Annotated in this window: 42 protein-coding genes and 1 riboswitch; of the genes, 10 read left to right on the forward strand and 32 right to left on the reverse strand. The window is 70.9% G+C overall.

The features are described 5' to 3' along the window. Window positions 1-103 precede the first annotated feature (103 nt). Window positions 104-1207: a hypothetical protein gene (locus AC0680_RS35225; RefSeq protein ID WP_478637059.1), complete on the reverse strand. Its 1104-nt coding sequence runs from the start codon at window positions 1205-1207 to the stop codon at window positions 104-106. Window positions 1208-1704: 497 nt separating this feature from the next. Here AC0680_RS35225 and sepH point away from each other — a divergent pair, with 497 nt between their 5' ends. Further along, window positions 1705-2757, forward strand: coding sequence for a septation protein SepH (gene sepH, locus AC0680_RS35230; RefSeq protein ID WP_478637061.1), 1053 nt, complete (start codon window positions 1705-1707; stop codon window positions 2755-2757). Window positions 2758-2845: 88 nt separating this feature from the next. Here the strand turns inward: sepH and AC0680_RS35235 are convergent, their stop codons facing one another. Next, window positions 2846-3685 (reverse strand): sulfurtransferase, encoded by an 840-nt coding sequence (locus tag AC0680_RS35235; RefSeq protein WP_478637063.1) that lies wholly within the window; start codon window positions 3683-3685, stop codon window positions 2846-2848. 250 nt (window positions 3686-3935) lie between these two features. Between AC0680_RS35235 and AC0680_RS35240 the strand changes: the two genes are divergently transcribed. Next, window positions 3936-4721 (forward strand): VOC family protein, encoded by a 786-nt coding sequence (locus AC0680_RS35240; RefSeq protein WP_478637065.1) that lies wholly within the window; start codon window positions 3936-3938, stop codon window positions 4719-4721. A 355-nt stretch (window positions 4722-5076) separates the two neighbouring features. Here AC0680_RS35240 and AC0680_RS35245 read toward each other — a convergent pair whose 3' ends face one another. Then, window positions 5077-5721 carry a ScbR family autoregulator-binding transcription factor gene (locus AC0680_RS35245; RefSeq protein ID WP_478637067.1) on the reverse strand — a complete coding sequence of 215 codons (645 nt, stop codon included), beginning with the start codon at window positions 5719-5721 and terminating at the stop codon, window positions 5077-5079. A gap of 109 nt (window positions 5722-5830) precedes the next feature. Here AC0680_RS35245 and AC0680_RS35250 point away from each other — a divergent pair, with 109 nt between their 5' ends. Further along, window positions 5831-6814: a ScbA/BarX family gamma-butyrolactone biosynthesis protein gene (locus AC0680_RS35250; RefSeq protein ID WP_478637127.1), complete on the forward strand. Its 984-nt coding sequence runs from the start codon at window positions 5831-5833 to the stop codon at window positions 6812-6814. 84 nt (window positions 6815-6898) lie between these two features. Here AC0680_RS35250 and AC0680_RS35255 read toward each other — a convergent pair whose 3' ends face one another. The 4 genes from AC0680_RS35255 to AC0680_RS35270 form a co-directional block, all read right to left on the reverse strand. Further along, window positions 6899-7558, reverse strand: a complete 660-nt coding sequence (locus AC0680_RS35255; protein ID WP_478637069.1) for a thymidine kinase — start codon at window positions 7556-7558, stop codon at window positions 6899-6901. 121 nt (window positions 7559-7679) lie between these two features. After that, window positions 7680-8870: an alkaline phosphatase family protein gene (locus tag AC0680_RS35260; RefSeq protein WP_478637071.1), complete on the reverse strand. Its 1191-nt coding sequence runs from the start codon at window positions 8868-8870 to the stop codon at window positions 7680-7682. Next, window positions 8870-9463 (reverse strand): DUF5998 family protein, encoded by a 594-nt coding sequence (locus AC0680_RS35265; RefSeq protein ID WP_393496570.1) that lies wholly within the window; start codon window positions 9461-9463, stop codon window positions 8870-8872. The genes AC0680_RS35260 and AC0680_RS35265 overlap by 1 nt, the downstream gene beginning before the upstream one ends. 59 nt (window positions 9464-9522) lie before the next feature. After that, on the reverse strand, window positions 9523-12618 hold the full coding sequence (locus AC0680_RS35270) for a bifunctional acetate--CoA ligase family protein/GNAT family N-acetyltransferase (protein WP_478637074.1): 3096 nt from the start codon (window positions 12616-12618) through the stop codon (window positions 9523-9525). 135 nt (window positions 12619-12753) lie between these two features. On the opposite strand from AC0680_RS35270, the gene AC0680_RS35275 reads away from it, so the two are divergent. Continuing rightward, entirely contained in the window at window positions 12754-13035 is a 282-nt protein-coding gene (locus AC0680_RS35275) for an HPr family phosphocarrier protein (protein ID WP_026170334.1), read from the forward strand. A 345-nt stretch (window positions 13036-13380) separates the two neighbouring features. Here the strand turns inward: AC0680_RS35275 and AC0680_RS35280 are convergent, their stop codons facing one another. The 4 genes from AC0680_RS35280 to AC0680_RS35295 all read right to left on the reverse strand — a co-directional run bounded on the left by AC0680_RS35280 (window position 13381) and on the right by AC0680_RS35295 (window position 18231). Continuing rightward, window positions 13381-14070, reverse strand: a complete 690-nt coding sequence (locus tag AC0680_RS35280) for a GntR family transcriptional regulator (protein ID WP_478637076.1) — start codon at window positions 14068-14070, stop codon at window positions 13381-13383. Between the two features lie 182 nt (window positions 14071-14252). After that, on the reverse strand, window positions 14253-15053 hold the full coding sequence (locus tag AC0680_RS35285; protein ID WP_478637078.1) for a M23 family metallopeptidase: 801 nt from the start codon (window positions 15051-15053) through the stop codon (window positions 14253-14255). Window positions 15054-15065: 12 nt separating this feature from the next. Further along, a riboswitch (cyclic di-AMP (ydaO/yuaA leader) is annotated at window positions 15066-15221 on the reverse strand. 248 nt (window positions 15222-15469) lie between these two features. Further along, on the reverse strand, window positions 15470-16852 hold the full coding sequence (locus AC0680_RS35290) for a M16 family metallopeptidase (RefSeq protein WP_478637128.1): 1383 nt from the start codon (window positions 16850-16852) through the stop codon (window positions 15470-15472). Between the two features lie 38 nt (window positions 16853-16890). Next, window positions 16891-18231 (reverse strand): M16 family metallopeptidase, encoded by a 1341-nt coding sequence (locus AC0680_RS35295; protein WP_478637129.1) that lies wholly within the window; start codon window positions 18229-18231, stop codon window positions 16891-16893. Window positions 18232-18531: 300 nt separating this feature from the next. On the opposite strand from AC0680_RS35295, the gene AC0680_RS35300 reads away from it, so the two are divergent. Next, window positions 18532-20979, forward strand: a complete 2448-nt coding sequence (locus tag AC0680_RS35300) for a DNA gyrase/topoisomerase IV subunit A (RefSeq protein WP_478637080.1) — start codon at window positions 18532-18534, stop codon at window positions 20977-20979. A 197-nt stretch (window positions 20980-21176) separates the two neighbouring features. On the opposite strand, the gene AC0680_RS35305 is transcribed toward AC0680_RS35300, so the two are convergent. Both AC0680_RS35305 and AC0680_RS35310 read right to left on the reverse strand, forming a co-directional pair. Beyond that, window positions 21177-22331: a CobW family GTP-binding protein gene (locus AC0680_RS35305; protein ID WP_478637082.1), complete on the reverse strand. Its 1155-nt coding sequence runs from the start codon at window positions 22329-22331 to the stop codon at window positions 21177-21179. A gap of 103 nt (window positions 22332-22434) precedes the next feature. Next, window positions 22435-23604 (reverse strand): citrate synthase/methylcitrate synthase, encoded by a 1170-nt coding sequence (locus tag AC0680_RS35310; protein WP_478637084.1) that lies wholly within the window; start codon window positions 23602-23604, stop codon window positions 22435-22437. 113 nt (window positions 23605-23717) lie between these two features. On the opposite strand from AC0680_RS35310, the gene AC0680_RS35315 reads away from it, so the two are divergent. The 4 genes from AC0680_RS35315 to AC0680_RS35330 all read left to right on the forward strand — a co-directional run bounded on the left by AC0680_RS35315 (window position 23718) and on the right by AC0680_RS35330 (window position 29089). Continuing rightward, entirely contained in the window at window positions 23718-24965 is a 1248-nt protein-coding gene (locus AC0680_RS35315; protein ID WP_478637086.1) for a citrate/2-methylcitrate synthase, read from the forward strand. Between the two features lie 135 nt (window positions 24966-25100). After that, window positions 25101-26099 carry a sucrase ferredoxin gene (locus AC0680_RS35320; protein ID WP_478637088.1) on the forward strand — a complete coding sequence of 333 codons (999 nt, stop codon included), beginning with the start codon at window positions 25101-25103 and terminating at the stop codon, window positions 26097-26099. Window positions 26100-26600: 501 nt separating this feature from the next. Further along, window positions 26601-28418, forward strand: coding sequence for an ATP-binding protein (locus tag AC0680_RS35325; protein WP_478637090.1), 1818 nt, complete (start codon window positions 26601-26603; stop codon window positions 28416-28418). Further along, the gene (locus AC0680_RS35330) at window positions 28415-29089 is read left to right on the forward strand and encodes a DUF7342 family protein (RefSeq protein ID WP_478637092.1); all 675 of its coding nucleotides are present in this window, start codon (window positions 28415-28417) and stop codon (window positions 29087-29089) included. Before AC0680_RS35325 ends, AC0680_RS35330 begins: the two co-directional genes overlap by 4 nt. A 159-nt stretch (window positions 29090-29248) precedes the next feature. Here AC0680_RS35330 and AC0680_RS35335 read toward each other — a convergent pair whose 3' ends face one another. The 4 genes from AC0680_RS35335 to AC0680_RS35350 form a co-directional block, all read right to left on the reverse strand. Next, a complete protein-coding gene (locus tag AC0680_RS35335; protein WP_478637094.1) occupies window positions 29249-29923 on the reverse strand; it encodes a response regulator transcription factor in 675 nt (224 codons plus the stop codon). Then, on the reverse strand, window positions 29920-31086 hold the full coding sequence (locus AC0680_RS35340; RefSeq protein WP_478637096.1) for a sensor histidine kinase: 1167 nt from the start codon (window positions 31084-31086) through the stop codon (window positions 29920-29922). Before AC0680_RS35340 ends, AC0680_RS35335 begins: the two co-directional genes overlap by 4 nt. 79 nt (window positions 31087-31165) lie before the next feature. Further along, window positions 31166-31654: a DUF1453 domain-containing protein gene (locus AC0680_RS35345; protein ID WP_478637098.1), complete on the reverse strand. Its 489-nt coding sequence runs from the start codon at window positions 31652-31654 to the stop codon at window positions 31166-31168. 238 nt (window positions 31655-31892) lie between these two features. After that, complete coding sequence (locus AC0680_RS35350) at window positions 31893-34013, reverse strand: DNA gyrase/topoisomerase IV subunit B (RefSeq protein ID WP_478637100.1); 2121 nt, start codon at window positions 34011-34013, stop codon at window positions 31893-31895. 444 nt (window positions 34014-34457) lie between these two features. Between AC0680_RS35350 and AC0680_RS35355 the strand changes: the two genes are divergently transcribed. Next, window positions 34458-34688, forward strand: a complete 231-nt coding sequence (locus AC0680_RS35355) for a DUF7455 domain-containing protein (RefSeq protein ID WP_033267354.1) — start codon at window positions 34458-34460, stop codon at window positions 34686-34688. Window positions 34689-34811: 123 nt separating this feature from the next. Here AC0680_RS35355 and AC0680_RS35360 read toward each other — a convergent pair whose 3' ends face one another. The 15 genes from AC0680_RS35360 to AC0680_RS35430 form a co-directional block, all read right to left on the reverse strand. Next, complete coding sequence (locus tag AC0680_RS35360; RefSeq protein WP_478637103.1) at window positions 34812-35621, reverse strand: serine protease; 810 nt, start codon at window positions 35619-35621, stop codon at window positions 34812-34814. Between the two features lie 137 nt (window positions 35622-35758). Beyond that, window positions 35759-37309, reverse strand: coding sequence for an RNA polymerase sigma factor (locus AC0680_RS35365; RefSeq protein ID WP_478637105.1), 1551 nt, complete (start codon window positions 37307-37309; stop codon window positions 35759-35761). A gap of 403 nt (window positions 37310-37712) precedes the next feature. After that, complete coding sequence (locus AC0680_RS35370; protein WP_478637107.1) at window positions 37713-38717, reverse strand: FadR/GntR family transcriptional regulator; 1005 nt, start codon at window positions 38715-38717, stop codon at window positions 37713-37715. A gap of 721 nt (window positions 38718-39438) precedes the next feature. Beyond that, the gene (locus tag AC0680_RS35375) at window positions 39439-40203 is read right to left on the reverse strand and encodes an NUDIX hydrolase (protein WP_384434263.1); all 765 of its coding nucleotides are present in this window, start codon (window positions 40201-40203) and stop codon (window positions 39439-39441) included. 49 nt (window positions 40204-40252) lie between these two features. After that, window positions 40253-42256 (reverse strand): glycogen debranching N-terminal domain-containing protein, encoded by a 2004-nt coding sequence (locus AC0680_RS35380; RefSeq protein WP_478637130.1) that lies wholly within the window; start codon window positions 42254-42256, stop codon window positions 40253-40255. Window positions 42257-42471: 215 nt separating this feature from the next. Next, window positions 42472-44073, reverse strand: a complete 1602-nt coding sequence (locus AC0680_RS35385; protein WP_478637109.1) for a DUF4192 domain-containing protein — start codon at window positions 44071-44073, stop codon at window positions 42472-42474. A gap of 723 nt (window positions 44074-44796) precedes the next feature. Further along, on the reverse strand, window positions 44797-45456 hold the full coding sequence (gene def, locus AC0680_RS35390; RefSeq protein ID WP_478637111.1) for a peptide deformylase: 660 nt from the start codon (window positions 45454-45456) through the stop codon (window positions 44797-44799). Window positions 45457-46098: 642 nt separating this feature from the next. Beyond that, a complete protein-coding gene (meaB, locus tag AC0680_RS35395) occupies window positions 46099-46818 on the reverse strand; it encodes a methylmalonyl Co-A mutase-associated GTPase MeaB (protein ID WP_478637113.1) in 720 nt (239 codons plus the stop codon). Then, a complete protein-coding gene (locus AC0680_RS35400) occupies window positions 46815-47222 on the reverse strand; it encodes a cobalamin B12-binding domain-containing protein (RefSeq protein WP_478637115.1) in 408 nt (135 codons plus the stop codon). Before AC0680_RS35400 ends, meaB begins: the two co-directional genes overlap by 4 nt. A 43-nt stretch (window positions 47223-47265) precedes the next feature. After that, window positions 47266-48588 carry a crotonyl-CoA carboxylase/reductase gene (gene ccrA, locus AC0680_RS35405; protein WP_478637117.1) on the reverse strand — a complete coding sequence of 441 codons (1323 nt, stop codon included), beginning with the start codon at window positions 48586-48588 and terminating at the stop codon, window positions 47266-47268. Between the two features lie 2 nt (window positions 48589-48590). Continuing rightward, a complete protein-coding gene (locus tag AC0680_RS35410) occupies window positions 48591-50414 on the reverse strand; it encodes a condensation domain-containing protein (RefSeq protein WP_478637119.1) in 1824 nt (607 codons plus the stop codon). Further along, the gene (locus AC0680_RS35415; protein ID WP_478637121.1) at window positions 50411-51991 is read right to left on the reverse strand and encodes an amino acid adenylation domain-containing protein; all 1581 of its coding nucleotides are present in this window, start codon (window positions 51989-51991) and stop codon (window positions 50411-50413) included. Before AC0680_RS35415 ends, AC0680_RS35410 begins: the two co-directional genes overlap by 4 nt. Further along, complete coding sequence (locus AC0680_RS35420; protein WP_468981382.1) at window positions 51988-52233, reverse strand: acyl carrier protein; 246 nt, start codon at window positions 52231-52233, stop codon at window positions 51988-51990. Before AC0680_RS35420 ends, AC0680_RS35415 begins: the two co-directional genes overlap by 4 nt. A gap of 109 nt (window positions 52234-52342) precedes the next feature. Next, window positions 52343-53803 (reverse strand): methylmalonyl-CoA mutase family protein, encoded by a 1461-nt coding sequence (locus AC0680_RS35425; RefSeq protein WP_478637124.1) that lies wholly within the window; start codon window positions 53801-53803, stop codon window positions 52343-52345. Next, the coding region (locus AC0680_RS35430) for a non-ribosomal peptide synthetase (protein ID WP_478637125.1) at window positions 53796-57659 on the reverse strand (3864 nt) is incomplete at its 5' end. The genes AC0680_RS35430 and AC0680_RS35425, both read right to left, overlap by 8 nt.

The following is a 57659-nucleotide window of genomic DNA, read 5'->3' on the forward strand; positions in this document are numbered from 1 at the left end:
CCCGCGCTGCGCCCACTGCATCTCTCTGCTCCGCCGTCCCGCCCCTCCCCCCCCCCCCCCCCCCCCCCCCCCCCCCCCCGCGGCCGTCACGGGTCCGCCGGGGTCAGGAAGCGCCCGGGGCGGGCGTCTGCCCCTCGGGGCGCTGCCCGCTCTCCTGGTGCTCGCCACCGGTCGAGCCGTCACCGGAGCCGGTGTCGCCGCCGCTCCCGGTGGAGCCTTCGGGAGACGGCTTCGTGGACGGTGAGGTGTCCGGGTCCGGCGAGGTCTTGCCGCCGTCGGACGGGCTCGGGGTCGGCGCGGGGGTGCCGTCGTCCGCGCCCTCGCCGGTGCGGCCCTCGTCGGACTTCCCGGGGTGCGGGGTCGGCTCGTCGCCGCCGCCCTTCTGACCGCCGCCACCGGGCGAGTGGCTGGTCCCGGGCGACTGCGGGGTATCGGGCCGGTGCCGGCTCGAGCCACCGGTGTGGGTGATGTTGCCCAGCGTGGTGCCCTTCTCGCCGCTCGCCGCCTGCCCGGCCAGCAGCTCGGTGGCGGTGACCCCGCCCATCGCGAGGACGAACACCACGAGCGCGCCCAGCGCCGGCCGCTTCCAGCCGCGCAGCCGGGTGCCGTACGTCGTGGTGCTGACTTCCTCGGGCCGTGCGGCCGGGCGGGGTGCCGCGGGAGTGGCCTCGGCGGGGCGGGCGTCCACCCGTCCCAGCGCCATGGTCGGCTGCTCCAGCCGCGGTACGAGCTGGGTCCGCTCCGCCGGGTGGGCGCTCGCCGGGTCGCGGCGCCGGGCCTGTTCGGCCCGCGGGACCAGCTGGGTACGGGCCGCGGCGGGCCCGGGTGTTCTGGCGGCGACGGAGGTGACCTTGTCCTCCGTGCCCTGCTTGTCGAAGGTCGGCAGCACCATGGTCGGGCCGGCCTGCCGTGCCTGCTGGGTGGTGGATCGAGTGTGGAGAGAAGAACGGCGCGGCTTCGGCCGGGTGGCGACCGAGGCCTCCTTGATCTGTTCGCCGGTGCGCCGGAACAGGTGCTGGAATATCGAACCGCCGGTCGTGGCCACGACACTGACCACACCCGCGCCGATGATGGTTCCGTAAACACCGAGCTGCCCCGCGAGGTACGCGGCGACGGCCGCAGCGAGTGCGCTGCCGGCCACCTGAGCGATGCTCAGGTCGATCCGCTTCTCCTTCTTCTTCGTGGCGGTTTCGGTTTCTTCGTCCATCTCCAACCTTTGATAGCCCCTTCGATCCATCTTGCATGGAGAAGTGACCAATTGGCGGAGTCAACAGTTCCGAATTTGGGGAATCTGTGAAACTCGCCACCCGCGTGGCAGGTAGAGAGATCGACAAGGCGACCGAACTCCACTGACCGCCCAGAAGTTCGGCGGCGCGGCGGTCCACCTCAGTGGCCCGAATGGAGTACTGTGGCGAACCCTGGCCCCGGTTCCCGTCCGGCTGCCCGGAACCCACGGGAGGGGCCTTCAAGGCGGCACTCACCCTGGGGCGCCGCCGCTCGGCACGGGTGATCGGCGACAGGGCAAGCGGCATGGTCACTGAGCGTTGCAAACTGGTAACCGTGTCATAACGGCGTTTGAGGGCCAAGCCTCGACACGCCGGGCAACTCGGCAATGTTGTGGCAGGCTGCACCCGGGCAGGCCACACTCGACTAGCGGAAGCAGCGACGCACGTGACGTCGGCAGGCACCACCCGGGAGGTCCCCATGCCCGAACTGCGTGTCGTGGCCGTCTCCAACGACGGCACACGGCTGGTGCTCAAAGCTGCGGACAGCACCGAGTACACGCTTCCGATCGACGAACGGCTGCGCGCCGCAGTCCGCAATGACCGCGCGCGGCTCGGCCAGATCGAGATCGAGGTCGAGAGCCATCTGCGGCCGCGGGACATCCAGGCGCGGATAAGAGCAGGTGCCTCCGCCGAAGAGGTCGCCCAGCTCGCCGGCATCCCCGTCGACCGGGTACGCCGCTTCGAGGGCCCGGTCCTCGCCGAGCGCGCCTTCATGGCCGAGCGGGCCCGTAAGACACCCGTACGGCGCCCCGGCGAGAACACCGGTCCGCAGCTCGGCGAGGCGGTCGCGGAGCGGCTGCTGCTGCGCGGCGCCGACAAGGACAGCGTGCAGTGGGACTCCTGGCGCCGGGACGACGGCACCTGGGAGGTGCTGCTGGTCTACCGCGTCGCGGCCGAGCCGCACTCGGCGAGCTGGACCTACGACCCGCCGCGGCGGCTGGTGCAGGCCGTGGACGACGAGGCCCGGGCGCTGATCGGCGAGAGCGACGACACGCCCGAGCCGAGCTTCCCGTTCGTCCCGCGCATCGCCCGGCTGCCGCGCGACCGGCCGCTGGACCGCACGCTGGACCGGCAGACGTCCGAGCGCGCGCAGTCCGGTGGCGAGGAGAGCGAGCAGCGCGGCAGCGAGGAGGCCGTCGGCGAGCGGGAGCGGGATTCGCTGACCAGCCTGCTGGAGGCGGTGCCCAGCTTCCGCGGCGACATGGTCGTCCCCGAGAGTGCCAAGGCGCCGCAGGTCGACGAGGAGCCGGAGGCCGAGGTCGAGGAGCCGCCGGCCCCGGCCGCCAGCGCGGGCGCGGGTTCCGCGTACGCCGATGTACTGATGCCCCGGGCCGTGGCCGGCCACCGCGACCGGCTGACCGGGACGACGGACCGGCAGGCCGAGGCGGACGGCGTACGGCCCGGACGCCGGGCGGCCGTGCCCAGCTGGGACGAGATCGTCTTCGGCACCCGGAGGAAGAAGCCGGAGTAACGGGCCGGCCACCGCGCACCACCCGTCCGCCCGCTCCCTGGCTCCCAGGGAGCGGGCGGACGGCGTCGTACGGCGCCGTGGCGGGGTCTCAGCCGGGCTGCGGGCCGGTGGCGACCGGACGGGACGGGTCGGCGGTCCATTCGCTCCAGGAACCGACGTAGAGCGCGGCGGGGACGCCCGCGACCGCGAGGGCCAGCACCTCATGGGCCGCGGAGACCCCGGAACCGCAGTAGACGCCCACCTCCGCGTCCGCCGTGGCGCCCAGCGCCGCGAACCGCTCGGCCAGCTCTTCGGCGGCGCGGAAGACCGTGCCGCCCTCGGCGACGTTCTCGGTCGTCGGCGCGGAGACCGCGCCCGGGATATGGCCGGCTACCGGGTCGATGGGCTCGACCTCGCCCCGGTAGCGCTCGCCGGCCCGCGCGTCCAGCAGAACGCCCCGACGGGCGAGCGCGGCGGCGTCGTCGGCCGTCAGCAGCCGCAGTGCGCCGGGCACCGGAGTGAAGTCACCCGCGGGCGGCTGCGGTTGGTCGGTGCTCAGGGCGCCGCCGGTCGCCTGCCAGGCGGCGAGGCCGCCGTCCAGCACCCGCACGTCCGGGTGACCGCTCCAGCGCAGCAGCCACCAGGCGCGGGCGGCCGCCCAGCCCTGGCCACCGTCGTAGACGACCACCGGGCGGTCCGTCCGTACGCCGGCGGCCCGCATCGCCTCGGCGAAGGCGGCGAGGTCGGGGAGCGGGTGCCGGCCGGCCTTGCCGGGGGGTGCGGCCAGCTCGTCGTCGAGGTCGACATAGACCGCGCCGGGCAGATGGCCGGCCGCGTACTCGGGGCGGCCGGGCGGGCCGCCGAGCTGGTAGCGGACGTCCAGGAGCACCGGCGGGGTGGGCTTCGCCAACTCGCTCGCGAGTTCGGTAGCGGTGATGATGGCATTCATGGGACTCATCCTTGCGTAGCGATGACTACGTACAGAAGGCGGGTGCCCACCCTCCGTATGGCGCAGTTACAGCCTGCCGTAACGTCGCCGAAACGGATGGGAAACATCAAAACGGGCATTCTCCCTCGCGAACGCGCCGTGGACGGCGCGGCCGGGGCGCACACCAGGTCACCGGGTGCGAGCATCTGCTCGGGACCCGCGCCCGTACCGCACAGGGTCCGCACACCGACGCTCCGAGGAGAGAGTGACAATGACGACCGAGGCCGCGACTCGGCGGAAGCCCGGGGCGCCCTGCTGGGTGAGCCTCCTGGCCCACAGCCTGCCCGTGACGCAGGAGTTCTACGGTGCGTTGTTCGGCTGGGAGTTCCGCCCGGGGCCGCAGCACTTCGGTCCGTACTCCCGGGCCTTCCTCGACGGCCGGGAGGTCGCCGGGCTCGGCGAGCTGGCGCCGGACCGCAACCTGCCGGTCGCCTGGACGACCTATCTGGCCAGCGACGACGCGGATGTGACCGCGGAGCAGATTCGTTGCTGCGGAGGGACGGTGGGCGTCGGACCGCTGGACGCGGACGACGACGCGGGGCGGATGGCGATCGCCTCCGACCCGCAGGGCGCGATCTTCGGCATCTGGCAGGGCAGGTCGATGATGGGCACCGCGATCACCGGCGAACCGGGCACTCCGGTGTGGAACGAGCTGGTCACCCAGGACACCGCCTCCGTCGGCCCGTTCTACGAGCACGTCTTCGGCTTCGAGGCGGAGGCCCCGACCTCGTCCGACCCGTCCGGCGCCGACTATCTGACGCTGCACCTCAAGGGCCAGGCGGTGGCCGGCATCCACGGCGTGGGCAACGCGCTGCCCCGCGACCGGGGCCCGCACTGGATGACGTACTTCGCCGTGCCCCATGCGGACGCGGCCGCCCGCCGGGTCACCGATCTGGGCGGCCATGTGCTCCAGCCGGCCCACGATGCGCTCCACGGCCGCCAGGCGACGGTCGCCGACACCGAGGGCGCGGTCTTCAGCATCGTCGAACGGGGCTGAGCGCCACCGCTCGCCCCGCGCGGCGGGTGCGCCCCGGATTCCCGCGGAAGCCGAGGCGCACGGGACGCAATCCCGCCGCGACGCGTGCCCTCCCCGGCGTGCGTTCGGTGCACTTTTGGTGCGTTTTCCGATTCCTCCAGGAAACCGCCCGCCCTGTTTCTCGCGGGGGCTTCTCCGGAATTCGTTGCACATCGACGACAAAACCGTCGACGGAAAGGGATTTCTGGGCCGAGGGGCGTGCCGCCAAGGCAAAACATACCGGACGGTCCACTTGTTGGCGGGATGCGGGCCGGGGCTGACCGCGTAATATCCGGCCGGCATTCACCGGCGCGGGGAAGCGTGACGCCCGCGACGCCTACGAGACCGCGGTGGAGCGTTCCGCCCCCAGGAGTCGTTCGGCGCGGAAGGGTGAGGTGTCCAGCCTCGCCAGCACGCCGGGAACGGCGATATTGGGGAGTATCAGCTCCAGGAGCCGGGAGATTTCGCAGGACAGGTCCCGCCCCTCCGGCATGACCTCGGACACGAGCTGGACACCCGTCCAGGCGCCGACGAACAGCCGGGCGGTGTCGGCGGGGTCGACATGCGGTAACAGCTCCCCGCGCTCCTTGGCCTCCAGGAGCACCTTGCCGACCAGCTCGATCCAGTCGGGCCAGCGGGTGCCGAACATGCTGCGCGCCTTGGAGTCGACGGACAGCCGTATGGAGGCGCTGAGCAGCGGCTCCCTGGGCAGCCGGTGGGCCAACAGGAGCGCTATGTCCGCCCACTCCTGGAGTTTGAGCGGTTGCGGCACCAGACCCTCGGTGGTCACCGCCTCGGCGAGCACTCCGCGCGCCAGCTCCTCCTTCGAGGTGAAGTGGAAGTACAGCGCCCCACGGGTGAGTTGGGCGCGGTCGATGATGGCGGCGATCGTGGCGGCCTCGTAGCCGCATTCGTTGAAAATCTCTGCGGCAGCCACCAGGCAGGTCCTGCGCGTCCGGATCGCCCGTTCCTGTTTCGCCAACTCACGTCTCCCGTGCCAAGTATTTACGGCTATGTTGAAAAAGACCGCGGACCCGGTTTATTTTATCAGCGTCAACTTCTGTCAGATGGGCCGCACCCAGGGGGACTTGATGGCCGAAGCCGCCGCACACATAGATACGCCGCAACATGACCGCAGGTCCCCGCTTCGGTCCGATGGCTCTTCCGGTGCCCCGTCCGGGAATCTCCAGGAATACGCTCACCTCAAGAACTCGGACACGCTCTTCGTCACCGGCTGGAACAGTCGCGGATCCGGCGAATTCTCGCTCACCGCCCAGTGGCCTGCCGTCCACGGCGGGCGGCAGTGCGACCCCCGGGTGCTCGCCCAGACAATCCGGCAGAGCGGTCTGGTCATCACCCATGCCGAGTACGGCGTGCCGCTGTCCCATCAGATGTTGTTGCACGACTTCAACTTCACCGTCAATCCGGAATTCAACCTTCCGCAGAACCGGCCTACGGATCTGGACATCGATGTCACGGTCTCCGGCACCGGACCCAGCGGGCGCGTCGGCAGCGCACTGGACATGAAGCTCCACATCCGTCAGGGCCGAACCACCGTGGCGCATGCGGACTTCCAGTGCGCATGGTCCTCACCGGCGGCGTACCGGCGGCTGCGCGGCGCACACCTCGCCGTGGGCTGGGGAAGCTGGACGCTCCCCGCGCCGGTCGCGCCCGAGCTGGTCGGACGGTCCAGCACGGCCGATGTGGTGCTCGCACCGAGCGACCGTCCGCGCCGCTGGCAGCTGCGCAACGACACCGGCAACACCCTGCTCTTCGACCACCCGGTCGACCATGTGCCGGGCCTGGCTCTGCTGGAGGCCGCCTATCAGGCCGCCCACGCCACCCTCGCGCCCGGCGGGTTCGCCCCCGCCGTCTTCACCAGCAGCTTCACGCGCTACGTCGAGTTCGACGAACCCTGCTGGATCGAGACCGAGTTGCTGCCCCGCTCCGCGACCGGAACGCTCGCGGTCCAGGTCACCGGAGTCCAGGGCGGGCGGACCGTCTTCCGCGCCGGACTGAGCGGGGCGCCGCTTCCGGGAGCTGTTCGACGCGAACAAGCCCCGGAAGGTCACTGATCGGCCAGTCCTCCGTCCACCGGACACCGGCGCGACGACGCGAAGGGGTGAGTCGGCCGCCCAGGCATTGACGCTCGCCCCGGCCTACCCGGGGGCGTCGGCCGACACCGGCAGGACGTCCGGCGACAGCGCACCGGCGCGGGCCCTCGCGCTGGTCATCCGGCGCAGGTGGTGCCGCCGGCACAACACCTCGTAACCCACTTCGCCCATCGCGTGGTCGACGTCGCCCACCACCACCTGGGCGCCCTCGACCACCATCTCCCCGCCCACCGTACGGGCGTTGTGCGTGGCCCGCGCACCGCACCAGCACAGCGCTTCGACCTGCAGCGACTCGATCCGGTCGGCCAGCTCGATCAGGCGCCGGGAGCCGGGGAACAGATGTGTCCGGAAGTCGGTGGTGATCCCGAACGCGAAGACGTCCAGGTCGAGGTCGTCGACGATCCGCGCGAGCTGGTCTATCTGCTCGGGGGCGAGGAACTGGGCCTCGTCGACGATGACGTAGTCCGCCCGGCCTCCTTGGGAGAGGTGGTCGACGAGGTAGGCGTAGAGGTCCATCCCCTCGTCGGCCTCCACCGCGTCGGTCACCAGCCCCAGCCGCGAGGACAGCCGGCCCTCGCCCGCCCGGTCGTCGCGGGTGAAGATCACTCCTTGCAGGCCCCGGGCCGAGCGGTTGTGCCCGATCTGCAGGGCCAGGGTGCTCTTCCCGCAATCCATGGTTCCGGAGAAAAATACCAATTCGGACACGGCTGTGGGGTGGCCTTTCACGTCGGGTCGGAGGCGTCGCAGCGGGCGCGGGCCGCGGGCGGCGCCGTCGGGCGTGCGGGTCGGGTACGGGGCGCTGAAATGCGGGGTGCGGACGTACGGGTCAGGTACGGACTTCCAGGAGCGGCACCAGCTGCTCCATGGGGGTCATCGAGCCGTGCATCCCGACCATCTCCGATTCACGGGGCTCTCGTTCGCTGGCGATGATCACCATGTCGGCGTGCGCTGCCGCGACGACATCACCGATCCGGGCCCGCACCCGGTCGTCGACGTGCGGCCCGAACCACCCGGCCGCGATGGCCTCTTCGCGGCTCGCGACCCACATCTGCTCGCCGACCACCTCGCGCCACACGGCGAGCACATCGGCGGCCGCGCCCCGGTGTGCGTAGACATGCCGGGCCCGGCCCTCGCCGCCCAGCAGCCGTACGCCGGCGCGTAGTTCCCAGTCCTCGTCGAAGTCGATCCGGGACTCGGGGTCGAAGGGGATGTCGATCATGCCGTGGTCGGCGGTGACGTAGAGGGCGCTGCGCGGCGGCAGCTGCTCGGCCAGCCGCTGGGCGAGCCGGTCGACGTACATCAACTGGCCGCGCCAGGCGTCGGAGTCGACACCGTAGCGGTGCCCCTTGCCGTCCACCTCGGAGTAGTAGGTATAGACCAGCGAGCGGTCGCCGGCGGCGAGCTGCTCCGCGGCGAGGTCCATGCGGTCCTCGCCGGAGAGCCGGCCGTGGAAGGTGCCGCCGCTGAGCGCGACCTTGGTGAGCGGTGTCTGCTCGAAGTTCGGCGCCGAGACCTGGCAGGTGTGGATGCCGGCGGCGTCGGCGAGCTGGAAGACCGTCGGGTACGGCTGCCAGGCATACGGGTCGGTCCACGGGTACCAGCGCAGCTGGTTCATCAGCTCGCCGGTGGCCGGGTCCTCACAGGTGTATCCGGGCAGGCCGTGGGCGCCCGGCGGCAGGCCGGTGCCGACCGAGGCGAGCGAGGTGGCGGTGGTGGAGGGGAAGCCCGCGGTGAGCGGGCGGCCGCTGCCGTTGAACGACGTGCCCAGGAGCGAGGTGAGGAACGGCGCCTCCTCCGGGTGGGCCCGCAGCAGCTCCCAGCCGAGGCCGTCGATCAGAAAGACGCAGACCCGGTCGGCGGGGGCCAGCTCCATGGTCGAGGCGAGGCCGGGAACGCCGAGGCCCGCGGCGACGGTGGGCAGCAGATCGGCGAGCGATCCGGTGCCGTAGAGGGGTACCGGGGCGCCGAGCGGGTCGAGCGGTTCGGGTTCCGGCCAGACGGGGGCGATGTCGACCATCAGCGCGGGTTCGTGGTGGCCGCGGTGGCCTCGGAGAGCGCCTGGGCGAAGGCGAGCGTCTCGCGGACCGAGTCCGGACCGTCGCCGGCCTCGCTGACCCGCAGCGAGAGGTCGTCGGCGGTGGAGGAGCCGGTGTAGCCGTGGTCCGCCTCGCAGTTGGGGTCGCCGCAGGCGGCGGGCTCCAGGTCCAGGCGCGCGACGGCACCCCAGCCGATGGTCAGCACGACCTCGCGGGGCAGCTGGCCCGGGGTGTAGGACTCGGGGTTGGCGACCACGCGGCTGAGCACCACGGAGGAGATCCGGCCCAGCTTGACCGATTCGGTGGAGGTGGTGGCGTACGGCGAGGGGGAGGTGGCGTCGGCGGCCTGCTCGTCGGTGTGGCTGACGATGAAGCGGGTGCCGGTCAGGACCAGGACCGTGACGTGGCGGCGGACCTCGTTGGCGTCGAAGGTCGTCTCCTGATGGACGAGGTACGACACCACCGGCTCACCGCCGACCGCTGCCTGCACCGCCTCGGCCACGAGCGTCGGGTAGTAGCCACTGCGCTCGATCGCCGCGCGCAGCCCCTGGGTCGTCGTACCGGTCTTCGCCATGGGGTCCATCCTACGGGGCCTGCCGGGCGCCACGGGCCCAGTGGGGGCCGAGGGGCCGCTCAGTACGCGGGCAGCCGGCGCGGGCCCAGGTCGGTGGTGGCGGGGGGCCGCGCCAGGCGGACGGCGGCCCCCAGGACGGAGAGGCCCTGGGGGGCGACCACGACCGGTTCGAGGTCGACGCCGACGACCTCGGGGTGGTCGTCGACGAGCCGGGAGACCCGCAGCAGCAGCTCCGCCAGCGCGGCGGTGTCGACGGGCTGGGAGCCCCGCCAGCCGAACAGCAGCGGGGCGGCGCGGATCGAGCGGATCTGCTCGGTGACCTCTTTGTCGGTGGCGGGGATGAGGCGGTGGGCGATGTCGCCGAGGAGCTGGGAGGGGGCGCCGGCCAGGCCGAAGGAGAGGACGGCGCCGGCGGCCGGGTCGATGGCGGCGCGGATGACCGTGTCGACCCCGCGCGGCACCATCGCCTGCACGACCGGGCGCAGCTCCTCGGGAGAGCCGAGGAAGTCGGTCAACTCGGCGTATGTACGGCGGAGTTCGGCCTCGCCCGCGATGTCCAGGCGGACCCCGCCGAGGTCGGCGCGGTGCCGTAGATGAGGGGCGGTGGTCTTGAGGGCCACCGGGTAGCCGAGGCGGGCGGCCGCGCGCACGGCGGTATCCGGGTCGGGGGCCGGCAGGACGGGGCGGGTGTGGATGCCGTAGCGGGCGAGCAGACCGGCGGCGTCCTCGGGCGGCACCGGGACCGAACGGCCGCTGGGGACGTCGGGGGCGAGCCGGTCGAGGAGGCGCTCGATGCCGGCGCCGGCGGCCGCCTCCTGGATGTCGTCGTACTCGGGCACCCGGCCCGGCTCGGCGGCCTCGCGGCGCCAGGCGGCGTAGCGGACGGCCTCGGCGAGGGAGCGTACGGCGCGTTCGGCGGCGGGGTAGGCCGGGATGCGGAGCGGGGCGGTGCGGGGTGCGGCCGCGGTCTCGGCGTCGTGGGCGGGCGGCGCAGGTGCGGTGCGGGCGGCGGGGGGCGGGCCGGGAGGGATCGGGGGGCGGGCGGAGGCCGCCCGGTGCGCCGGGGCGGGCGGAACCGGTGGGATCGGTGGGATCGGTGGGATCGACGGGATCGACGGGATCGGTGGGTTCGGCGGGTTCGGCGGGGCTGGTGGGTTCGGCGGGGCTGGTGCGGGGCGGGGCTCGTCGACGGCGACGGCCGGGGACGAGGCCTGGGGGCCGGCAGCCGGGGCGGCGGATGCCGGGGGCTCATGGGGCTCGGGGGACGCCGCCGGCGCCGCCAGCGTCTCGGCCAGGTCGTCCATCGCCAGGTGGACGACCGTGACGGGCTTGTGCGGATGGGCCGCGGCCGCGCTCCGCAGGGCTGCGGCGAGCGCGATGCCCTCGCCGGCCCCCGGGGAGGCGCCGTCCTGCTCCCCCACCCAGGGGATGGCCGTGACGATCACGGCGTCGCAGCCGTCGCCGGAGAGCGTCTCGGCGAGCGCCGCACGGAAGTCCTCCGGCGTGGCCGCGGAGGCCAGCACTCGGGGGCGCAGCGGACGCAGCCGCTCGGTCAGGCAGGCGTCGTAGGCCAGCAGCGCCAGCGACTCGGAGTTGCCGAGGATGGCGATGCGCGGGCCGGCCGGCAGCGGCTGGGAGGCCAGCAGCAGCCCGGCGTCGATCAGCTCGGTGACCGTGTCGACGCGGATCACCCCGGCCTGGCGCATCAGGGCGGCGACCGTGCTGTCGGGGACGCGGACGGTGGGCACGGCGTGGCCGAGGGGGGCGGTGCCGTTGTGCCGGGCTCCCTTGGCGACCACGACCGGCTTGACGGCGGCGGTGCGGCGGGCGAGCCGGGCGAACTTGCGGGGGTTGCCGATGGACTCCAGATAGAGGATCACGACATCGGTGTCCGGGTCGTCGTGCCAGTACTGGAGCAGGTCGTTGCCCGAGACGTCGGCGCGGTTGCCGGCCGAGACGAAGGCGGAGATGCCGGCGATGCCGCCGTCACCGGGGCCGCGCGCGTGCAGTCCGCTGAGCAGGGCGATGCCGATGGCGCCGGACTGGGTGAACAGGCCGATGTGGCCGGCGCCGGGCATCCGGGGGGCGAGGGAGGCGTTCAGCCGGACGTCGGCGGCGGTGTTGATCAGGCCGAAGGCGTTCGGCCCGATGAGCCGCATGCCGTACGAGCGGGCCTGGCGGAGCAGGGCGCGCTGCCGCTCCCTGCCCTCGGGGCCCGACTCGGCGTAGCCGGAGGAGAGGATCAGCACGCCCTGGACGCCGTGTTCGCCGCAGTCCCGGACGACGTCGGGGACGCTGTCGGCGGGGACGGCGATGACCGCGAGGTCGACCGGCTCGGGGATCTCCGCGAGCGCACGGGCGGCCGGCACCCCTTCGGGGTCGAGCCGCCGCATGTCCTGGGGGAAGGCGTGGTTGACGGCGTGCACCCGGCCCGTGAAGCCGCAGGTGAGGATGTTGCGCAGCGCGGTGCGGCCGATGCCGCCGGGGGCGCGGCCGGTCCCGATGACGGCGACCGAGCCGGGGGCCAGCAGTCGCTGCACCGAACGGGCTTCGGCGCGCTGCTCGCGGCCGCGCATGACGGCCACGGACTGCTCGGTGGGCTCCAGGTCGAACTCCAGCCGGACCACGCCGTCTTCGAACGTCCGCTTCTGGGTGTACCCGGCGTCCGTGAAGACCTTGATCATTTTGGAGTTGGCGGGCAGCACCTCGGCGGCGAACCGCCTGATGCCGCGCTCGCGGGCCACCGCCGCGATGTGCTCCAGGAGGGCGGAGGCCACCCCGCGCCCCTGATGGGCGTCCTGGACGAGGAAGGCGACCTCGGCCTGGTCGTCCTCGGGGTCCTTGGCGGGCAGCCCCTGGTCGTTGATCCGGTCGTAGCGGACGGTGGCGATGAAATCGCCGCCGACCATCGCGGCCAGTCCGACGCGGTCGACGTAGTCGTGGTGGGTGAAGCGGTGCACGTCGCGGTCGGACAGCCGCGGGTAGGGAGCGAAGAAGCGGTAGTACTTCGACTCGTCCGAGACCTGTTCGTAGAAGGAGACCAGCCGCTCGGCGTCATCGGGGGTGATGGGGCGGATCCGCGCCGTGCCGCCGTCGCGCAGCACCACGTCCGCTTCCCAGTGGGTCGGGTATGCATGATCCGGCGGCTTCTGCATGCGGACAGAGTACGGCCGGGCACTGACAACCGGCCCGCGCGCGTACGCTCGGGACAGGACTCGGGGCTGCCGGAGCACTCCCGACAGCGTGAGAGACTGGTCTAGACAACTGTCACGACTTTGAAGGGCAACACCATGGCTGAGCGCCGCGTCAATGTCGGTTGGGCCGAGGGCCTGCACGCCCGCCCCGCGTCGATCTTCGTCCGTGCGGCCACCGCCTCCGGCGTCCCGATGACGATCGCCAAGGCTGATGGCAACCCCGTCAACGCGGCCTCCATGCTCGCGGTGCTGGGCCTGGGCGCCCAGGGCGGCGAGGAGATCGTGCTGGCCTCCGACGCCGAAGGTGCCGAGGCCGCGCTCGACCGCCTGGCGAAGCTCGTTGCCGAGGGTCTCGAGGAGCTCCCCGAGACCGTCTGAGTCCCCCAGGACCTCTGCATGCGGCGGCCCCGCCGCGGTGACCGGAACCCGGTCGTCGCGGCGGGGCCGTTTCGCTGCGATCGCGATTCTTCGCCCCGGCCGGTATGCCGCCTGAAATGCCGCAGCGCGGCGCCATGCCCCGCCGCCGCTGAATAGATTCTCCGGAAAACTCCGCCGGAAAAACGCCGTACGGTTCGGCGCCCGGCACGAAAGCACCAGAAATCCGAATACGGGTGCACGGCGGACGGAATACCGGCACCCTGCAAGAAATCGCCGTGCGGCCGTCGCGCCCATTCCCCTGCGCGTGCCATTGCCCCGCACCCCTCTTTGTATACGGGGCCGTTGTTAAGAGCGGGCGCGCGCTGTGTTGACGGGCCGTTTCGGATCCCTCACCTCGGCCTTGGCCGGGCGCCGCAGCCGGTAGACCGGCAGTGAACGCTCGATATGGGCCGCCATCAGGGCGCGGGCGCGTTCGGCGTCCCCGCGGGCCACCGCGTCGAGCACCGCGCCGTGATCGTCCCAGGACTCGCCGGCTCCGGCCGGCGGCTCCACCGCGTACATCCACTCGATCTTGCGCCGCAGCTGGGTCAGCAGCGCGGTCAGGCTGGGGCTGCCGGCCGCCTGGGCGAGCGTCTCGTGGAACCAGCCGTCCAATTGGCGCAGGTCCGCGGCGTTGCCGTGGCGCGCCCGCTCACGTCCCAGCCGCACCAGCCCGCGCAGCACCTTGAGATGGGCCGGGCTGCGGCGGGCGGCCGCGCGGGCGGCACCCAGCGGCTCCAGCAGCGCGCGGATGTCCAGCAGGTCGGCGGCCTCCTGCTCGGTGGGCTCGGCGACACAGGCGCCCGCGTGGTGGCGGGTGGTGACGAAGCCCTCCGACTGCAGGGTGCGCAGCGCTTCACGGACCGGCACCCTGGAGACGCCGTAACGCGCCGCCAGGATCTCCTCGATCAGCCGGCTCCCCGGCGCCAGCGCACCGGAGACAATGTCCTCGCGAATCGCCGTGCACACCGCATGCGCGGAAATATGGCCTCGCATCGTCCGTGCCTCCGCCGTAATCCCCTGGAAACGCCGCCGGTTGACGACTTTTCCGTGACTCTATTCGACCGGGACGGCTTTTCCGACGGACTCCGCTTATCCATGGATATTTTTTAGCCAGCGGACGGCGCCGGCATCGGGCGAAGCGGTGTGTCAGACGATGCGGAGGCGACCGCGGTGCATCAGACGTTGACGCCGTGCGAGCGCAGATACGCGATCGGGTCGATGTCCGAGCCGTAGTCGGCGGTGGTGCGGGCCTCGAAGTGCAGGTGCGGGCCGGTGACGTTGCCGGTGGCGCCGGAGAGCCCGATCTGCTTGCCGGGGGTGACGCTCTCGCCGACCGAGACGGAGATCGACGACAGGTGGCCGTACTGGGTGTACGTGCCGTCGTTCATCTTGATCACGACGTTGTTGCCGTACGAGCCGCCCCAGCCGGCCTCGACGACGGTGCCCGCGCCGACGGCGCGGACGGAGGTCCCGGAGGCGGCGTGGAAGTCGATGCCGGTGTGGCTGCCCGAGGACCACAGGCCGCTGGACGCCTTGTAGGCGGTGGACACGTAGGAGCCGGCGATCGGGGCGACGAAGGTGTTGAGGCGCTTGCGCTCGGCCTCGCGGGCGGCGCGCTCCTTGGCCTCGCGCTCCGCCTTGGCCTTCTTCCGGGCCGCCTCGGCGCGCCGCTGGGCCTCCTCGGCCTGCTTCTTGGCGACGGCCTCGGCCTTCGCCCTCGCGGCGGCGGCCTCGGCGTCGGCCTGCTGCGCGTCGGCCTGGGCCTCGATGCGGTTGGCGAGCTCGTCACCGAGGACGACGGCCTGCTGCAGACCGGTGTCGTGGGTGCGCGCCTCGTCCGTGGCGGCCAGCGCCGGCGAGGCCACCGAGGCGACAACGCCGGAGGCCGCGAGGGTGGCTATGCCCGCGATGTTGCGGGTCGAGCGGGCGGTGCGGCTCGCACGACGGTGCTTCCCGGTGGCACGTATGAACGCCATGTACTGGCTTGTCCTTTCCTTCCTTCTCGCCTACCGGGTTAGCTGACGGGTTCGGAGCAGGAAGGTCTCCTACGGGCTCCTCCGAAGAGGCGTCCGATTCACCCCAGGGACGTGTGGGTCCCCGGCTCCCCTGGCTCGCGCCGTACGGGGACTCGGCGATGACTGTCCGGTGCCACTGTTGTGGCGGAGTTGTGACGAACAGCCGGACCGACGCTAATCGGGGCAACTTTCGATCGCCAAACAGAACCGCTTTTTTGTGCGGGATGCCACAAGAAGCGGAGCGGTCAGTCGCCATAAACCGGACATACGGCGGCTCCCGTGGCAGAGAGCACCACGGGAGCCGCCGCTCGAAACTGATCCGCCGTCATACGGGGCGGCCAGGGCGTGCCTTCCGGATCGGCCCTGGCTGTGTCGCCCTAGCCGCCGACGACCGTCACCTCGCCCAACCCCAGCGCCTTGACGGGCTCGGCGATCTGGGCCGCGTCACCCACCAGGACCGTCACCAGCCGGTCCACCGGGAAGGCGCTGACCGCCGCCGCGGTCGCCTCGACCGTGCCGGTCTCCGCGAGCCGGACGTACAACTGCGCCTGGAAGTCGTCCGGGAGCTGCTGCTCGACCTGGTCGGCCAGCGTGCCCGCGACGGCCGCCGCGGTCTCGTACTTCAGCGGCGCGACGCCGACGAGGTTCTGGACGGCGACATCGCGCTCCTCGTCCGTCAGCCCTTCCGCCGCGAGGGTCCGCAGCACCTGCCACAGGTCCTGGAGCGCCGGCACGGTGGAGGCGGTGTCCACCGAGCCGCTGATGGCCAGCAGCGCCGCGCCCGTCGCCCCCTCGGGGGAGGCGGGGGCGGTGGAGCGCAGCACCTGGCCGAAGGCGCGCACCCCGTAGGTGTAGCCCTTCTCCTCCCGCAGCACACGGTCCAGCCGGGAGGTGAGCGTGCCGCCCAGGCAGTACGTGCCGAGGACCTGCGCCGGCCACACCCGGTCGTGGCGGTCGGCGCCGATCCGGCCGATGAGCAGCTGCGTCTGGACGGCTCCGGGGCGGTCCACGATCACCACACGGCCGGTGTCGTCGGCGACGATCGGCGCGGCCTTCAGCGGCTCGGCCGTCGAACCGCTCCAGGCGCCGAGGGTCTCGGCGAGCGCCGCGTCCAGGTCGACACCGGTGAAGTCGCCGACGATGACGGCGGTGGCCGTGGCGGGCCGCACATGGGCGTCGTAGAAGGCCCGGACGGCCGCCGCGTCGATGCGGGCCACGGTCTCCTCGGTGCCCTGGCGGGGCCGCGACATGCGCGCGGTGGCCGGGAACAGCTCCTTGGACAGCGCCATGGCGGCACGGCGGGCCGGGTTCGCGAGCTCGTGCGGGATCTCGTCGAGGCGGTTGCGCACCAGCCGCTCGACCTCGCTGTCGGGGAAGGCGGGGGCGCGCAGCGCGTCGGCGAGCAGGCCGAGCGCGCGCGGCAGCCGGGAGGCCGGGACCTCCAGGGAGACCCGTACGCCGGGGTGGTCGGCGTGGGCGTCCAGCGTGGCGCCGCAGCGCTCCAGCTCGGCGGCGAACTCCTCGGCGTCGTACTTGTCGGTGCCCTCGGACAGCGCACGCGCCATGATCGTGGCGACGCCGTCCAGGCCCTCGGGCTCGGCGTCCAGCGGCGCGACGAGGTTGACCTCGACGGCGACGACCTGCTGGCCGGGACGGTGGCTGGTCAGCAGCGTGAGCCCGTTGGGGAGTTGACTGCGGTCGGGGGCCGGGAAGGCCCACGGCTTGGGCGCGCCGCCCCGGGGCTGGGGGTGGAAGTCCATGGTGCTCATGGGGGACCCTGCGCGGTTGGTGGCGTCGCTCACTGGTCCGCCTCCCCTTCCTCGGTGTCGGCGGCGTCGGTCGGCTCGGTGGGTTCGTAGACCAGCACCGCGCGGTTGTCGGGGCGCAGCCGGGCCTTGGCGACCGCCTGCACCTCCTCGGGGCTGATGTCCAGGACACGCCGCACGGCGGACAGCGCGAGCTGCGGATCGCCGAACAGGACGGCGAAGCGGCACAGTTCGTCGGCGCGGCCGCTGACCGTGGCGAGGCGGTCCAGCCATTCGCGCTCCAGCTGGGCCTGCGCGCGCTCCATCTCCTCCGGGGTCGGGCCGTCGGCGGCGAAGCGGGCCAGCTCCTCGTCGACGGCGCGCTCGATGTCGGGGACCTCCACGCCGCCGGACGTCTTCACGTCCAGCCAGCCCAGCGAGGGCGCGCCGGCCAGCCGCAGCAGGCCGAAGCCGGCCGCCACGGCGCTGCGGTCGCGACGCACCAGCCGGTTGTACAGGCGGGAGGACTCGCCGCCGCCCAGGACGGTCAGCGCCAGGTCCGCGGCGTCCGCCTCACGGGTGCCGTCGTGCGGCAGACGGTAGGCCGCCATCAGGGCGCGGGAGGGCACGTCCTCCTCGACGACCTCGCGCAGCTGTCCGCCCATGACGTCGGGCAGGGTGCCGTCCCGGGGCGGCTGCTTGCCGTCGTGCGAGGGGATCGAGCCGAAGTACTTCTCGATCCAGGCCAGCGTCTGCGCGGAGTCGATGTCGCCGACGACCGACAGGACGGCGTTGTTGGGCGCGTAGTACGTACGGAAGAACGCCCGGGCGTCCTCCAGCGAAGCGGCGTCCAGGTCGGCCATCGACCCGATGGGCGTGTGGTGGTACGGGTGGCCCTCCGGGTACGCCATGGCCGTCAGCTTCTCGAAGGCCGTGCCGTAGGGGACGTTGTCGTAGCGCTGGCGGCGCTCGTTCTTGACGACGTCGCGCTGGTTCTCCAGGGACTCTTCGTCGAGCGCGGTCAGCAGCGAACCCATCCGGTCCGCCTCCAGCCAGAGCGCGAGCTCCAGCTCATGGGTGGGCATGGTCTCGAAGTAGTTGGTGCGCTCGAAGCTCGTGGTGCCGTTGAGCGAGCCGCCGGCGCCCTGCACCAGCTCGAAGTGGCCGTTGCCCTTCACCTGCGCGGAACCCTGGAACATCAGGTGCTCGAAGAGGTGAGCCAGGCCCGTACGGCCCTTGACCTCGTGGCGGGAGCCGACGTCGTACCACAGGCACACCGCCGCGACCGGGGTCAGGTGGTCTTCGGAGAGCACCACGCGCAGGCCGTTGGCCAGCCGGTGCTCGGTCGCTGTCAGGCCGCCGGAGCCGGCTTGTTCTGTGGCCGTGTGACCCATGGGCATGTACGTCCCTTCGATCCGCTTGCGAGGAAGTTCTGTCACTGTATGCAAGCGCGTCGGCATCTGGCGAAGTTCCCGTGCGACCGGCCCCGATCGAGCGTCGTGCCCGGGGCCCTCGAGAGGCGAAGGGGGAGTCGCGGTGGGCGTTGTCAGTGGGGCGGTCCACAATGGTCCGCGTCAGACTCACAGATCTCGCCGGTTGATCCCCCAGCTGATTGACCCGACTGATTGACCGACGTCGCCCTGACGTCGCACCCGACATCGGCAGTAGACGCAGCAGAAGGAGCCGCAGCCGCGATGGCCCGCCGCAGCACGAAGACCCCGCCGCCGGACGACTTCGAGGAGAGGATCCTCGACATCGACGTCGTCGACGAGATGCAGGGTTCCTTCCTCGAGTACGCGTATTCGGTCATCTACTCGCGCGCCCTGCCGGACGCCCGCGACGGTCTCAAGCCCGTGCACCGCCGCATCCTCTACCAGATGAACGAGATGGGCCTGCGCCCCGACCGCGGCTACGTCAAGTGCGCCCGGGTCGTCGGCGAGGTCATGGGTAAGCTTCACCCGCACGGCGACGCGTCGATCTACGACGCGCTGGTGCGCATGGCGCAGCCGTTCTCGATGCGGGTACCGCTGGTGGACGGCCACGGCAACTTCGGCTCGCTGGGCAACGACGACCCGCCCGCGGCCATGCGGTACACCGAGTGCCGGATGGCGTCCGCGACGTCCCTGATGACGGAGTCGATCGAAGAGGACACCGTCGACTTCGCGCCCAACTACGACGGCCAGGAGCGCGAGCCGGTCGCCCTGCCCGCCGCGTACCCGAATCTCCTCGTCAACGGCTCGTCCGGTATCGCGGTCGGCATGGCCACGAACATGCCGCCGCACAACCTGGGCGAGGTCATCGCCGCGGCCCGCCATCTGATCAAGCACCCCAACGCCGACCTGGACACGCTGATGCGCTTCGTGCCCGGTCCCGACCTGCCGACGGGCGGCCGGATCGTGGGCCTGGGCGGCGTACGGGACGCGTACGAGAAGGGCCGCGGCACGTTCAAGATCCGTGCGACGGTGACGGTGGAGAACGTCACCGCCCGCCGCAAGGGCCTGGTCGTCACCGAACTCCCCTTCACGGTCGGCCCCGAGAAGGTCATCTCCAAGATCAAGGACCTGGTCGGCTCGAAGAAGCTCCAGGGCATCGCGGACGTCAAGGATCTCACCGACCGTGAGCACGGCCTGCGGCTGGTGATCGAGGTCAAGAACGGCTTCAACCCCGAGGCCGTCCTCGAGCAGCTCTACAAGCTCACGCCGATGGAGGAGTCCTTCGGCATCAACAACGTCGCGCTGGTGGACGGCCAGCCGCTGACGCTGGGTCTGAAGGAGCTGCTGGAGGTCTACGTCGACCACCGCTTCGAGGTGGTGCGCCGGCGCAGCGAGTTCCGGCGCGGCAAGCGGCGCGACCGGCTCCACCTGGTCGAGGGCCTGCTGACGGCCCTGGTGGACATCGACGAGGTGATCCGCCTGATCCGCTCCAGCGAGAACAGCGCGCAGGCCAAGGAGCGGCTGATCGAGCGCTTCTCGCTCAGCGACATCCAGACGCAGTACATCCTCGACACGCCGCTGCGCCGGCTGACCAAGTTCGACCGTATCGAGCTGGAGTCCGAGCGCGACCGGCTGCAGGACGAGATCGACAAGCTGACCCGGATCCTGGAGTCGGACGCCGAGCTGCGCAAGCTGGTCTCCAACGAGCTGGCCGCGGTCGCCAAGAAGTACGGCACGGACCGGCGCACGGTCCTGCTGGAGTCGGCGGGCCCCTCGGTCGGCGCGGTGCCGCTGGAGGTCTCCGACGACCCGTGCCGGGTGCTGCTGTCCTCTACGGGCCTGCTGGCGCGCACGGTCACCGGCGAGGTGCCCTTCGACGCCGACGCCAAGCGGGTCAAGCACGATGTGATCGTCTCGGCGGTGCCGGCGACGACCCGCGGCGAGGTGGGCGCGGTGACGTCCCTGGGTCGGCTGCTGCGGCTCTCGGTGATCGATCTTCCGCAGCTCCCGGAGACGGCGGCCGCACCCAGCCTCTCCGGTGGCGCCCAGATCTCGGAGTTCCTGACGCTGCAGGACGGCGAGGAGCTGATCTGCCTGACCACACTGGACGAGTCCTCGCCGGGCCTGGCCCTCGGCACGGAGCAGGGCGTCGTCAAGCGGGTGGTGCCCGACTACCCCTCCAACAAGGAGGAGTTGGAGGTCATCACCCTCAAGGAAGGCGACCGCATCGTGGGCGCCGTCGAGCTGCGCACCGGTGAGGAGGATCTGGTCTTCATCACCAACGAGGCGCAGTTGCTGCGCTATCAGGCGTCGCAGGTGCGGCCGCAGGGCCGCCCGGCCGGCGGTATGGCGGGTATCAAGCTGGGCGAGGGCGCAAAGGTGATCGCGTTCTCGGCGGTCGATCCGGCCTCCGACGCCATGGTGTTCACCGTCGCCGGCTCACACGGCACGCTCGACGACTCGGTGGCCACGGCCAAGCTCACCCCGTTCGACCAGTACCCGCGCAAGGGCAGGGCCACCGGCGGCGTGCGCTGCCAGCGCTTCTTGAAGGGCGAGGACTGTCTGACCCAGGCATGGGCGGGGCCGACGCCGGTGCGGGCCGCGGACGCCAAGGGCGCCCCGGTCACGCTGCCGGAGGCCGATCCGCGACGGGACGGCTCGGGAGTGCCCCTGACGAAGCCGGTGGCGGCACTGGCGGGACCGATGTAGGCGGCCGCACCGCGCGCAACGCTGACGGGCTCCGTCGGGCCGGTGGACATCCGGCCGACGGAGCCCGTCCGCCTTCCTCAGCCGCTCCCCCCAGCCGCTCTCCTCAGACGTCTGCCTCAACGGCCCCCTCCGACGTCTGCCCTCTTCAGACATCACCCTCAGCCTCTTCACACATCACACTCGGACGTCTTCCGACATCACCCTCGGAGGTCTGCTCCGATGTCATCTTCACGGGCAGCCACATAGCGCAGCACGCCCCACATGCTGTTCACATCGGCATCCGACGGGCCGGTCTCCCGGCAGTTCTCCAGCTCCTTGCGCAGCGCCGGCGCGTCGACGCCGCTGCCGATCATGACGAGCTGGGTGCACCGCTCCTCGCCCTTCGGCCACGGCTCGGGGTAGAAGCGCAGGAAGTCGCCGACCGCGTGCAGCGTGAACTTCTGGCGGTTCTCCGGAACGTCGAAGTGGACGAAGCCCTTGATGCGGTAGAGGCCGGTCGGGCGGCTGTCGAGGAAACCCATGAGCCGGCGCGGGTGCATCGGCTCGGACGAGGTGAACTCCACGCTCTGATAGGCGGCGTGCAGATGACCCGTGTGACCGGGGTGATGTGCGTGCTCCGGGTGATCGCAGTGGCCTTCGCCGTCATCGCAGTGGTCGTCGTCCTCTCCCTGACCGGCGGGCCCGCCGTTCGCCGCGGCCTCTCGCAGCAGATCCTCGAACGACAGCTGACGCACGGACGCGTCGAGGTCCTCCCCCGTCCCGCGATCGAAGAACAGCTCGGGGTCGACCCGCCCGTACGCCGTGCAGATCACCGGCCGTCCCGGAGCGAGCTCCGCGAGCCGGTCCATGAGCGCCTGCCGCGCCGCCTCCCCGATCCGGTCGGCCTTGTTGAGCACCACGATGTCGGCGATGCCCACATGCCGGTCCAGTTCGGGATGCCGCGCACGGGTGTCATCGAACTCGGCGGCGTCCACGACCTCGATCAGTCCGCCGTAGACGATCCGGTCGTTGTCGCTGGCGAGGATCATCCGGATGAGTTCCTGCGGCTCGGCCAGCCCGCTGGCCTCGATGACGATCACGTCGATACGGGCGGCGGGGCGGGCCAGCCGCTCCAGGTAGGTGTCCAGTTCGCTGGTGTCGACCGCGCAGCACAGACAGCCGTTGCCGAGCGACACCATCGAGTCCACCTGCCTGGCGACGGTCATGGCGTCGATCTCGATGCTGCCGAAGTCGTTGACGATCGCGCCGATCCGGGTGCCGTCACCGGCGCCGAGCAGATGGTTGAGGAGGGTGGTCTTGCCCGACCCGAGGAATCCCGCGAGCACGACGACCGGGATCTGTTGCGTGGCCAAGGGGGCGCCTCCATGGTGGGGGTGGCGGGCCGCCCGGACCGGCGGCGAACGAGCTGTCGATCGTAACGGACCGCCGGCCGCCACGGGCCCGGCCCGTCGGCCCCTAGAGGGCCGCGACGGCGGGCAGCGGCTGCGGCGGGGGCTGGCCGACGTACCGGGCCGCCGGACGAATGATCTTCGAATCCTCCGCCTGCTCCAGGATGTTGGCGCTCCAGCCGACGACGCGGGCCGCGCAGAACGTGGGCGTGAACATCTCACGGGGTAGTCCGCACAGCTCCATGACGACGCCCGCGTAGAACTCCACATTGATGTGCAGCTCGCGACCCGGCTTGAGCTTGGCCAGCAGTGCCTCGGCTCTCGCCTCCACCTGGAGGGCGAACTCCACCAGCGGTCCACCGAAGCCCTCGGCGATACCGCGCAGCATCCGGGAGCGCGGGTCCTCGGTGCGGTAGACGGGGTGCCCGAACCCCATGATCCGCTCGCCGCGCAGCACGCGGTCGCGGATCCAGGCGTCGATGCGGTCCGGTGTGCCGATGGCGTCGAGGGTGTCCAGTGCGCGGCTGGGCGCACCGCCGTGCAGCGGGCCGGAGAGCGCGCCGATGGCACCGACGAGGCAGGCCGCGAGGTCGGCGCCGGTGGACGTGATGACGCGGGCGGTGAAGGTCGAGGCGTTGAACCCGTGGTCGATGGTGGAGATCAGGTACGCCTCGATCGCGCGCACCTGCTCCGGCTGAGGCTCTTCGCCGGTGAGCATGTAGAGGTAGTTGGCGGCGTGGCCGAGATCCGCGCGCGGCTCCACGGGCTGCTGCCCCTGGCCGAGCCGGTAGAGCGCGGTGAGCAGAGTCGGTACGGCGGCACAAGCGGCAAGTGCGTCGGCCCGCCTCTGGTCGGCATCGATGTCGTACAGAGGCCGGAAGCCGGCCGTCGCACCGAGCAGCGAGAGCGCGGTACGCAATCCGGCGAGCGGTCCGGCGAGTGCACCGGCTTGGGCAAGGGCGGGAAGCGCGTCGCGCACGGCGGCGGGCAGCGGCCGCAGTGCCGCGGTCTGGGTTGTGAAGGCCGCCAGCTGCGCCGCGTCGGGCAGCTCACCGTGGAACATCAGGTACCAGACGTCCTCGAAACTGCGGCTCGCGGCCAGCTCGACGGCGGAGTACTGGCGGTAGTGGTAAAAGCCCTCGAGACCCCGGACGTCGCCGAGTTGGGTCTCGGTGACGATGACACCCGCGAGTCCACGCGGCGCCTCGATCGGTGCGTTCGCCTCGGCGATCGCCATGGCGGATCTCCTTTGTTCTTCCTCCTCGAATATTGATCCGACTATCTATGCTTGACTCAACAGTCGTCAATATTGATTGAATCAATATGTATGAGTCTGGATACGGTGACCTCATGGCGGATCAAGACACCACGCAGGACGCGGGCGGGCGACGGCTGAACACCCGGGAGGCGGCCGACCGGCTCGGCGTGAAGCCGGAGACGGTGTACGCGTATGTCAGCCGCGGCCAGCTGACCAGCCGCCGCGAGCCGGGCAGCCGTGGCAGCACCTTCGACGCGAAGGAGGTCGAGGCGCTGGCTCGCCGCAGCGGCCGGCGCGAACCGCCTGCCACCAGTGGCGAGTTGGCCGTCCACACCGGCATCACCCTCATCGACGGCGACCACTGCTACTTCCGTGGCGTCGATGCATCCGAACTCGCCGCCTACTACAGCTACGAGGAAGTGGCCGAGTGGCTGTGGACCGGCCAAATGCGCCGTGGCATCCGCTTCACCGCACCACACGACGCCCTGTCCGCGGCCCGCCGCGCCGTACACGCACTACCGGCCCACAGCGGACCGATGGACCATCTGCGAGTCGCGGTGATCGCTGCGGCAGCCGCTGACCCACTCCGCTTCGACCTGTCCGAGAACGTCGTCCTCGACACCGCCCGCACCCTGATCCCGACCCTCGTCGACGCCCTGCCGCCACAGGCCGCCGAGCAGTCCGCCGCCGCAGCACTGGCACCACGCCTGTGGTCACGCCTGACCTCTGAGACGGCCGACCCCGCAACGCTGCGCATCCTGGACGCCGCGCTGATTCTGCTCATCGATCACGACCTCGCCGCCTCGACCCTCGCGGTACGAGTCGCCGCCTCCGCACGCGCGCATCCGTACGCGATCGTCTCGGCCGGCTTGGGAGCACTGGACGGCGCGCTGCACGGTGCGGCGAGCGGACTCACCCACCGGATGCTGCTCGAGGTTCTGGACCGGGGTAGCGCGGCCGCCGTCGTCGCCGACCATCTGCGAGCCGGGCGCCGGGTACCCGGCCTGGGGCATCGCCTCTACACGGGTGAGGACCCGCGGGCCCACACCCTCTTCGAGCTGCTGGAAGAGGTACCGCGCGCCCGCCCCGCGCTACAGGCTGCTCGCGAGGTGATCACCACCACCGCTCGACACACGGAGCTGCACGCCAATGTCGACCTGGCGCTTGCCGTGCTGACCGTCGCGAGCGGAATGCCGACCGAGGCAGGCGAAACCATCTTCGCCGTCGCTCGCACTGCCGGCTGGATCGCCCACGCCCTGGAGGAGTACGGCGAGCCCCCCGTCCGCATGCGCCCCAGCGGTAGGTATCGCGGCCCGAAGCCCCCGCAGCCGGTGCCGTAAGCGGAGGAATCGCATGTTTCACGTGGCCCTGGGCTGCTCAAGACCCTGGACTCAGCCAGGCATTTCCGTGGACGTGCGAGTCTCTGGGCCCCCTACCAGAATCCGTCCGCAGCAGATGAGGTTAGGCTCACCTTCGTGAGTACCTGCGCCTCCGCCTCTCTCGAATCGGCCGAACCTCTCGCCGGGACGGCAGCCACCGCCCCGACCTGGCTTCTCATCGAGCAGTCCGGCCCGTGGGGAGCCAACGCGCTGACACACAGCCACCTTGACCCTGACGTCGGCCGGGCCTTGGAAGCCGCAACGGGGGGCACGGGGGTACGCGTCGCCCTCATCCGCAGGCCAGGGCGCCATGCCGACTGCCACGACTCCTCCCCGCGCCGCATGTTCCTCGCGCACACAGCCCCAGGGCGTTCATGGATCCGCACGACCACGGTCACCGACCCGCGAGCGGCACTCGGGCTGAACTTCACCGCTTTGGGGGCCGGAGCGCATGGCGGCCTCTGGGAGGCGTACACGGGTGTACCGCTGGTCCTCGTGTGCACCAACGGCAAGCGGGACCGCTGCTGCGCCCTCCTCGGCCGACCGCTCGCCGCCGAGCTCGCCGCCGCCGAAGTCGGGGCGTGGGAAGTCACCCACATCGGCGGCCACCGCTTCTCCCCCACCCTCTTCGTCCTCCCGTACGGCTACGCCTACGGCCGCGCCTCGGCCCCTGTGGTCAAGGACGCCGTGGACTCGGCGCGAGACGGACGGATCGCGCTCAACCACTGCCGTGGCCGCTCGGCGTGGGACCGCCCGGCCCAGGCGGCCGACCTCGCGGTCCGCCGGCTCATCTGGGAGGACCGCGCGGACGCACTCGACGTCGTACGGACCGACGCGGTGCGGCCCGAACCGCTGCCGGCCGACCACCGGGCGCTTCACAACGGGACGCCTACGGGTGCCGTCCCCACCTGGGCCGTCATCATTGCGCACACCGACGGCCGCACCTGGCGGGTGCTCGTCCAAGAGCGGACCGACGGCGCTCCGGCGCCCGCTAGCTGTGGTGCGCCGCTCGGTCCACCGGCTCGGATGGCGGTTGGTTCCATCACCGCCATCGCGGGTGCGACGCGGGCAAGGGCAACAGCATCCTGCAGCTGATCTACCGGGCTTCCGCGGGGGCGCGCCCGAACCGTTGGCGGCGCCTCGCGGCCGCCTCGCCACCCGGGACTCACCCGGAGACTGCCGTAAGGACGCGTCACCAACGGCCGCAGCGCGCGACAGACGCCCGGAGCCTCCAGGTCGCCTAATGACCAACGTAGCGAGCCCCAGGCCCAGCATCGCCCCCGCTGCCCGCCACGCCACCATGCGGCGGCCACCTCCCCGCACTGCTACGCGCCACGCCCCTCGGCCATCCCTCGTGGACCACATGACCGCTCCCCTCTTCGCGCCGCATCGCGCGCACGATCCTCATCCGGCCGGAATCAACATCACGCTGCGAGGCTATGCGCGTACGATCTGCGACCGAAAGGCCTGTGGATAACCACTTGCGCCCCCTCCCCGCCGTCCACGGCAGCGCTGCGAGTCGCCACCCGAACACCCTCCGAATTCGACCCCTGAGGGATTACCGCCCGGCCGCCACCGCGCTTACTGTTCGTTCGTATGGGCGAGAAGGATGCGTCGGCTCCACGCCCGAGAGGCCTTCGCCCCTCGGGTTCCGCGGCCATCCCCACCGACGCGCCGGCCTCCGGCACTGCCCCCAGGGCGCGCCTGAAGTTGCCGCGCCTGGGCTGGCCACGCCGCGTCTTCTCCCAGGTGCTGATGATGCAGCTGGCCATCGCCACGGGAGTCACCGCGCTGGCAACCGGCCTGTTCCTCGCCCCGCTCAGCGCCCAGCTGGACGATCAGGCGATGCGCCGTGCCCTCGCCATCGCGCAGACCACCGCCGCAGCCCCGTCGCTCGACGACGCCCTGGAATCCTCACACCCCAGCCGTCATGGCCCCGTTCAGAACGAGGCGGAGCGGATCCGTGCCGCCACCGGCGCCGAGTACGTAGTGATCATGGACAAGCGCGGGGTGCGCTGGTCCCACACCGACCCTGACGAGATCGGACACCACGTCTCCACCGACCCCAGCGTCGCTCTCTCCGGCCACGAGGTCATGCAGATCGACGAGGGCACCCTCGGTCGCTCCGCGCGTGGCAAGGTCCCGCTGCGCGACGAGGACGGCGAGGTCATCGGGGCCGTCTCGGTCGGCATCGCGTATGAGAGCGTGCAGGAACGGCTGCTCTCCACCGTGCCGCAATTGCTCGCCTACGCGGGCGGGGCTCTCGCCATGGGCGCACTCGCCGCCTACCTCGTCTCCCGCCGTCTCCAGCGCCGCACCCATGACCTGGCGTTCTCCGACATCTCCGCGCTGCTCGCCGAGCGGGAGGCGATGCTGCACGGCATCCGTGAAGGGTTCCTCGCACTCGACGACCGGGGCCGGATCCGACTGATGAACGACGAGGCGCAGCGCCTCCTCGACCTGCGCGCCGAGGACACCGGACGTCCTCTGGACACCGTCCTGCCACCGGGCCGTACGACCGATGTGCTGGCCGGCCGTGTTTCAGGAGCCGATCTGCTGGCCGTCAGCGGACAGCGGGTTCTGGTGGCGAACCGCATGCCGACCGACGACGGGGGTGCGGTGGTCACTTTGCGCGACCGCACCGAACTGGAGCGGCTGGGCCGCGAACTGGACGGTACCCGCGGCCTGATCGACGCCCTGCGCGCCCAGGACCACGAGCACGCCAACCGGCTGCACACACTCCTCGGACTGCTCGAACTGGGGCTGCACGAAGAGGCAGTGGAGTTTGTGACACAGGCCGTGGGCGTGCATCGGGCGACCGCGGAACAGGTCACCGAGCGCATCCACGATCCACTGCTCGCCGCCCTCCTGGTGGGCAAAGCAACGGTCGCCACCGAGCGTGGCGTCTCCTTGCGCATCGCACCCGAAACCCATCTGCCCGACCGACTGGTCGACCCGCACAGCCTGGTCACCGTACTCGGCAACCTCATCGACAACGCCCTGGATGCCACATCGAACGAACCTGACGCACAACTGGAGGTCGAGATCCGGGCCGATGGCCACACCGCCATCGTCCGCGTCAGCGACAACGGACCAGGAGTGCCCCAGGCGCGCCGCGCGGAGATCTTCACGGAAGGTTGGACGACCAAGGAGCCGCCCGCCCACGGGCAGCGCGGCATCGGCCTGGCCCTCGTCCGCCGACTCGCCGAGCGCTATGGAGGCAGCGCCGAGGTCGACGAGCGCCCCGGTGGTGGCGCGGTGTTCACCGTCACCCTCCCTGACGCACTGTCCAAGGAGATTCCCCGACTGGATGGAGCGCCCCAGGAAGCAGCGATGAACACCCCTGCCACCGGGCGAGCCGGAGATGGCGAGAACGGTCGTCACGCCGCAGGTGTCACGGAGGTCGGGCGATGATCGACGTACTGGTCGTGGACGATGATGTGCACGTCGCGCGGATCAACGCGGCGTATGTCGCCAAGGTAGAGGGGTTCCGGGTCAGTTGCCTCGCACATACCGCCGCCGAAGCCCTCGCCGCCCTTGAGACACACCCTGTCGATCTGATCCTCCTGGACCACTACCTCCCCGACAGAACGGGGCTTCAACTGGTCGGCGACCTACGGCGGCGCGGCCTGCTCACTGACGTGATCATGGTGACGGCGGCTCGCGACATCGCGACCGTGCAGGCCGCGATGCGGCACGGCGCACTGCAGTATCTGGTCAAGCCGTTCACCTTTGCGGGCCTGCGTTCCAAGTTGGAGGGGTACGCGGCGCTGCACCGTACGTTCGCGGGTGGCGGGCAGGCGGAGCAGTCCGAAGTGGACCGGATCTTCGGGGCATTGGGAGCCGCCAACGCCGGTCCCGCCGAGTTGCCCAAGGGCCACTCGTCCGCCACTGCCGACCGTGTGCGCTCGGTACTGCGCTCCGCGGACTCGCCGTTGTCGGCTCAGGACGTCGCCCTCCAGGCCGGCCTCAGTCGGCAGACCGCGCAGCGCTACCTCAAGCTGCTGGAGCGAGCCGGGCGAGTACGCCTCACCCTCAGGTACGGCGAGACCGGCCGCCCGGAACACCGTTACGACTGGGTCTGAGACCGGTACGGCACATCAGGTGCACGCGCTGAGCCGCCCGATCCCGTCAGCACGTCCGTGGATGCGCCTTCGCGTGCCGGGACTTGTCGATAAATCGCCCGACCGCCCCGGGAGGGCGGTGGGCTTTGTTCCAGGCTCTTCACCCCATCAGGTGATGAGCTATCCGGGCGGCTGTGCGAGACCGTGGCGGTAGGCGTAGTGGACGGCCTGGGTGCGGTCGCGCAGTCCCGCCTTGGCGAAGAGGTTGTTGATGTGGGTCTTCACCGTCGCGGTGGAGACGTGCAGCGTGCGCGCGATCTCCGGATTGGACTGTCCGTCGGCGACCAGCCGCAGCACCTCCACCTCGCGGGCGGTGAGCCCGTCCGGTGGCTCATCGGGCGGTTGCGGCAGGGTCCGTACGGGCTCCGTGACGCGTTCCAGGAGCCTGCGCTGGATCTTCGGTGACAGTCCGGCCTCCCCCGAGAGCACGTCGTCGATGGCGCGGACGATCTCATCGCCGTCGGCATCCTTGGTCAGGTAGCCGCGGGCGCCGGCCTGCAGGGCAGGGAAGAGCGAGTCGTCGTCGGCGTAGGTGGTGAGCACCACGACCTGGGTGCCGGGGTGGTCCGCGCGGATGCGGCGGGTGGCCTCGACGCCGTCACAGCGTGGCATGCGCAGGTCCATCAGGACGACGTCGGGGGCCAGTTCGGCGACCATGCGGACGGCTTCCTCGCCGTCTGCGGCCGACCCGACGACCTCGATGCCCGGCAGCAGCCCCAGCAGCATCACGACGCCCTCACGCACCACGGTCTGGTCGTCGGCGACCACGACTCGTGCCGTCTTGCGCGCCGTCATGCCGGCACTCGCAGCCGTACCACGAAACCCTCCTCAGCGGGACCGGACTCAAGCGTTCCGCCGAGGAGTTCGGCGCGCTCCCGCATCCCGAGCAGACCGTAGCCGGAACCGCTCTCGGCGAGCTCGGCGGCCTGCCCCCGGCCTCCGAAGTCGCGCACTTCGAGGCGCACGTCGTCTGCCGTGTACTCCAGCAGCACGGTCACCCGGGCACCCGGGGCGTGCTTGCGTACGTTCGTCAGCGCCTCCTGGGCGACTCTGCGCACCGTGAGGCCCGCCTCGGCAGGCAGGGGGCGAGCCTCACCCGAAACATCCAGCCGAGCGCCCTCAGCGGCCGTCAGACGGCGCAGGAAGTCCTCGACCGGGACCATCTCCCCACGGAGCGCCGAAAGCGCCTCACGGGTGCCGTCCAGCCCTTCACGGGCCATTCCCCGGCACGCCATCACCCGTTCCATGAGCTGTTCACGGTCGGCCTCGAGGTCGGTGCTGCGCTGGATCAGCAGCCGCGCCGCCTCCAGGTGCACCAACTGGGCGCTCAGGCTGTGGGCGAGCACATCGTGGATCTCCCGTGCGATCCGCCCCCGTTCGGTGAGTGCCGCCGATTCGGCCTCGGCCTTACGGGCAGCCCGTTCCTGGGCCAGCAGCCGCTGGGCGTTGCCGCGTGCCTCGGCATCCAGCCGTACGACATAGCCCGCCAGCGCCAGGCCCGCGGTGGTCGTGGTGGTCGTCAGCCAGTTGTCGGCGTTCATCACCGCGTACGCACCGAGTGCCGCTCCGGCGCACGGTACGGCGACGCTCAGCGGCAGCCGTTCCATGGCGACGATGGCGCATGCGCACCACAGGACGATCGCCGGCGTGCGCGCATCGGCGTACCGGAAGCCGAAGGCGGCAACCTCCAGTACGGCGAACAGCGCGATGGACGGCCACAGACGGTGTTGCAGGGTCACACGGAAGAAGCCACGGAACGCCAGCATGGTGAGGGCCAATCCGGCGACGGCCGCCACCAGTGCCCAGCCGTGGAAGTGCGGCCCGGTCACGGTCGCCCACGTCAGTCCCGCGACCACCAGGACGCGCACGGATCGGCCGATCCACAACCGGGCGCTGCTGATGCCCTCACGGGACAGTGACTCCCTCAGGGGCCAGCTCGTCCAGGCGTTCAGCGTCACGTGCGGTCCTTCGTCGTTGTAGCGCAGTGCGAGGCGTTCACCCCATGGGACTCAGCCCCAGGGCGTGCGGTCGGGGGCATCAGCCGGCGGCAGGGACACGGTACGTCTGCCTCAGGTCCTGGGCCCGCCAGGCGGTGACACCGGCCCGTGTCAGCAGCATCGCGGCGACACCGAGCATGACGGCCGCGCTGCTTTGGCGGACACCCATGGCCGCGGCGACACCCATGAGACCGGCGCGCAGTGCCATGCCGCAGAGCCAGACACCGGCCGCCGCCCAGCCTCCCTTGGTCCACACCGTGCCGTCCGCGTCCGTCCAGATACGCGTCGTCCAGGCCCAGCCGGCGCCGCAGGCCAGTCCGATGAGCAGCTCCACGGCGAGCAGCACGGCGGACACCGTGTGGTGCCGGGCGTCGAGGAGACCGGGCTGCCGCAGCGCCATGACCGTCAGGACGGCGGGGATCAGCCACCACTTCCTGCCCTCGGACGTGAGGCGCTGCGCCTTGAACTGCTGGACGAACACGAACACGACAGCCGCGGTGATCACAACGATGTTGAGCAGGCCGCTCATGACCTGAGCCTCCGTGGAACGGGGAATTTCGACCCTTCCGACGCTAGGGAGCGCGGCGGCCGTCCGGATCGGAGCCAGGGTGGGGAGCGGGTGGAAATGGCGTCGGGGGGGGGGGGGGGGGGGGGGGGGGGGGGGGGGGGGGGGGGGGGGGGGGGGGGGGGGGGGGGGGGGGGGGGGTGTTTCTCCCCCCCCCCCCCCCCCCCCCCCCCCCCCCCCCCCGACGGGTGCCGCGGTGCGCTCAGGTGTCGATGCGCGAACGGTCCAGGGTGGACGCGGAGTTGGTGATGAACTCCTTGCGGGGGGCGACTTCGTTGCCCATCAGGAGGTCGAAGGCCTGCTCCGCCGCTTCCAGGTCGCTGATGTTGATGCGGCGCAGGGTGCGGTGGCGCGGGTCCATGGTCGTCTCGGCGAGCTGATCGGCGTCCATTTCACCCAGGCCCTTGTAGCGCTGGATGCTGTCCTTGTAGCGGACCTTCTTGCGCTCGAGTTCGAGCAGGGTCTGGCGCAGCTCGTTGTCCGAGTAGGTGTAGATGTACTTCTCCTGGCCCTTCCTGGGGTTGGTCAGCTCGACGCGGTGCAGCGGCGGGACGGCGGAGAAGACCCGGCCCTGTTCGACCATCGGCCGCATGTAGCGCTGGAAGAGGGTCAGCAGCAGGCAGCGGATGTGGGCGCCGTCGACATCGGCGTCGGCCAGGAAGATGACCTTGCCGTAGCGGGCGGCGTCGATGTCGAAGGTGCGGCCGGAGCCAGCCCCTATGACCTGGATGATGGCGCCGCACTCGGCGTTCTTGAGCATGTCCGAGACCGACGACTTCTGGACGTTGAGGATCTTGCCGCGGATCGGCAGCAGTGCCTGGAATTCGGAGTTCCGGGCCAGCTTCGCCGTACCCAGCGCCGAGTCGCCCTCGACGATGAAGAGTTCGCTGCGGTCGACGTCGTCGCTGCGGCAGTCCGCGAGCTTGGCCGGCAGCGAGGAGGATTCCAGCGCCGTCTTCCGCCGCTGGGCCTCCTTGTGCTGGCGGGCAGCGATACGCGTACGGGCCGCCGCGACGACCTTCTCCATGACGGCGCGTGCCTGCTGCTTGGCGTCCCGCTTGGTGGAGGTCAGGAAGGCCTTGAGCTCCCGGCTCACCACCTGGGCGACGATCCGGGAGGCGGCAGAGGTGCCGAGCACCTCCTTGGTCTGGCCCTCGAACTGCGGCTCGGCGAGCCGCACGGTCACCACGGCCGTGAGGCCCTCCATGGCGTCGTCCTTGACGACGTCGTCCTCGGCGACGCGCAGCAGCTTGCTGGACCGCAGGGCTTCGTTGACGGTCTTGGTGACCGAGCGCTCGAAGCCGGAGACGTGGGTACCGCCCTTGGGGGTGGCGATGATGTTGACGAACGACCTGACCGTGGCGTCGTAGCCGGTGCCCCAGCGCAGCGCGATGTCGACGCCCAGTTCCCGGGTGACCTCGGTCGGTGTCATGTGGCCGCGGTCGTCGAGGACCGGCACGGTCTCCTTGAAGGTGCCCTGGCCGGTCAGCCGCAGCACGTCGCAGACGGCCTTGTCCTGCGCGAGGTACTCGCAGAACTCGCTGATGCCGCCGTCGTAGCGGAACGTCTCCTCCGTCTTTCCGGCCCCGTCGATGCCGCGCTCGTCGCGGACGATGAGGGTCAGGCCCGGCACGAGGAAGGCCGTCTGGCGGGCGCGGGCGTGCAGCGTCTCCAGGGAGAGCTTGGCGTCCTTGAGGAAGATCTGCCGGTCGGCCCAGTAGCGGACGCGGGTGCCGGTCCTGGTCTTGGGGATCCGCTTGCCCTTGAGCAGGCCGTTGCCCGGGTCGAAGGGCGCGTCGGGGCCGGATTCGGTGAAGATGCCGGGGACGCCGCGTCGGAAGCTGATCGAGTGCGTCTTGCTGTTGCGGTCGACCTCGACGTCGAGTCGTGCGGAGAGGGCGTTGACGACGGAGGCGCCGACGCCGTGCAGGCCGCCGGAGGCCGCGTACGAGCCGCCGCCGAACTTTCCGCCGGCGTGCAGCTTGGTCATCACGACCTCGACGCCGCTCAGACCGGTCTTGGGCTCGACGTCCACGGGGATGCCGCGGCCGTTGTCCCGGACCTCCACCGACCCGTCGTCGTGGAGGATCACCTCGATGTGGTCGCAGTAGCCACCCAGCGCCTCGTCGACGGAGTTGTCGATGATCTCCCACAGGCAGTGCATGAGGCCACGGCTGTCCGTGGAGCCGATGTACATGCCGGGGCGCTTACGGACGGCCTCGAGGCCCTCGAGGACGAGCAGATGCCGCGCGGTGTAGTTGGAACCGTCCCGGTCTGCCCCGGTCAGCACTGCGGTGGACGGCACGGACATCTCGGCGGTCACGCGGTTCGCTCCTCGCTGAATTTCTGGCAGTCCGCATTCCGCGGACTCGGTTGTGGCGGTGTCGCCGGTCAGAGGGTACCGAGGCCTAGTAGAGCCGATGTGACGCCACCCGTAAGCATGCTCATGGTAGTAGAATTTCGCTCGTACGTTCGATCCCTCGTTGGGGTGACGTCCGAGTGACGTGCACATCACGTTCCCTTCGAGGCATGAACCATTTAGGCTCCGGGCACGTCCTCATCAACAACCGGCAAGCCAGCCGGGGGGACGGACCCAGCAACCAACGTGAATCAGACCACCAAGCAATACGGCTCATTCGCCGCCACCCGGCAGCACCCGGCCCCCTCGGAGAATTTTTTTCGAGGAAAAGGCACGAGCGGGAACGTTTTCGGCCTGGTTGGATGTTGACCCTGGTACGACAGCTCGTCGAGCTAGAGAAGAGGCGACGTGACTACTGTTCTGACACCCGCGAGCCCGCTGACGGCCGCTGACCGCTGCGACCGCTGCGGCGCCCAGGCATACCTGCGCGTCGTCCTGATGTCCGGCGGAGAACTGCTCTTCTGCGCCCACCACGGTCGCAAGTTCGAGCCAGAACTCAAGAAGATCGCCGCGGAAATACAGGACGAGACGGAGCGGCTGACCGCCCCTCCGGCGTCCGCGTCCGATGAGGAACGCTGACACTTCGCATCCACGACGAGCGAGCAGCGGCCCAGGGCCGTGCAGCGGGCGGTTCCCCCGACACCACCGGGGAGACCGCCCGCACTCGTACGCTCACACATACCCGTCGGCTTCCCCTGCCTTCTAGCCGGCCCCGTGTGCCGACAGCGCCGGAAGCAGCGCCGAAGCGCGCGTATAGACGCCGGGGCTGCCCGCCTGGCCGCAGCCGGTCCCCCATGACACCAGTCCCACGAGCCGTCCGCGTACGACCAGCGGTCCGCCGCTGTCCCCCTGGCAGGCGTCCCGGCCGCCCGCCGGCTCCCCCGCGCACAGCATCGAAGGCGACCGGTACGTGCCATCGGCACTGCCCGGGTAGGCCCGCGCGCAGACGGCGTCGCGCAGCACATTGACGTGCGCCGACCGCAGCCTCGTCGCATAGCTGCCCTCACCCGTGGTGTCTCCCCAGCCGTAGACCGTGGCCCTGCTTCCCGGCCGGTAGGCGGCGTCGTGCCGTCCGGCTATCGGAATGGGCCGGTTCGGGACGGGCTTGTCGAGCGTGATCACGGCCATGTCGCCGTCGTTGGTCCAGTTGTCATAGCGCGGGTTGACCCACACTTTTGCGGGCTTGCGTTCCTGACCACCGCCGCCGGTGAGGTTGTCGCGCCCGACCACGATCCGCAGATCCCGCACCTGCTGCCAGGGCACGCCCAGCACCTCCTTGCTCAGGCAGTGGGCGGCCGTCACCACCGTGGAGTGCCCGACGAGCACGCCGCCGCAGAACTGTCCGGAGCGCTGGGCCCCGAAGCGAGCGTGGGAGGCCAGCGCGACCGCCCAGGGGCTCTGCGACATCTGGGTGGGCTTTCCACCGATCACCGACTCGTCCGCGGCCGCCGACGCCGGCAGGGCAAGGGCCAAGGCGAGGGCTCCGAAGGCAGCGCGTGCGGTCGGACGCATACGGACTCCTGACTCTGGGAGATAGCTCGCCAACCCAGAGTGACCCCAAGCGGCCTCGACCCGCACCCGGACGGACGCGAGCCCGGCCCCTCCACGCTGGAGGAACCGGGCTCGTGACGCTGTCCGGGCGGGTTGGACTAGTCGAGGTAGTCGCGCAGCACCTGGGAGCGGGACGGGTGGCGCAGCTTCGACATCGTCTTCGACTCGATCTGACGGATCCGCTCACGCGTGACGCCGTAGACCTTGCCGATCTCGTCCAGCGTCTTGGGCTGGCCGTCCGTGAGGCCGAAGCGCATGGAGACCACGCCGGCCTCGCGCTCGGAGAGGGTGTCCAGCACCGAGTGCAGCTGCTCCTGCAGAAGCGTGAAGCTGACCGCGTCGGCCGGGACGACTGCCTCGGAGTCCTCGATGAGGTCACCGAACTCGCTGTCGCCGTCCTCGCCCAGCGGGGTGTGCAGCGAGATCGGCTCGCGGCCGTACTTCTGGACCTCGATGACCTTCTCGGGGGTCATGTCGAGTTCCTTGGCCAGCTCCTCCGGGGTGGGCTCGCGGCCCAGGTCCTGGAGCATCTGGCGCTGGACACGGGCCAGCTTGTTGATGACCTCGACCATGTGGACGGGGATACGGATCGTACGGGCCTGGTCGGCCATGGCGCGGGTGATGGCCTGACGGATCCACCACGTCGCGTAGGTCGAGAACTTGTAGCCCTTGGTGTAGTCGAACTTCTCGACCGCACGGATCAGACCGAGGTTGCCCTCCTGGATCAGGTCCAGGAAGAGCATGCCGCGGCCGGTGTACCGCTTGGCCAGGGAGACGACCAGTCGGAGGTTGGCCTCCAGCAGGTGGTTCTTCGCGCGGCGGCCGTCCTCGGCGATGATCTCCAGTTCGCGCTTGAGCTTCGGCGCGAGCTTGTCGGAGTTCGCCAGCTTGTCCTCGGCGAACAGGCCCGCCTCGATGCGCTTGGCGAGTTCCACCTCCTGCTCGGCGTTGAGGAGCGGGACCTTGCCGATCTGCTTGAGGTAGTCCTTGACCGGGTCGGCGGTGGCGCCGGCCGCGGCGACCTGCTGCGCGGGGGCGTCGTCCTCGTCGTCGTCGGACAGGACGAAGCCGGCGTTCTCCGCGCCCTCGGCGGCCTCGGGAGCGTCGCCCTTGCCGGGCGCCGGGGTCTCCTCGGTCACCTCGTCGTCGAGCAGCTCGTCGACGTCCTTCTTGGACGCGGTCTTCTTGGCGGTGGCCTTCTTGGCCGTGGTCTTCTTCGCGACCGTCTTCTTGGCGGTCGTCTTCTTCGCCGCTGCCTTCTTCGCAGGCGCGGACTCGGACTCACCGGCCGACGGGTCCGCCACGGAGGCGGGGGCGGCGGCGGTGGTCTTCCTGACCGTGGCGGTCTTGGCCGCGACGGTCTTGGTGGCGGTGCGCTTCGCCGGACTCTTCGCTGCGACGCTCTTGCGGGTGCGCTTGGGCGCCTCTGCGGCACTGACCATCAGCGTCACACCCTCCTCGTCGAGGATCTGGTTGAGGCTGCGCAGAACGTTCTTCCACTGGGTTGGCGGAATCTGGTCAGCCTCGAAGGCCCGACGCACGTCATCGCCGGCGATCTGCCCATCTGCCTTTCCCCGCTCGATGAGCGCCATCACAGACTCGGACTCGGCGATCTCCGGCGGGAGCGTACGGGATGTGCTGGCCGACACGAACAACCTCTCGGAACGATGGAAACGGCTTCCGACCCCGTCCAGTGTGGATCGGAGCCGACGACCGCCGGTGGGGATGGACCGACGGCGCAGGGGCAACCGGGGAGTTGAACAGCGTCACGAACGCCGTCCGTATTCCCTCCTCGGCTATCACCTCTTAAGTCATCGCGCTTCCCTGAAGAGCGTTACGCCCAATCTGCGTGGCCCGAGTCACACCCCATAACGACCCATTCCCAGTCATATGACATGCAATCCTCCCAAGGTCCGCCGCCGGATCCGGTCGACGTCCCGGATCCGGCGATCATGTGCGCCTTCGCCGCGTACGGCGTGCCCCGCCCGAGGGGTACGCGGGGCACGGGGGCCGCGCGGCGCCTACGGTCCGTACGCGGTCGTGTACGGGCCTTCAGTGCTCGCGGGGCGCGGGGACGACGTGGTCGACGGGCGTCCCGGAGCCCTGGCCGGCGGCCTCGCCGTGTGCGGCGAGAAGCTGGCGCATCGCGGATTCGGCCGCCGTGGCGTCGCCGGAGCCGATGGCGTCGACGACCCTCATGTGCTGACCCACGGATGTCTCAACCGGTCGCTCGCAGCCGCCGCTGGGGCCGCCGGAGACGTGCAGGGCGGCGGAGACGATGCCCGAGAGGTGCTCGAGCATGCGGTTGCCGGCGAGCTGCAGCAGCAGGGAGTGGAACTCGGCGTCGGCGCGAGAGAAGGTCATGGTGTCGCCCTGGGCCGCGGAGTGGCCCATGATCTCGACCATGTCGGCGAGCCGTTGCTGGATGTCCTCCCGGCCGTGGCCGGCGGCGAGCCGGGCGGCCAGCGGCTCGATCGTCCAGCGCAGCTCACACAGCTCACGGCGCTGGTCGTCGCGCTGCGGACCGTAGGCCCGCCACTCGATGATGTCGGGGTCGAGGAGGTTCCAGTCGCTGACCGGGCGCACCCGGGTGCCCACGTTGGGGCGGGCGCTGACGAGGCCCTTGGCCTCGAGGACGCGCAGCGACTCACGGACGACGGTGCGGGAGACCTCGAAGCGCTGGCCGATCTCCTCGGGGACGAGCGGGCGGTCGGCGCCGAGATCGCCGGAGACGATCATCTGCCCGAGCTGCTGGACGAGTTGGCCGTGCAGGCCGCGGCCGCGACTGCCGGCGGCGCGACGGCCGACTCGGCCGATGTCTGTTTCGGAGCCGTCCCAGACCTGCGAAACGCGCTCGGCACGCTCCGGACCGGCTGTGTTGTTGGCGCTCGCGGCGTTGGCGGCGGCGTTGGCGTAGGGGTAGCGGTCAAGCTCGCCCGGGCCTGCAAGGCCGGTGTCGCCGGGGCGAGCCGCGGTCATCATGGTGTGCGCAAGGGTACTCACGCATCCTTTGTCGGCGACACCCTGAACACCCTTGAGGTCTTTGGTGAAAAGCACACGAAAGGGTGATCGCCCCCCATCTCCGAATTGACGCTTTATCGGAAGGAAACGCACGCTCCATGGCGAGTTGTGAGCAACAGCCATAACAACACAGCGCCAAAACAGGCGCCTTACTCGGTCAGAAGGCGAAGCCATATCACGCCGAGCGTGCATCACCGCAGGCCAGGACTGGTGAGCGCCAACGCCATTGCGCTGTGCGTAAGTTGGCTTACGAGCGACCTCGCGACCGATATGCCTCGGTCGATTCCGGAGGGGCACTTGACGGCGGTCGCGTGGTCGGTGGCCGACGCCCGGGTCGGCTCGCGCGGGGACGGGAATTTCACAGCGCCAACCCTGTTGCGGCGAACCGGAGTACGGAGACAGCCGGGATCCGGGCACCGCCACAGCCATTGCGGACAAGGGCAGTTGAGGGCGCCACTCACCCCGTGAGCAGGCGAGGCGCCACAGCACGCCGGGAGGGCATGGCGGACACAGGCCGGCTCCAGCGCCGGGGCCGGCCGTGCGCGAGCCGGCCGGGCGGGGCGGCACGGGGCGCCGGGCGCGGGCCACTCCCGGCCGGAAGCACCGGCCGGGCGTCGACTATCGGGGGCACTAAGGAACTCACCCGGCCAGGGTACTGTAATATGTCCTATTTTCTCGCAATTGGTCTTTCTTGGCGCTGTGTCGCATCCACGAGGGCGCACGCCGGCCCGGTGCCCACGCGGTATGCGCCCCGGGCTCAGATCTCGGGGCGCAGCATGGGCGGGTTGAGCAGGGTCGCTCCGCCGGCCCGGAACAGCTGTGCGGGGCGGCCGCCCTGGCGTGTGGTGGTTCCGCCCGTGGGCACCAGGAACCCCGGCGTCCCGGTCACCTTGCGGTGGAAGTTGCGGGGGTCGAGCGCTACGCCCCAGACCGCCTCGTAGACCCGGCGCAGCTCGCCCACGGTGAACTCGGGCGGGCAGAAGGCCGTGGCGAGCGAGGAGTACTCGATCTTCGAGCGGGCGCGCTCCACACCGTCGGCGAGGATCCGGGCGTGGTCGAACGCGAGCGGCGCGGCCAGCTCGCCCTCGCGGGCGTGGGTGTCGTCCTGTTCCAGGAGGGTCTCCACCGGTGCCCAGCGCGCGCTGTGGGCGTCTCCACCGGCAGTGGGGGCGGGCAGGTCGGGGGCGAGGACCAGGTGGGCGACGCTGACGACCCGCATCCGGGGGTCGCGCTTGGGGTCGCCGTAGGTGGCGAGCTGTTCGAGGTGCGCGCCGTAGGCGGGCGACGCGTCCGCCGGGGACTGGGCGTGCAGGCCGGTCTCCTCGGCGAGCTCCCGGGCTGCCGCGTCCTCGAGGTCCTCGTCGGCCCGGACGAATCCGCCGGGCAGGGCCCAGCGCCCCTGGAACGGCGGCTCACCGCGGCGCACGGCCAGTGCGCACAGGGCGTGGCGGCGCACGGTGAGCACGACCAGGTCGACGGTGACAGCGAAGGGCGGGAAGGCCGACGGGTCGTAGGGAGGCATGGCGTGATCATAGTCGTCCGCCTGACGATAAACAGGCCCACGAGGCACCTCACGTGCCCAGCTGCAGGCCTTCCGCCGCCGCCTCGACCATTCCCATGCCGAGTCTGCTGACCCGCAGGGCGAACGGCTGCTCCGCGACCCTCAGGTCGGTGAGCTCCATCGCGCCGAGCGGGGCGGTGCCCAGCGGCCGCAGGGACACCGTTCCGGCCGGGACGTCGGGGCGCAGTCCGGCGAGGGTGATCAGTATCTGCACCGCGCCGGCCGCCGCCACGGCCGCCGGACGGCAGGCCGCCGGGTGGGGGACGGGCGCACCGTCGGCGGTGCGCTGCTCCCCCGCGTACATCTCAGGAAGGCGGTGTCCGAAGCTGTCGGCGGCGTCGAGGACACCCTTGGTCAGGGCGCCTGCTGCCCGTTCGTGGCCGGCCGCGGCCAGGCCGGCGGCGGCGACCGCGGTCTCGTGGACGCGCACCGCGCCGCTGCGGTGGCCGAACGGGTTGTAGCCGCTCTCCTTGGCGCCCAGCCCGCGCAGGCCCCACCCGGAGTCCATGGCCGGACCGCCGAGCAGTCTGGCCAGTTGGTCGGTCTGTGCCGCGTCCAGCAGGCCGGGGGCGAGGGTGCCGCCGCCGAGGAGGCCGGTGTCGAGGAGGTGGGCGGTGGTGGAGGCGAGATGCGAAACGGGCCTTCCGTCGGCGGTGAGCCAAGCCGCGGGGCGGCCGCCCATGCGGTCCTCGACCCAGAAGTCCGAACGGAATCGGGAGCGCAGGTCCGCGGCCCACTCCCGCAGCGCTGCCGCCTCGGACGATCCGTACGCCTCGAGGAGATCGGCGCCGAGCAGGGCGGCGCGGTGGGCGTGGGCCTGGGTCTCACAGCGGTACGGCCCGCCGGGAGCGGGGTCGGGCAGATAGCCGCCGCGGCCGTCGCGTGGCGGGTCGGTCACGATGCGCAGCCAGCGCAGGCAGCGCTCCGCGGCGGGCATCAGCCGCTCGGTCTCCCGCTCGGGCAGGCCCCAACGACGCGCCTCGGCCAGAACGGTGGGGAACAGCAGGGTGGCTTCGATGCCCGTGCAGCTCGGCGGGGCGTGCGGTCCGGCGTCCCGGAGGGAACCGGGAATTCGGCCGAATTCCACCCCTGGGGCGGCGTGTTGGCTACGGGCGAGCACCCGCAGTGTGCCTGCGGCAAGCCGGGTGCCGAGCGGCAGCAGCATCCGGGCGGTCCACAGCGCCTCGGCCGGTGCGAGGCCACAGCGCCAGGGGAAGCCGCCTGCGACGTATACGTCCGCGGGGGCGAGCGGGTCGCGCATCGTCAGGCCGTGCAGGTCGTCGAGGCTGCCTGCCATCAGGGCGTCGGCTCGATGGTCGTCGCATCTCAGCAGGGCCGTCGCCCAGGGCTGCGGTGGCCGGTCACCGCGTTTGTGCGGCGCGAACGTTCCACGGCGGGGGCCGGGGATGCGGACGCCCCCGGCGCGTCGGCTGACGGGAGCGCCGGCGCCGGGTCGGCCGGGGGCGTGCTCCAGTCCGGCGTGCAGTTCGATGGTGCGGCTGCCGCCGGGCGGCAGGCTCAGCTCCCAGCGCAGCAACCCCGCCGAGGCGAGGGCGTCCTCGGGTGTGGGTGTCGCCCTCACCACCGCATGCACCCCGGGCCCCGACCAGCGGAGCCCGGAGCCATGGACCACGGCCCGAAGTTCAGGGCCCGGAAGGCCGACGGCGACGGCTCCGAGCTCCGCGAGGTCCGTGCCGAGCCGGATCTCGACGGGCAGTCGGACCGGCCGGGCCGCGCTGCTGCGGAAGGTGATCCGCTCGGTGCCGTCGGCGTACCGCAGCCGCTCCATGCGGATCTCCGGGTCCGGCCCGCGCTCGCCGGTCCTGCGGACCGTCCCGATGAACCGGGCGCGGTCCGCCCCGGTCAGCCTCCCCTGGACAACCAGCGGTTCGCCGCCCGCAGCCCGCAGTTCGCAGTGGGACAGGACCCGCCGGCCGTCGCGGTAGAAGCCCTCCAGGCCGTGGCCGGTCAGCTGGCCCGAGCCGGGGGACACGGCGAGCGCGGGGAGGGCCACGCAGACCAGCGAGGAGTGGACGGGTTGGGGTTGTGGGGTGCGGGGCGGCGCCGGACGCCGCTCTCCGGACGGCCGGTGGACCGGCTGGGTGGTGGGGACGATGCCTGGCACGCTCTGCGCTCCCTGGTGGGGTCGGGGATCCGTACGGCCTGCTCCAAATAGGTGAACGGTCCGGCCGGTGCCCAGGTCACGCCGGTCGCATGGCGCCGGTGCGATCATCGCCTGCTCCGGTCGTCGTCCCGGCGCGCACGGCGCCTGCCGCGCCCATCGGTCGTCCGGGCGCCGGGGCCGGTGCCGCCGCGCGATCCCCGGGGGCGGCCGGCGGGCCCGGAGCGGGCCGGGCCCGATCGCGGCGCGTGCCGCGAAGCCTCTTCGGCGGTGGGCGCGGACTCGGCGGGAGGTGTCGACTCGGCGGGAGGTGCCGACTCGGCGGTGGGCGCGGCACCGTCGGTGGCGGCCACCGCCTCCCGGTGCTGCTCGCGCAGGCAGCGGCGCAACGGCTCCGGATCGAGGCCTTCGTTGATGGCGCGGTGCAGGAGCTGCGCGAAGGTGTAATCGGGGTCGAGGGCCAGGGCGCAGCTGAGGGCGACCCGCGCCGACGGTCCGTCCTCGGTGGACCAGCAGACCCATCCGGCGAGGGTGAGCGGTGCCACCGCGTGTTCCGTGTAGCCGCCCGCGCAGCGGCGGGCGAGGGCACGCCAGAGCCGGAGGGCCGGCGCGGCGACGGGGCCGTCCATCCACTCGGCCGCCCGGTCGCGGGTGATCCGGTCCTGGAGGCCGAGGATGAGGTCGGCGGCCTCGGCGTCGGTGATCAGCGCGTCGTCGCAGGCGTCCCGGGCCCGGTTGCTCCCCGAGGGGGTGTCCTGGCGGAAGCGGTGGATCATGGCGGCGGCCAGGTCGAGGGTGTCCCCGCGGACGGCCACCGCACCGTCTGCCCGCAGCATGCGGGGGACGAGCGCACCGGCCGCCTTGTCCAGCGCCTTGACCTGGTCGGCGGCGCGCGGGCCCTTGCGGGGCGTTAGCCGGGCCTCCATTTCCTTGAGTGAGCCGCGCACTTGCATTCCCGCGTAGGCGGCGGCCGCGGCCATCACGGAGGTGCCCGGCATGACCATGGGCGTGCCGTCGGCGGGGCAGCACCGGAAGTCGGGGCAGCAGTAGGACCAGAAGCGGCCGTTGGAGATGCAGAGCGCTTCCAGGACGGGTACGTCGAGGGCGCCGCAGGCGGTGCGCAGCCGTTGGGCGAGCGGGCGGAGGCGGTCCTTGACGTCCTTGCCGCTCTCGCCTGCCGCGGGCTCCTGGCAGAGGTAGACGATGATCGCTGCGGGCCGGGCGGCACGCTCCTGACCTGCTGAGATGAGGCAGTCTGCGAGCTGGTCGGCGGTGTCGGGCCACTGGGTGGTGTCCGTCGGGATGCCGAGCCGGACGCGGCCGCCGAAGCGTCCGCGCTCGCCGTGCAGCGCCACCATCACGATCGAATCGTCCGGATAGAAGCCCATGAGATACGGCAGGGCGTCGGCGAGTTCGGCCGGTCCGCGCAAGGTGACCTGCGCTTCGGCATGCTCGGTCGAGTCGGCGGCGGCGGTTGCGGAGTGGGAAGGGCCCGCGGGCCGGGAGGGTCCGGAGGAACGGGGCGGGGTGGCGCTTTGGGCGGGGACGGCGGGGGCCGGCGGCTCGAGGGCTCGGGAGGCGGGTGAGGGGGGTGAGGAGTCCGCCGGGTGGCCGGAGGCGTCCGGGGAATTCGCGGCGGACGATGCCGAGGGCGTTTCCGCGGAGTTGATGTCGGTGCTGTGCTTGCGCGGTTCGCTGTGCGGATTCATGGCTCGAAGATCCCGCGACCGGCCGCCGCTCCGCGACCCCTGTGGATAACTCGCGGGTGACGAGGTTGTCCACAGCTTCGGGCGGGGGTTCGCGCGTTGTCAGTGGCATCGGGTTGCATGGGGGCATGAGCAGCGAACTGGATGTCTCACAGCGCGGCGGCAAGAGTTGCGGTGATCGCTGCCGCCAGTGGCAGTTGGGCGAGGCAGGAGCCGGAGCGCTGAGCCGCACTTACCGCGTTGCGTCAGCGGCTCAGTGACGGTCCGGCTCTCGTGGGTCTCGCCAACGTTTTGCTGCCTGCTCGAACTCGGTTGATTCGTAAGGCGGTTTCAGAAGATCTTCGATCCGGGGCCCCGGTGCCCTCGCCCGGCATCATCGCGGCTCTCGCCTCGGCGTTGGTCGGCGTTGGTCAACTCACCAAGCGTGCTGTGGGTTTGCGGTGGGCGGGCGGGGCGTGGCGCAGTCGAGCATTTGAGCAATCGATCCGGGCGTTCGGCGCAGAGGGAGGGGAGGGTGGGTGGATGGTGGGCGCTCTCGGTGGTCGAGTGGGCCGCATCGCGTTCTCCGGATAACCGGACGCAGGGCGGCGGGCCGGGAATTGCGTGTCGTTCCGTTCCCCGGGAGAACAGTGACGGGTGGGGAGCCGACGTCGGGCGCCTACCGGAGTGGGAAGGCGCCCGAGGAATTCTCCGCCGCTCAGGCCCCTGCGTGGTCGGCGAGCAGGGTCACTTGCCCAATTCCTTGGCCAAGGCGGCGCGGCGGGCGAACATCTTCTCCTTGGACTCGGCCATCTCGCGGAGCGCCGACTTCCGCTCCCGCTGGGCAAGCCGGTCCAGATAGAGGTGACCGTGAAGGTGGTCCGTCTCGTGCTGCAGGCACCGTGCGAAGTAGCCCCTGCCCTCGATCACCAGGGGGTTGCCGTCCTTGTCGCGGCCTCGTACGACGGCACGGTCGAGACGGGGCACCACACGGTAGGGGCCGGGAACCGACAGGCATCCTTCGGTTTCTTCGATCAGCATGCGGTCCTCGGCCACGACCTCGTCCAGGACCGGGTTGGCGATGTGGCCGACGTGGCGCACGCCCCACTCATCGGTGATGTCCCACACGAACAACTGCAGGTCCACGTCGATCTGGTTGGCGGCGAGCCCCGCGCCCTCCGCCACCTGGTTCGTGGCGAACATGTCGTCGATCAGCTGCGAAAGCTCCGGCGTACCGAACTCGGTGACCTCCCGGCACCGTCGGTGCAGGATCTCCTCGCCGACGACGGTGATGCGGCGCACGGCGCCCCGTTCCACCTCAGGAGCCATCTGCGGGTAGGACTCGACGGGTTCGCCCTGCACTCGTACTCGGCGATCCTGCGAGGTGTCACCGGATTGAACAGCCATGGAGTTTCAACGCCTTCCACACATGCGTGAGCCGGCCGGGGACGGGGCCACCGGCCGGCTGCGGTCCAGCTTGATCGATTACTTTCCAAAGTAGCACTCTTTGCAAAGCGGGTGACGATATCCGTCAAGCAGCATTCGTGGGCCCGCTGTTGCGACTCGCGGGGCAGTCGCTTTCGGACTTCATCCCGTGCGCTTCGCCCTGCTGGACCCGCTCGCCGAGGACGGCACCTTCCAGACCGACGGGGAAGCGCCGGGGCCCGGGATCGGTTCGGATGTCGCCCGAGGAGAGGCCCTTCACCAGGGGGAATGGCCATGAAGGCAGGGACCGTCACAGCGATATGCGCTGTCGTGATCGCTGTCGCGTCGCTCCTCGTCTCGATCTGCCAAACACGCGCGATGCGGCAGCACGACCGTCAGTCGGTGCGGCCGGTGCTCCCACTGCACCGAGGCCGGCCGAGAGGCGGAAGGGCAGGGATCCGCCACCGCCTGTGCCGAACGCACGTCGGCCCGACGTGGTGCGGACGCACTCCCCACTTGTGTGATCGCCCTCGGGCCGGCCTCTCGGTGAGGCCTGGACTTCTTTTGGGGCGCGGCAGGTCGTCGCCGGTGTCAGGGCCGCGCCCCAAAATGCGCATCGGTCGTTCAGTCGACTCCGAGGGCCGCGATGACGTCCGCGGCTCCTTCGCGGCGGCCGGCGGTGGTGGTCACCACGGGGATGGGTCGCGTGCCGAGTTCGACCATCGCCCGGAGTTCACGCAGGATCGTGCCGACCCCGTCCTGGTCCGCCTTGTTCACGACGTAGAGGTCGGCGATTTCCAGTACGCCGGCCTTGGCCAGCTGGATGCCGTCGCCCGCGCCGGGCGCGAGGACGACGATCGTCCGGTCGGCGACGGAGGCGATCTCGACCTCGGACTGCCCGGCCCCGACGGTCTCGATGAGGATGACGTCGAATCCCACCTCGGACAGGATCGAGACCATCGGCCGGGCGGTGGCCGAGAGCCCGCCGAGATGGCCCCGGCTGGAGACCGATCGGATGAACACCCCTGGATCTTCGGAGTGCTCCTGCATCCGGATCCGGTCGCCGAGCAGCGAGCCTCCGGTCACCGGTGACGACGGGTCGAAGCAGAGCACCGCCACACGGCTGCCACGCCGCCGGAACTCGGCGATGAGGCAGGACGCCAATGTCGACTTGCCGACGCCCGGCGCACCGGTCAGGCCGATCACCGTTGCGGAGCGTTCGGGCGCCTGGAGATCGGCCTCCGTGAGGTGGTGGTTCTCCGCGCGGGCCATCAGGCGGGCCAGTGCCCGTACATTGCCGTGCCGTGCGGATTCCAGCGATTCCCGAAGCTGTTGACTGGTCAATCCGTCACCTCGATCAGGTGCAGATTCGCCTGCGCCCATTCGATGATCTCCGGCAGCGCGTCACGTGAGGTGAAGACCCGCAGCACGCCCATCTCGACGAGTTGCCGGGCGTCCTCGGGCGGGATGATTCCGCCGCAGAACACCGGTACGTTCGCCGCGTCGTTCTCGGCGAGCAGCTTCAGGATCCTGGGCACCAACTCCATATGCGCGCCCGAGAGCAGGGACAGGCCGATGGCGTCGGCTCCCTCTTCCAGAGCGGTGCGGACTATCTGCTCGGGCGTCTGGCGCAATCCGGTGTAGATCACCTCCATACCGGCGTCGCGCAATGCGCGCGCGACCACCTTCGCCCCTCGGTCGTGGCCGTCCAATCCCGGTTTGGCGACAACCACTCGGACGCGATTCATCTGTCCCCCGGCCTTTCCTGTGTCTGAGTGATGACGGGCGTCGTCATGCCGCCATCAGTGGGGTGATCCGGTCCTCGCCGATGTGCGATCGCAGCACGGAATCGGTCACGCCGAGGCCCTTCGACGGCGCCAGGCAGAGCACGCCGACCTTGCCGAGGTGTCCGTTGCGCTGAATCATGCGTGCGGCTTCGGCGGTCTCGTGGAACGGATACACCTCGGACAGCATCGGCTGCACACGCCCGCGCTGGATGAGGCGATTGGCCTGCCACTGCTCGTAGAGATTCGCTCCGTGGCTGCCGATGACCTTCTTCAGGCGCATCCACAGGTAGCGGTTGTCGAAGGTGTGCTGATACCCGGTGCTCGACCCGCAGGTCACGATGACACCACCGCGCCTGGCCACGTATACCGAGATGCCGAAGGTGTCGCGTCCGACGTGCTCGAAGACGATGTTCGGGTCCTCACCGATCTCACGCCTGATGATCTTCCCCAGCCGCTTGCCGGTGGCCACGGTGGCGTCCGGGTCGGCGGAGATCTCACCGATCTCGCGCCGGTCGATCACCAGCTCGCAACCGAGCTTGCGGGCGAGCTCGGCCTTCTTCTCCGAGCCGACGATGCCGATCGGGATGCCACCGCCATTGCGGACGAACTGCACTGCGTAGCCGCCCAGGCCGCCCGCCGCGCCCCATACGAGCACCACATCGCCCTGGCGCATGTTGGCGCCGCGCTCGCTGATGAGCATCCGGTAGGCCGTCCCGGCACACAGCGGATTGCTGGCCGCTTCCTCCCAGCTGAGGTGGGCGGCCTTGGGGAGCAGCTGGCTCGCCCGGACGACCGCGTAATGGGCGAGGCCGCCGAAGTTGGTCTCGAATCCCCACGCCCGCTGCTCGGCGCCCATCATGCCGTCGTCGTGCGTGTGTGCCTCCTGGTCGTCGACGTGGGCCGTCGCGATGGCGACGTGGTCGCCGATCTTCCAGTTCCGGACGCCGTTGCCGACTCGTACGATCACTCCGGCGGCGTCCGAGCCGAGTACGTGGTACGGCTGGTCGTGCCGTGCGGCCCAACCGCCCTGCTTTCCGTAGTGGCGCAGGAAGTTGAAGGTGGGCATCGGCTCGAAGGTGGCCGACCAGATCGTGTTGTAGTTCATCGCCGCGGCCATGACGGCGACCAGGACCTCGTCCGGAGCGAGCTCCGGCATGGGGACGTTCCCGATGTGGAGCGATTTGCGGACGTCCTTGTCGTCGACGCCGGCGAACATGCCGACGTCTTCGACCCGCAGGTAGGCCGCGGCGTACTCACTCGGAACCGGAATGCGTTCCAGTACGTCGGGAGAGGCTCCCGCTACCACTGCTGCCGAAAGCTCGTCCATGGTCATCCTTCCTTGCTGTCCATCTCGGAATGGCGGATCTGTATACGTCCCGGCAGATCGCTTCCGTGCAGCCACTTCCGCAGGTACGCGCGGAACTCGCGCACGGTCGGGGCATCCGGGCCACGGCCGGTCACCACCAGCACCGCGGTCTGGGTCCGGGCCGTTTCGAGCCGCACTTCCGCTTCCCGGACCCATGGATGGGTCCGGGCGATGCGCGCGACGGCCGAGGTGTCGATCAGACTGCGGGTGCAGATCCATCGGCCGTGCTCCGGCCCGAGCAGCCGCACGCCGCCGTCCGCGGCGACATATCCGCAGTCGCCGGTGGGCACCTCGCGGCCGTCGGGGAGACGGACCTGGAGCGCACCCGCGATCGATCGCGGCAAGGGCTGCCCCGACGGGCCGTGCGCCGTGAACGCCACGCCCTGCGCGGGGGCCAGGCGCGGCGGATTCGGGGGGTCCTCGTCCAGCAGTGTTCCGGCGCGGACGCCGCCGCGGGTGTAGGGGATCCCGTCGGTGGCGGTGTCCGGCCGGTCCGCGCGCGCCGGGGTGACCGAGGACGTCGTGCGGTTCGCCGCGAGGTCCGAGACGGCCGTGCGGAAGTCGGTCAGGAGCTGCTCCGCTTCCTGCGCTCCCATGAGGTCCTGGCGGTAGTCCAGACGCACCCGGCAGTCCGGCCAGTTCGCCCGGATCTGCAGTGTCCTGGCCAGCGTCGCCGACGTGTTCGGGGTGAAGAAGTCCCAGTCGGTGCGCAGGCCGGGGATGTCCAGGTCCAATCCGGCCGGCGGCCGGGGAAAGGAGAGGCCGAGTTCGGTGCCGAGCCGGGCCAGCGGTCTGCCGGGCACGCCGGCGACCAGGTCGACGAACGGGACCCGGCGGAAGCGCGCCAGGTGGGTGAGGGCTTGGCGGGCCGCGGCCACCGACTGCTCGATCGACGCCTGCCGGGTGGTCTCGACGGCCACGGGGACCACGTTGATCTGGAGACCCGCGACATGGCCGGTGTGCTCGTCACTCACGTCGGAGGCCAGCGCCAGGAGGGCGGTGCTGTTGCCGTACACCGCCAACTGACGGATCGACGCCGCCAGGAGCATGGTGAAGGTGCTCACCTTCAGCGTCCGGGCCGTCTCCCGCAGGGTGGCGACCGCGGACGGGTCCAGGTCGATGGTGGGCGAGGACGTGATCGTCCGGTCTCCCAGCCGGCCGCCCTCGGGCAGGGCCATCGGCGTGGCCGTCTCGACGGTCCGGCGCCAGAAGGCCGTCGCCTCCTCGGCCACGTCGCCGGGGGCGACCGGCGTCGTGGGCGCGGCCAGTGGCGACGGCCGCACCGGGCGGCCCGCCCGGATGTCCCCGAGGTAGGCCGAGAAGTCCCGCGCCACGAGGAACTTGCTGCGCCCGTCGAAGCCGGCGTGATGTGCCGCGAACACGACCGAGCAGCGGTCGTCGCCGTGCGTCAGGAGGTGGAACCGGATCGGCGCCTCGGTGGACAGGTCCCAGTGGCGGCGCTGGAGGTGCTGCGCGGTCCAGGCACGGACGGCTGCCCTCTCGGTGCCTTGCTCGCAGGCGAGTTCGGCGCGTCCGAAGGCGCAGGCGTCCTGCGCCGACAGCACGCACTGGCGCAGCTGCCCGTCGATCAGCCGGAGCACCGAGCGCAACGGCTCGTGCCGGTGCAGCACCGACCGTGCCGCCGCCTTGAGATCGTCTTCGTCGACGGCGCCGTGGAAGGTCGCCACGAAGTATCCGCCGCCGCTGATCGACGGATCGATCTCCGCTTCCGCCCACAGCGCGTACTGGCCGGCGTCCGCGGGCCGGTCGTGCAGGATCGTCGTCATGCGCGACCGACCCGGCCGCTTCGACGCCGGCTCAGATCATCGGAGATCGCCTGTACGACGGCCTCTCGGTCGATCTTGCCGCTGGGCGTCCTGGGGAGTTCGGGCAGTTCGGTCACCGAGAGCGGCACCGACACCTCCGGCAGCACCGTGCGCAGGCGGTCGAGGATGCCGGCCTCGATGGACGCGTCGCCGCTCTCGCGGAGTACGACCGCGGCCCGGAGGCTGGTGTGACCGGACCTGCTCGGCACCATGGCCGTCGCGGCGGCGGCGATCTCGGGGGCCGACAGCAGTTGCGCATCGACCTCCAGGAGATCCACCCGGATTCCGCGGATCTTGATCTGGTCGTCCATGCGCGACAGGAAGCGCACACCGTCCGCGGTGAGTTCGACCAGGTCCCCGGTGCGGAACGCCCGGGTGTGGCCGGCCGGGGTGGGGGCGATGTCGATGTACCGCTGGGCGGTCAGCTCCGGCCGCCCCAGGTACCCCTCGGACAACGGGTGCCCGGCGACGAGGAGTTCGCCGATGCGGGGGGTGTCCGGATCCTCCGGAGCGACGAGCAGCTCGCATCCGGGCAGGGGGACGCCGATCGGGGGCAGATGGGGCCAGGTCGCCGGGTCGGCGTCCAGTACATGCGACGTCACCATGGCGGATTCGCTCTGCCCGTAGTGGTTGACCAGTCGGCAGGCGGGCATGCCGGCGAACATCGACCGGATGTCCTCCGAGCAGACCATCTGCTCACCGGCGGTGTTCACCTCGACCAGGTGCAGCTTGTCGAGCAGTTCCGCCCGCGCCGTCACGGCCAGCATCTGCAGGGCGACGAACGGGACGAACAGCCGCTCGACCCGGTGGTCGGCCAGCCAGCGCAGCAGGCGGGCCGGCTCGCGGCGCAGCTCCTCCGGCATGATCACCAGCGTGCCGCCGCCGCACAGCGTGCCGAGGATCTCCTGGAAGGAGACGTCGAAGTTCAGCGGGGCGAACTGGGCGGTACGCAGGTCCGGTCGCGGCGAGTGCGATGCCTGCCAGTCGACCATCGCGTCCACGCAGCGGTGGGTCAGTGCCACGCCCTTGGGCCACCCGGTCGAGCCGGAGGTGTAGATGACGTAGACCGGCAGCTCGGGGTCGCAGGGGACCGCGCCGAGGTCCGGTGCCGCGGTCGTGGCGGGCGCCGCACCGATCCGCAGCATCGGGCCGCCGTACCGCACGCCGGAGTGCTCGGTGGCGATGACGGCACGCGGCGCACAGTCGTCGATCATGAACTGGAGGCGCTCGGCGGGGTATTCGGGATCCAGCGGCACGTAGGTGGCGCCGCGGAGCATCACCCCGAGCAGCGCGGCGACCGCGCCCGCGCCGCGCGGCAGGGACACCGCGACCCGGTCCGCGGTGGCCACGCCGGCCGTCTCCAGGTCGGCCGACACGCACTGCGCCCAGGCCGCCAGCTCACCGTAGGTGTACTGGCGTTCGGCGTCGACGACCGCCGTGCGGCCGGGGTCGTCCTGGACGTGCCGTGCGAAGTCCGCCAGGAAGCACTCCGGCTTCGTCGGGCCGCCCCACAGCGAAAGGAATTCCTGTGCGGTCATGCACCGGCCCCCCGCTGTGGCACCGCGGTCAGCTCCTCGTTGACGGCGTCCACGAACTCCTCGATGGTGGGGTTGTTGAATATCAGGCGCAGTTCCGCCTCGATGCCGTACTCCCGCTCGATCAGGGCGAGGATCTTCGCCGCCACCAGGGAGTCACCGCCGAGGTCGAAGAAGTTGTCCTCGGGCGTGAGGCCGTCCACGCCGAGTGCGCGCTCCCAGAACGCGGAAATGGTGGAGGTCATCTGCTGGTTCATATCTACTCGCTGCCTATTCGCTGTCTATTCGCTGTCTGTTCGGAATGGTCATCGGCGCGTCACCGCAATTCGCGGGGACGTCGTTCCGCGCTGTCGTTCAGCGGGCCTGCCCGTCGTGCGCGGCGGCCGCCAGTCCGTCCGCGACCGCACGTTGCATCTGGCCGATGCTGGCCCGTGCCCGGGCGGCCGCGATCATCGATTCCATGACGTTGCGTCCCGCCGCGACGTCGCTGGTCAGGGCGCGCAGTTCCGCCTCACACGTCCCCCGCTCGAAGGGGCGTCGACGCCCCGGAACGACGCCGGAGCGAAGTTGCCGTTCGGTGAGCCACTCCTCTTCCTCGGACACCTCGGCATCGGCGACGCCGACCGTGGGGCCGCCGCCGGCGTAGGCCATGTCGTCGATGTGCGACTCCAGCCACCCGCTGCGCAGACAGCTCAGCAGTCCGCCCCGGGCGGCGATGTCGTCGAGCCAGCCCTGGGCTTCCTGCTCGATTTCGTCGGCGATGCGGGAGATCGTGTCCGATCCGCCGAGCGGGTCGACGTACCGGGCCACATCGGTCTCCTTCAGCAGGATCTGCTGCACGCGCAGCGCGACCCGCGCGGAGAGCTGGCCGGGGGTCTGCGCCGCCTCGTCGAAACCGCAGACGTGCAGTGACTGGACCCCGCCGAGGACCGCCGCCATCGCCTGGATGGTGGTACGCGCGATGTTGTTGAGCGGTTCGCTCGCCGCCAGGGCCGATCCGAAGGTGTTGACCTGGATGCGCATGCGGGTCGACTTGTCGTTGGTGGCGCCGAAGCGGTCCACCATCCGCGTCGCATACATCCTCCGCAGCACCCGGAACTTCGCCGCCTCGGCGAGCAGTTCCATATGGGTGCCGAAGATGAAGCTCAGCCGCGGCGCGACCTCGTCGACGGTGAAACCGCGGTCCAGCATGCCGTGGAGGTACTGCTCGGCGTCGGCGATGCCGAGCGCCACCTCCAGCGAACGGTTCGCGCCGGCTTCGCGGGCATGGCCGCCCGAGATGGAGACGGGATTGACCTTGGGCAGGTGGCGTACGCAGTACTCGATGACGTCCAGCGAGAAGCGGAAGCTGTCGTCGAGGTCGAAGACGAACGCCTTGCGGGCGGCGTGCTCCTTCAGCATCTCGTTCTGCAGCGTGCCGCGCAGCAGTGCGGGATCGACGCCGGATTCCTCGGCGACCACGATCCACAGGGCGAGGATCATCGGCGCGGTCGCGTTGATGGTGAACGAGACCGACACCTGATCCAGCGGAATTCCGTCGAACACCGCCGCCAGATCGTCGACGGTGGCGACCGAGACGCCCGCCCGGCCGACCTCTCCCACCGCGGCCGGATCGTCCGGGTCCAGCCCCAGCTGGGTCGGCAGGTCGAAGGCCAGGGAGAGCCCGGTCTCGCCGCGTTCGAGGAGGTAGTGGAACCGCTTGTTGGTGTCGAGGCCGTCGCCCAGGCCCGCCAGCTGCCTGATCGTCCACGGCCGGGACGTGTACCCCTTGGGATGGATTCCGGCCTCGTAGGGGAATTCACCGGCTTTACTCATCATCGACACCTGCCAATCCTGCTTTCAGAAGGTCGCCATAGGCGTCCAACACATCGGGACTCAATATGTCGTTGTGTGCGCAGTCGACTGCGTATTCCTTGACCGGACCGGTGACGAAGGGTGTCCAGTCGCGCGAGTAACCCGAATCGACTTCCGCCCCCATTGCCTTGAACACCACGGCGGTGCCGTCGAACACTTCCGGTGTATGGCCGTGCCAGAGTTCCGAGTTGTATCGGAGGTTGTGCACGACGTGGCTGATGATCCAGGCCGGCGGAATGGCGGCGCCGAGGGAGGACTGGCTCTCGACCCACTCCACGATCTGCTCGGCGGAGGTCAGTTCGGGCGGCGCGGGCAGCTCGACGTTCTTGGAGACGAAGTACCGCAGCACATCGACCTCGTCGAACTCCTCTTCCGCCGCCCGTGTCACGCCGGGCTCCACCATGGCCGCGTCCAGCAGCACCAGCCGTCGCACGCGCGCGCCCCGGCGCCGCAGCTCGACCGCCATCTGATGGGCGACGACACCGCCGAAGGACCAGCCGAGCAGGTCGTAGGGCCCTTCGGGCCGGATCGACTGCACGAGGTCGGCGTAGAGCTCCGCCATCTCCCCTACGGTGCGGGGCCGCTCGCCCGTGTCGACGGTCTGCTGGATGCCGACGATCGGGCGCTTCAGGACGTTGCCGAGGGCCTGATAGGCCCAGCTGACGCCGCCACCGGGGTGAATGCAGAACAGCGGATCGCCGGGGCCCTGCCGGAGCCTGGTGACCTGGGGCAGCTCGTCCGACTGCGACCAGCTGTACAGCTGCCGGCTGAGTCCCCTGATCGTCGGTGCTTCCATCAGCGCGCGCACACCGACCTCGGAGTCGAAGGACTCCCGTACGGCGGCGACCACCCGCATCGCCGACAGGGAGTTCCCGCCGAGGTCGAAGAAGGAGTCGTCGACGCCGACTCGGGGCAGGTCGAGCACCCGCGCAAAGATCCCCGCGAGGATCTCCTCCACCGGAGACGACGGCGCCCGATACACCCCGCCCGTGAACTGCGGCTCGGGCAGCGCCCGCTTGTCCAGCTTGCCGTTCACCGTCAGCGGGAAGTCCTCGACGACCATCACCACGGCCGGAACCATGTACTCCGGCAGCTGCACGGCCACCTCGCCGCGCACGGCCGCACCGTCCAGGCCGGCCGCCGCGTCGGCGGGCACCACGTAACCCACCAGCTGCTTGCCCGCATCGGTCGGCCGCACGATCACGGCGGCCCGGTCCACACCGGCCACACCGGCCAGGGCGGCCTCGACCTCGCCCAACTCGACGCGGAAGCCACGGATCTTCACCTGGTCGTCGGAGCGGCCCACATACTCCAGCTCGCCCCAGGCGTTCCACCGCACCAGGTCACCGGTGCGGTACATCCGCGAACCGGCCGGGCCGAAGGGGTTCGCCACGAACCGCGACGCCGTCAGGCCCCCGCGGCCCACATAGCCCAGGCCGACGCTGCGCCCCGCCACGTACAGCTCGCCGACCACGCCGACCGGCACCCTGCGCAGACCGGCGTCCAGCACGAACAGCGCGTCACCCGGAACCGGCGAACCGATCGGCGCACCCTTGCCGGGCTGCATGGGACCGCTCATGGACGCATAGAACGTCTCGGTCTCGCCGTACCCGTTGATCATGGCGCGGCCGGGCGCCCAGCGCTCGACCAGCTCGGGCGAACTCGCCTCGCCGCCCACGAAGACGGTCCGTACGCCCTCCAGTCCCTCGGGCGACAGCATTTCGAGCGCCGACGGGGTCTGGTTGACCGTGGTGACCTGCTCGTCGATGAGCAGCTGATGGAAGTCGGCGGCGGAGTGGACGGCGTCCTCGGGGACGACGACCAGGCGCCCGCCGTGCAGCAGCGCGCCCCACATCTCCCACACCGACACGTCGAACGCGTAGGAGTGGAACAGCGACCACACCTGGTCCGGGGTCGGCACGAACGCCCGCTCCGACGGGGCGTACATCTGCGTCACGTTCGCCTGCGTGATCGCGACGCCCTTGGGCACACCGGTCGTTCCGGAGGTGTAGGTGATGTACGCGACGCGGTGTGCGTCCGGCAGCGGCAGCGCGGCGGTCGGCTGCGCGGCCATGGCGGGATCTTCGACGTCCACCACCGGGACGCCGGATCCGTCGACGCGGTGCGCCTGCCCGGCGGTGGTCAGGACCGCGAGGGGGGATGCGTCGTCGAGGATGAACACCACGCGCTCGTCGGGGTGGTTGACGTCGATCGGCAGGTACGTCGCACCCAGCTTCAGCAGCGCCAGGATCGCGATCACGGTGTGCTGCGAACGGGGCAGCAGCAGCGCCACGACCTCCCCGGCGGCCACACCGCGGCCGGACAGCAGGTGCGCGAGCCGCGACGATTCCTCCTCCAGCTCCCGGTACGTCCATGACCGGCCCTCGAACACCAGGGCCACGGCGTCCGGCCGCCGCTCCACTTGCCGGGCGAACAGCTGGGGAATCGACGGGTCGTTGGCCTGTTCGAACAGCACGGGTCGCTGGCCGAGCTCGTCCAGTTGCGCCCGCTCCTCCTCGTCCAGGAGGTCGACCGACATCACCGGGCGGTCCGCGTCGGCGACCATCACCGTGAGCAGCCGCTGCCACCGTGCCACGACGCGTGCCACGGTCTCGGCGTCGAAGACGTCGGTGCGGTATTCGACGACACCGACGATGCCCGCGGGCCGGCCGGCGTCGTCGAACCGCTCACGCAGGCTGAACGTCAGGTCCATGCGTGCGGTGAGGGTGTCCGCCTGGTCCGGGGAGATGTCCAGGCCGGGCAGGGACAGATCGGGCAGGGTCATGTTCTGCCAGGCGAACAGCACCTGGATCAGCGGGTGGTGTGCCTGGGTGCGGACGGGGTTGAGCCGGTCCACCAGGGCGTCGAAGGGCACGTCCTGGTGCGCGAAGGCGTCCAGGCTCCGCTCGCGGACCTGCCCCAGCAGCTCACCGAAGCTCTGCTCACCCGACACCTGCGTCCGCAGCACCAGCGTGTTGACGAAGAACCCGACCATCTCGTCGAACTCGGAACGCCCACGGCCCGCCGTCGGCACACCGAACGCCACATCCGCACTGCCGCTCAACCGCGACAACAGCACCGACAACGCTGCCGACATCACCATGAACGTCGTCGCGTCGTGTTCGCGTGCGACCCGCTGCACCAGCTCCTGCAGCTCCGCGGGCCACTCGACGAGGACCTGACCGCCCTGGTGGTCGGCCACCGCCGGATACGGCCGGTCGGTCGGCAGCTCCAACAGCCCCTCGAATCCGGCGAGTTCCCGCTCCCAGAACCGGGTCTGCCGGCCGAGTCGGCCTTCGGGGTCCGCCTCGTCGCCGAGGAGTTCGTGCTGCCAGAGCGTGTAGTCGGCGTACTGGACCGGCAGCGGCGACCACTGGGGTGCCGCATGGGCACCGCGCGCCCGGTAGGCGGTCAGCAGATCGCGTACCAGCGGCGCCAGCGACGAGCCGTCGCCCGCGATGTGGTGCACGACCAAGGCCAGCCGGTGTTCGGTGGCGGACACCGCGAACAGACGGGCGCGGAAGGGGACCTCGGCCGCCAGGTCGAACTCGTGGCGTGCCACCGCGCCGACGGCCTCGTCCAGTCGGTGTGCCGTCCATCCGGTGGCGTCGACGACGTCCCAGCCGAAGTCCAGCCCGGCCGCATCCAGGATGCGCTGCTCGGGCACGCCGTCCACATCCGGGAAGACCGTCCGCAGACTCTCGTGCCGACCCACCACATCAGCGACCGCCGCACCCAGCGCCGCCACGTCCAACCCACCGGTCAGCCGCAACACCAGCGGAATGTTGTACGTCGCCGACAACCCCTCCAACTGGTG

Source organism: Streptomyces sp. NPDC043738, assembly GCF_056436545.1.

Bases quoted from the DNA above. Each gene is read 5' to 3' on its own strand.
- AC0680_RS35300 (WP_478637080.1), top strand. From the start codon at position 18,532: ATGGCCCGCCGCAGCACGAAGACCCCGCCGCCGGACGACTTCGAGGAG.
- AC0680_RS35265 (WP_393496570.1), bottom strand. From the start codon at position 9,463: ATGGCGAAGACCGGTACGACGACCCAGGGGCTGCGCGCGGCGATCGAG.
- AC0680_RS35240 (WP_478637065.1), top strand. From the start codon at position 3,936: ATGACGACCGAGGCCGCGACTCGGCGGAAGCCCGGGGCGCCCTGCTGG.
- AC0680_RS35225 (WP_478637059.1), bottom strand. From the start codon at position 1,207: ATGGACGAAGAAACCGAAACCGCCACGAAGAAGAAGGAGAAGCGGATC.
- AC0680_RS35425 (WP_478637124.1), bottom strand. From the start codon at position 53,803: ATGAGTAAAGCCGGTGAATTCCCCTACGAGGCCGGAATCCATCCCAAG.
- AC0680_RS35335 (WP_478637094.1), bottom strand. From the start codon at position 29,923: ATGACGGCGCGCAAGACGGCACGAGTCGTGGTCGCCGACGACCAGACC.
- def (WP_478637111.1), bottom strand. From the start codon at position 45,456: ATGGCTGTTCAATCCGGTGACACCTCGCAGGATCGCCGAGTACGAGTG.
- AC0680_RS35250 (WP_478637127.1), top strand. From the start codon at position 5,831: ATGGCCGAAGCCGCCGCACACATAGATACGCCGCAACATGACCGCAGG.
- AC0680_RS35295 (WP_478637129.1), bottom strand. From the start codon at position 18,231: ATGGGTCACACGGCCACAGAACAAGCCGGCTCCGGCGGCCTGACAGCG.
- AC0680_RS35310 (WP_478637084.1), bottom strand. From the start codon at position 23,604: ATGGCGATCGCCGAGGCGAACGCACCGATCGAGGCGCCGCGTGGACTC.
- AC0680_RS35285 (WP_478637078.1), bottom strand. From the start codon at position 15,053: ATGGCGTTCATACGTGCCACCGGGAAGCACCGTCGTGCGAGCCGCACC.
- AC0680_RS35275 (WP_026170334.1), top strand. From the start codon at position 12,754: ATGGCTGAGCGCCGCGTCAATGTCGGTTGGGCCGAGGGCCTGCACGCC.
- AC0680_RS35400 (WP_478637115.1), bottom strand. From the start codon at position 47,222: ATGAATCGCGTCCGAGTGGTTGTCGCCAAACCGGGATTGGACGGCCAC.
- AC0680_RS35315 (WP_478637086.1), top strand. From the start codon at position 23,718: ATGGCGGATCAAGACACCACGCAGGACGCGGGCGGGCGACGGCTGAAC.
- AC0680_RS35260 (WP_478637071.1), bottom strand. From the start codon at position 8,870: ATGGTCGACATCGCCCCCGTCTGGCCGGAACCCGAACCGCTCGACCCG.
- AC0680_RS35290 (WP_478637128.1), bottom strand. From the start codon at position 16,852: ATGGACTTCCACCCCCAGCCCCGGGGCGGCGCGCCCAAGCCGTGGGCC.
- AC0680_RS35420 (WP_468981382.1), bottom strand. From the start codon at position 52,233: ATGACCTCCACCATTTCCGCGTTCTGGGAGCGCGCACTCGGCGTGGAC.
- AC0680_RS35270 (WP_478637074.1), bottom strand. From the start codon at position 12,618: ATGCAGAAGCCGCCGGATCATGCATACCCGACCCACTGGGAAGCGGAC.
- AC0680_RS35280 (WP_478637076.1), bottom strand. From the start codon at position 14,070: ATGCGAGGCCATATTTCCGCGCATGCGGTGTGCACGGCGATTCGCGAG.
- AC0680_RS35360 (WP_478637103.1), bottom strand. From the start codon at position 35,621: ATGCGTCCGACCGCACGCGCTGCCTTCGGAGCCCTCGCCTTGGCCCTT.
- AC0680_RS35330 (WP_478637092.1), top strand. From the start codon at position 28,415: ATGATCGACGTACTGGTCGTGGACGATGATGTGCACGTCGCGCGGATC.
- AC0680_RS35385 (WP_478637109.1), bottom strand. From the start codon at position 44,073: ATGAATCCGCACAGCGAACCGCGCAAGCACAGCACCGACATCAACTCC.
- AC0680_RS35325 (WP_478637090.1), top strand. From the start codon at position 26,601: ATGGGCGAGAAGGATGCGTCGGCTCCACGCCCGAGAGGCCTTCGCCCC.
- AC0680_RS35410 (WP_478637119.1), bottom strand. From the start codon at position 50,414: ATGACGACGATCCTGCACGACCGGCCCGCGGACGCCGGCCAGTACGCG.
- AC0680_RS35235 (WP_478637063.1), bottom strand. From the start codon at position 3,685: ATGAATGCCATCATCACCGCTACCGAACTCGCGAGCGAGTTGGCGAAG.
- AC0680_RS35345 (WP_478637098.1), bottom strand. From the start codon at position 31,654: ATGAGCGGCCTGCTCAACATCGTTGTGATCACCGCGGCTGTCGTGTTC.
- sepH (WP_478637061.1), top strand. From the start codon at position 1,705: ATGCCCGAACTGCGTGTCGTGGCCGTCTCCAACGACGGCACACGGCTG.
- AC0680_RS35415 (WP_478637121.1), bottom strand. From the start codon at position 51,991: ATGACCGCACAGGAATTCCTTTCGCTGTGGGGCGGCCCGACGAAGCCG.
- ccrA (WP_478637117.1), bottom strand. From the start codon at position 48,588: ATGGACGAGCTTTCGGCAGCAGTGGTAGCGGGAGCCTCTCCCGACGTA.
- AC0680_RS35375 (WP_384434263.1), bottom strand. From the start codon at position 40,203: ATGCCTCCCTACGACCCGTCGGCCTTCCCGCCCTTCGCTGTCACCGTC.